Genomic DNA, 56,491 nt, shown 5'->3' with positions numbered 1-56,491 from the left:
GCAGGAAGGGCGCGATACCACACTGGCGGATATACCCGCTATTGCCCGTGGCCAATTGGCCCTGGAAGACAGCGCTCGAGCGCAGGCGCCCGAATGGCTGTGGCTAGACACGCACCTGCTCAGCAACATCCTGTGGAGCCAGGTGCTGTTCGACCAATGCCCTGCCGGGCTTGAGCCGGCCTTGCTGTCGCGCCGCTACGACCTGCACCTGTTGCTGTCACCTTACGGTGTGCCCTGGGTATTCGACCCGCAACGGTGCCAACCCGAGATGGCCCAGCGCCAGGCATTCTTCGACAGGTGCCAGCGCTGGCTGCAGCACCACCAGCACCCGTACGCCGTACTCACCGGTGACTGGGCTGAACGTGAGGCACAGGCTCACAAGGCGCTAGCGCACTATTTTCACCGGGTTGAACACCTATAGTTTCACTGGTCGCGCGCATGGAATTTACCCCACGGTAACCGGTCTATACATTGCACTTGCCGCGATATGCGCGTTTTTTCGCATCACGCTGTGACTCGCAGACGCTTTGGCATCATCAGTAAGAGAGTCGCCGCTGTTGACGTGCGGTGTTGTGGTTATCACTTACCCTCAAGAGAGCCCCAATCATGGATGCAACGCTGCGTGTCAACGAAGCCCTGCTGATCGCCGGCCACGCTTTCGAACCCTTCCAGTGTGTTGCCTGGACCCAGCAAGACGGTGACGGCGCCCTCAGCCTCACCGTGATCGACGACCACACCAGCCATAACCTGTTCCGCGCGCAGCTGCCGGCCAGCGCCTACTCAGACCCTCGGCAGTTTGCCAATGCGTTGGAAACGGTACGTGCCGGGCTGTCCAGCCACGGTTATATCCTCGCGCCCTGGAGCATGCCGCTCTGCGCCAAATGAGCCCGCTCGCCAGGCACCCCGGCGCACCCCGAGCATGAGCGGGTTCGATTGGCAGCGCGTGCTGCTCGATAAACAGTCACTGAGCTTCCTGTGGGAAGTAGCAGGCCGCACCCTGCTGGCCTACATGGTGGTGTTCCTGTTCCTGAAGATCGCGGGCCGTCGAGGCGTGCGGCAACTGTCGCTGTTCGAGCTGGTGGTCATTCTGACCCTAGGCTCGGCGGCGGGTGACGTGACCTTCTACGATGACGTACCGGTACTGCCGGTACTGACCGTATTTCTGGTGATGACCCTGCTTTACCGTCTCACCACATGGCTGATCGAGCGCAGCAGCCGCTTCGGCGAATGGTTGGAGGGCCGGGCCTTTCCGGTGATTCGAGACGGGCTGTTCGACCTGGAAACCCTCGACAAGGGCAACGTGACCCATGATGAGTTCCTGATGGAGCTGCGCCTGCACGGCGCTGAGCACTTGGGGCAGATACGCCTGGCACTGCTTGAAGTCAACGGCGACGTCAGTGTGTACTTCTACGAGCACGATGAGGTGAAGCCGGGGCTGTCCATTCTGCCCAAAGACTTCCGCACACCGACCCTGTCGCCAGAGGCTAGTGGCCTGTACGCATGCGAGCACTGTGGCGGAGTGCAGCAACTGGCAGGTCACCAACGGCTTGCATGCCCCCGGTGTAAGGGTGAGCAATGGAGCCTGGCGATCAGCCGGCCACGGGCCTGAGGGCGGCGGTGCCCTACGATGCCGGGCAGGCCCAACCTGCGCGGCTCAAGGCGATGTTTACGGAGCCTTGGTCAATGCATCAAGGTGAACGTACTCTGCTGCCAGCGCCCGCGCGAGTAATTTGCCCTTACCCAGCCTCACACTCCCCGCCTCAATGTCTACCAGCAGCGTATCGCAGCTGAGGCCCTCGACCCCGGCCAGTGATTTTATCCGGCCATCGGTGACGATCACGCAGCGCTGCGCTTGCCCGGGCATGGCCCGCCGCTGCTGAGCCAACCAGGTGCCGGCTTCGCTCATGGCAGGCAGCAAGGGTGTGCCACCCCCCGCGCCTAATGCGTCAAGCCAGGGCTTCAACGCCGCCGAGGCCTTGAGCCCGTGATGCTGCCATTGAGGCCCGGCGCCACTGGCCGTGAGCAGTGCCAGCCGTGCACGCTGGCGGTAGGCGAGGTCGAACAACGCCTGTAAAAACCCTTTAGCGCGACCCAATGCACCGTTACGCCGGGTTGATCCCGAGGCATCTACCAGCACCAGCCACACCGGTGGAACGTGTTGCCGGCCCTGCTGCCAACGCAGGTCGGCACGGCAGCGAGGCCGCCCATTGGCGAGGGTGCTCGCCCACGCGATACGCCCTTGAGGGGCTGCGCTGCCCTCCCCTTTGGGCCGGCGCGCAAGTACCTGCGTACGTTTAGCCCCCGTACCTTGCAGCCGGGGGCTTACTGCTTTTTTGGCCACTCCGGTAGCCCGGTCCGAGGCCCTGCCGGCACTGCCTGTGCGGGCAGTTGGCCCCAGGTACCGCTTTGGGCGCTGCCCTCCCTAGCGGGCGGCTGCCATGATTCGGGCGGCGGTGGTGAGGGGGGCACGTCTGCGCGGCCAGGCTGGCGCCGATGACGCAGGGCAAAATCAGCCACCGCGTCGATGTCTTGCCGTTCTATAGTGCTCGCCCCTCGCCAGGCCGCGTGGGCCCTGGCGGCGCGCAGCCAGACCAGGTCTGCGCGCAAGCCATCCACACCGGCGTCGTGGCACGCCTTGCTGATATGGGCTAAGGCGTCGTCGCTCAGGGGTACTGCGTCGAGGCGCGCCCTGGCGTCACGGCAGCGTGCACTCAGGGCGGCCTGCTCCGACTGCCACTGATCGCAGAACGCGGCCGGATCATTGTCGAAAGCAAGCCGACGGCGAATGATGGCCTGCCGCGCTAACGGGTCGGGCCGCTCATCCAAAGCAACGTTCAGCCCGAAACGGTCCAGCAACTGAGGCCTCAGTGCCCCTTCCTCGGGGTTCATGGTGCCGATCAACACGAAACGCGCCGGGTGCTGATGGGAGACCCCATCGCGCTCCACGCGGTTGATGCCACTGGCAGCTACATCCAGCAGCACGTCTACCAGCGGGTCAGGCAGCAGGTTGACTTCATCCACATACAGTACCCCGCCGTCGGCTTTAGCCAACACACCGGGCGAGAACCGCACTTCGCCCTGCCCCAGTGCGGCGTCGAGGTCTAGCGTACCCACCACACGGTCCTCGCTAGCCCCTAGCGGAAGGGTGACGAAGGGGGCGCCCTCCAGCAGGTCGGCCAGCCCACGCGCCAGAGTGCTTTTGGCCATGCCACGCGGGCCTTCGATCAGCACGCCGCCGACCTTGGGGTCGATGGCCGCCAGGCACAAGGCAAGCTTGAGGGGCTCGGCACGCACCACGGCAGCCAGGGGGTAATGAAACGGCATGTCAGCCCTCTTCTTCGGTATCGATAAGCAGGTCTTCAAGCGCACCCTGGTAGGCCCCCGGGGCCTGCCATAACCCACGCTGCTGTGCTTCGAGCAGGCGCTCGGCCATGTCCCGCAACGCATGGGGGTTATGCGCTTGAAGAAACGCTTTGTTCTGCTCATCCAACAGGTACGCGTCGGTAAGCAGCTCGTATTGGTGGTCGTCGATCAAGCCGGTGGCGGCGTCGAAGCCAAACAGGTTATCCAGGGTGGCCGCCATCTCGAAGGCGCCCTTGTACCCGTGCCGGCGTGCGCCTTCTATCCACTTGGGGTTAACCGCACGGGCGCGTACCACGCGGTTGATCGCTTCCTTGAGGGTGCGAATACGCGGCACGTCGGCCTGGCTGTGGTCACCGTGATAGCTGGCCGCCTCGCGCCCGCTCTGCTGATGTACGGCGGCCAGCATGCCGCCTTGGAACTGGTAGTAATCGTTGGAATCGAGCAGGTCGTGCTCATGGTTGTCCTGGTTGTGCAACACCGCCTCAAGCTTGCCCAACCGATTTGCCAGTTCCGAGCGCGCCGGCGCGCCGTCGTCCGCCATGCCATAAGCGTAGCCGGAATGGTTCAGGTAAGCGTCCGCCAGGTCAGCCCGTGCAGACCATTGCCGAGAGTCGATCACCCCCTGCACACCGGCGCCATATGCCCCCGGCTTGGCCCCGAACACCCGCCAGCCCGCTTGACGCCGAGCCTCATCGAGCGCAACCCCTTGGGCCTCCAGGGCGGCTGTTTCGGTACGTACGCGTTCAGCCACCGGGTTGAGGTCTGCCGGCTCGTCCAGATCCGCCACCGCTTGCACAGCAGCATCGAACAGGCGGATCAGGTTACCGAATGCATCTCGGAAGAACCCCGACACGCGCAAGGTGACGTCTACCCGGGGCCGGTCCAGCAGGCTCAAGGGAAGGATCTCGAAGTCGTCCACGCGCTGGCTGCCTGTTGCCCAAACGGGCCGCACGCCCAGTAGCGCCATGGCCTGAGCAATGTCGTCGCCCCCGGTGCGCATGGTCGCGGTCCCCCATACGGAGAGGCCAATGGCGCGCAAGTGATCGCCATGGTCCTGGAGGTGGCGCTCCAGCACCAGGTTGGCCGAGGCGAACCCCAGGCGCCAGGCCGTAGGCGTGGGCAGGTTGCGCACGTCCACGCTGTAGAAGTTGCGTCCGGTAGGCAGTACATCCAACCGGCCCCGGCTGGGCGCGCCACTAGGGCCCGGCTCCACGAATCGGCCAGCCAACGCGGCCAGCAGGTGTTCAATTTCCGAAGGGCCACAGGCATCCAGCGCTGGCGCTACGGTGTGCACCAGCCCGTCGAGCACCGCCGCCACGCCTGCCCACCCCTCACCAGCCGGGCAGCGCCACGTGCCGTCGAGAGCCTGCTCAATCAGGCGATTGCCTAACAGCTCCAGCCGTTCGCGGGTATCACCCTGGGTCCGCCAGGCACCTGCCTCTAAGCCCGCCAACAATGCGGGGCGCGGCCCCTGCCACGGCTCGCCAAAGACGCAATCCAACGGATCAAAACCCAGCCCCAGTGCCTGGGCGAGGGCGCGTTGCAGGCTGGCGTCGGCGCCCTTGCCAGCAGCGCGAGGCACCCGCAGCAGCGCTGCCAGGGTATCGAGGCGAAGCCGCCCCTCGGGGGACTCGCCAAACACGTGCAGGCCGTCACGGATCTGAGACTCCTTGAGGTCGCACAGATAAGTATCGAGCCGCGGTAACCAGGCATCGGCATCCGCCAAGGCCCCTGCTTCAAGGCCCAGTTCACGGTCCAGCTGGGTAGCTTTTACCAGTGTGAGTATTTCCCGTTGCAGCTCCAGCGCACGGCGCGGGTCCAGCAGCTGGGCCTCGTAGTATTCGTCTGCCAGCCGCTCCAGGTCGCGTAGCGGGCCATAGCTTTCAGCCCGCGTAAGTGGCGGCATCAAGTGATCGATGATCACCGCCTGGGTACGGCGTTTGGCCTGCGCGCCCTCGCCCGGGTCGTTGACGATAAAGGGGTAGATATTGGGTAGCGGCCCGAGTAGCGCGTCAGGCCAGCAACTGGCAGACAGCCCTACCCCCTTGCCAGGCAGCCATTCAAGGTTGCCGTGCTTGCCCACATGGATGACCGCATGGGCGCCGTAGTGCAGCCGAATCCAGAAATAGAACGCAAGGTAACCGTGCGGCGGCACCAGATCGGGGTCATGGTAGGTTGCGCTGGCATCGAGCTGGTAACCCCGGGCAGGCTGAATACCGACAAAGGTCTCGCCAAAGCGCAGGCCGGCGACCATCAGCCGCCCCTGCCGGTACATCGGGTCCCCCTCAGGCGCGCCCCAGCGGCTGAGCACGGCTTCCTGGCAGCTTTGAGGCAGCGTAAGGAAGGCCTGTTGATAGTCGTGCAGTGACAGGCTCTGGGCACATGGACGTACGTCCAAGTGGTCCAAGTCATTGGTAACGCCGCCGAGCAGCGTATGGATCAATGCCGTGCCGCTGTCGGGCAGGCCCGCCACTGGATACCCTTCGCTCGCCATCGCCCGGAGGATGGTCAACGCGGCGGCGGGGGTATCCAGGCCTACCCCGTTACCGATACGCCCATCACGCGTGGGGTAGTTGGCCAGAATCAAGGCCACGTGCTTTTGCGGCGCCGCTGTGCGCGCCAGGGCGATCCAGCGTGACGCCAGGGCCGCCACCCAGGCCATGCGTTCAGGGTGCGCCTGATAACACACCACATCGCTCTGGCTGCGCTCACTGCGCCAGGCCAGGCTTTTGAAACTGATCGCACGGCCTATGATTCGACCGTCCAGTTCGGGCAAGGCCACGTGCATCGCCAGGTCCCGTGCGCCCAAGCCCTGTGCGCTCTGCTCCCACATGGGCTGGTTGTCCTGCGCGCAGATCGCCTGGATTACAGGGATGTCTCGGCGCATGGGTCGCTGGCGGGGCGCATCCGGGCTGGATAAGGCAAACCCCGTGGTGTTGATTACCAGCGCCGCCTCTACTGCATCCATCCAGGTTTCGAGTTGGGCAAGGCAGGCGGCCTCTTTCAGGCTGGCCACGGCCACAGGCATGGGGTTGAGCCCCGCCGTCAGGAGCACTTCGCAGAATGTATCGATGAAGCCTGTATTGGCCGCTTGCAGGTGAGAACGGTAGAACACCAGCGGTACGACAGGCGCGCCGTGCTGCCAACTCGATTGCCACTGCTCAAAGCCTACGGCGCCCTGTGACGGGTGATACAGGCTCACCCTGGGCAACGCCGCTGGCGGCTGCCAGGGGAGCGGTGCGGTGAGTACGCCAGGGAAGGCGTGATCGGCGAGGTACCCGAACAACGAACGCGCGTTATCCATGCCGCCTTGGCGCACGTACTGCCACACGTTGGCTGCCACTTCGGCCGGAACCGTACACAAGGCTTCCAGCTCTGGGTCCGGGCGGTCACAGCCAGGCACCATGACGACCTGCACCCCCTGCTCGGCCAAGCGCATGAGCTGCTCCACGCCATAGCGCCAGTACCCTACGCCGCCGTGAAGGGACAACACGATCAACGTGGCACGACGCAGCACCTGGTCAACGTAGAGGTCGACCGAAGCATGGTTTTGTACCTGCATGGGGTTGGCCAGGCGCAGTGCGGGGTAATCCGCCGGCAGGGCCTTGGCAGCCTCGGCCAGTAGCGCCAGGTGCGAATCGCCGCTGCACAGAATCACCAGCGGCGCGGGGCTTTGGCCGAGGTCGGCGATGCTGTCGTCCGGCACGAAGCCGCCAGGCTGGGTCCTGAGCAGGTGCATGGGTCAGCCGTTCAGCGCGGCAGTGAGTTCGGCCCGCAATACGGCGCCATCCAGATCCTGGCCGATCAGCACCAGCCGCGTAACGCGAGGCTCATTGGCGGCCCAGGCGCGGTCGAAATGGCGATCAAACCGGCTGCCCACGCCCTGTACCAACAAGCGCATGGGCTTGTCGGGAACGGCTGCAAACCCCTTCACACGCAGCACTGCGTGACGCTCTACCACGCCCTGCAAAGCTGCAAGCAAGGCCGCCTCCGGCGCTTGCGCAAGCTCGACCCAGATAGAGTCAAAGGCATCGTGATCGTGGTCGGCTTCTTCGCCATCGTGGTGCTGGTCATGGTGTGTCTGGCGGCTGTCGATGTGGGTTTCCGACGCCGCACCCAGCCCCAGCAACACGCTAAGTGGCAATTGCCCGGAGGACGCTTCGACCACCTTGACCGAGGCTGGAAGCTCCTCGCTCACCTGGGCGCGCACGCGCTCCAGGCCAGGAGCGTCGATAAGGTCCACCTTATTGAGGATCACCAGGTCGGCACTGGCCAGTTGGTCTTCGAACAACTCATGCAGCGGGGATTCGTGGTCCAGGTTAGGGTCCTGACGACGTTGCACGTCTACCGCCTCGGGGAAGGCTGCGAAGGTGCCGGCGAGCACAGCCGGCGCATCGACCACGGTGATAACCGCGTCGACGGTGCAGGCATTGCGGATCTCTGGCCACTGGAAGGCCTGTACCAACGGCTTTGGTAGTGCCAGGCCGCTGGTTTCGATCAGGATGTGGTCCAGGTCGCCACGCCGCTGTACCAGTTCACGCATCACAGGGAAAAATTCTTCCTGCACCGTGCAGCACAGGCAGCCATTGGCCAGCTCGAATACGCGCCCCATGGCTTCTTCTTCAGTGCAGCCAATGCTGCATTGCTTGAGCAGGTCGCCATCGATGCCTAGCTCGCCAAATTCATTGACGATGACCGCAATACGGCGGCCCCCGGCGTTGTCAAGCATGTGCCGCAACAAGGTGGTTTTGCCCGAGCCAAGAAAGCCGGTGACGATGGTGACGGGGAGCTTGCTGAGGGTTTTCATGAGGTGCCTGCGCGAGGGCAAGGCAGGCACTGAGTGACCACGACCGAGGCCCTGGGCACTGAGCACCAGGCACCCCGCCCGGTTGAATGGGTAAACCGGGAAGCCTACGCAGTGGCAGGCAACAGGTCAATCCGCACTAGGGCAGGCGGCGGCAGGTGTTCCGTGCTGCTTAGGCAGGCCAAAGGCTTTATCGAAGGCCCATTGAAAGCCGTAGGCATAAATGAAGAAGAACACGAACAGCCCCAGGTTGGCGCCGAAGGCCACGGCCGGGGTAACGCCTAGCCCATAGGCCATTACCGGCGTAAGCAGGACCACCAACCCACCCTCAAAACCAACCGCATGCAGCAATCGCCGTGCCGGGGTGCGGGTGCGCCAGCCCTTGCGGCGTTCCAGCGCCTCGAACGCCTGGTTGAAGAGCATGTTCCAGAGCAATGCGATGGCGCTGATGGCAATGGACAAGAGCGTGGAATGGCCCATGTCTTGATCGAAGACGATTGAAAGGGCTGGCGCTACAAACACCAGCGCCCCTGCCTCGTACAGTACGGCCTGCACTACCTTACGTAACGCGCCTTGCATGCTGGACACCTCCTTGGATGGCGTCACAGCTTCCCGGAGCTTCGAACCAAGCGCAACCCCTGCTGCCCCTCAGACACGCGCACTACCCTTGCGAACGGCTTAATCACTCCCGCTGATAGTTATCTTCGAACCATTCGATTCGTCGATGATGGTTCATATCGCCATTATCCGCTGCATTCCTGATAACACCCGGGCGGGCATACTATGGATCAGTCATTCAAACCCTTGCGTTACCCTATCGCCGTGTTGGCCCTTGCGGTGCTTACCGCGTGCGGCCGTGCACCAGAACAGGCCCAGGCACCCGCGGCCCCAAAGGTCAGCGTGGCGCAGGTGCTGGACCAGCCGGTTAACGAGTGGGACGAGTACACCGGCCGGCTGGAGGCGCCTGAAACCGTGCAGCTGCGCCCACGGGTGTCGGGGCAGATCGACCAAGTGGCCTTTACCGAGGGCGCGCTGGTAAAAAAAGGGGATGTGCTGTTCCAGATCGACCCGCGCCCGTTCCAGGCCGAGGTTCACCGGCTCGAAGCCCAGTTGCAGCAGGCGCGGGCTAACGCTGCCAACAGTGATAGCGAAGCCAGCCGAGGCGAACGCTTGCGCAGCGCCAACGCCATTTCCGCAGAGCTGGCCGACGGCCGCAACAGCGCAGCCCAGGCTGCAAAGGCGGGTGTAGCGGCCATTCAGGCGCAACTGGACCTTGCCCGGTTGAATCTGAGCTTCACCCGCGTGGCGTCGCCGATCAGTGGCCGGGTAGGCCGGGCGGAAATCACGGCGGGCAACTTGGTGACCGCTGATACGAGCCTGCTTACGCGGGTGGTCTCTACCGACAAAGTCTATGCGTACTTTGATGCCGATGAGCGCGCCTTCCTCAAATACAGCCAGATGACCCGAGACGGCCGTATCAGCGACGCCGCGCCGGTGTACATGGGGCTTTCGAACGAAGAGGGTGACACCCACCTGGGCCACCTCAACTTTCTCGACAACCAGGTAGACCCTCAGACCGGCACCATTCGCGGCCGGGCCGTATTTGACAACCGCAATGGCGAGTACACCCCTGGCCTGTATGCCCGCCTCAAACTGGTCGGTAGCGGTGTGTACCAGGCGGTGCTTATCAAGGACGAAGCCGTAGGCACCGACCTTGGCAAGAAATTCGTGCTGGTGATGGACGCAGATAACAAGGCCGTGTACCGAGCGATCGAGCTGGGCCCCAAACTCGAAGGCTTGCGCATCGTGCGCAGCGGCCTGGCCAAAGGCGACCGCATCGTGGTGAACGGCCTGCAACGTGTGCGCCCTGGCAGCACCGTAGACCCTCAAACCGTGCCCATGGCTGGCCCGGACACGATGGCGGCCTTGGCTAGCCAGCGCCAGGCCCTCGAAGCCAACACTCCTCCAGCGACCCCTGCCCCACAGAAGCTCGCCAGCACCCTGGCCCCACGCGGCTAAAGGATCAGCGCCATGACGTTCTCAGGATTCTTTATCAAGCGGCCCATTTTTGCGGCCGTGTTGTCGTTGCTGATTTTGATCGGCGGCGCTATTTCGCTGTTCCAGCTGCCCATCAGCGAGTACCCGGAAGTGGTGCCGCCCACCGTGGTGGTACGGGCCACCTTCCCTGGGGCCAACCCCAAGGTGATCGGCGAGACCGTGGCGGCGCCGCTGGAGCAGGCCATCACCGGCGTTGAAAACATGCTCTACATGAGCTCCCAGGCAACGGCAGACGGCAAGCTGACGCTCACCATCACCTTCGCCCTGGGCACGAACCTGGACACCGCCCAAGTGCAGGTGCAGAACCGCGTCACCCGTACCGAGCCCAAGCTGCCGGAAGAGGTGACGCGAATCGGTATTACCGTGGACAAGGCCTCCCCCGACCTGACCATGGTGGTCCACCTGACGTCTCCGGACCAACGCTACGACATGCTCTACTTGTCCAACTACGCCGTGCTCAACATCAAGGATGAGCTGGCACGGCTGAACGGTGTGGGCGATGTGCAGCTGTTCGGCATGGGTGACTACTCGCTGCGCGTATGGCTGGACCCGAACAAGACCGCATCGCGTAACCTGACAGCCACCGACGTGGTGAATGCCATCCGCGAGCAGAACCGCCAGGTCGCCGCAGGCCAACTGGGTGCCCCGCCCGCGCCTAACGCCAGCAGTTTCCAGCTGTCGATCAATACCCAAGGCCGGTTGGTCACTGAAGAAGAATTCCAGAACATCATCGTGCGTGCAGGCCCCGAGGGTCAGATCACCCGCTTGCGCGACATCGCTCGGGTTGAGCTGGGTTCCAGCCAGTACGCGCTGCGCTCGTTGCTCAACAACCAGCCCGCCGTTGCCATCCCGATCTTCCAACGCCCCGGTTCCAATGCCATCGACATCTCCAACGAGGTGCGCGGGCGCATGGACGAGCTTAAGAAGGGCTTCCCGGACGGCATGGACTACAGCATTGTCTATGACCCCACCATTTTCGTACGCGGCTCCATTGAGGCCGTGGTGCACACCCTGTTCGAAGCACTGATACTGGTGGTGCTGGTGGTGGTGCTGTTCCTGCAAACCTGGCGCGCGTCCATCATTCCGCTGGTGGCGGTACCGGTCTCGCTGATCGGCACCTTTGCCGTGATGCACATGTTTGGGTTTTCGCTCAACGCGCTGTCGTTGTTCGGCTTGGTATTGGCCATCGGTATCGTGGTGGACGATGCCATCGTGGTGGTCGAGAACGTGGAGCGCAACATCGAGCTTGGCTTGGAGCCCGTGGCCGCCACGCACCGCGCCATGGGCGAGGTGACCGGCCCGATCATTGCCACTGCGCTGGTGTTGTGTGCGGTGTTCATTCCAGCGGCGTTCATTTCCGGGCTCACCGGGCAGTTCTACAAGCAGTTCGCCCTGACCATTGCGATTTCCACCGTCATCTCGGCGTTCAACTCGCTGACACTGTCCCCTGCCCTGGCCGCCGTGTTGCTCAAAGGCCATGACGCACCCAAGGATCGCTTCTCGCGCGTGCTGGATCGGGTGTTTGGCGCCTGGCTGTTCCGGCCCTTCAACCGCTTCTTCGAAAAGGCCAGTCACGGGTATGTAGGCACCGTGCGCCGCGTGATTCGTGGCAGCACGGTCGCTCTGCTGGTGTACGGCGGCCTGATCGTACTCACGTGGTTTGGCTTTGCGCACACCCCTACAGGCTTCGTGCCGCCGCAGGATAAGCAGTACTTGGTGGCCTTTGCCCAATTGCCGGACGCCGCCAGCCTGGACCGTACCGAAGACGTGATCAAGCGCATGTCGGCCATGGCCATGGAGCAGCCCGGCGTGGCGAACGCCATTGCCTTCCCAGGGTTGTCCATCAACGGTTTTACCAACAGCCCCAACAACGGCGTGGTGTTCGTGGCCCTCAAGGACTTCGATGAGCGCACCGATGCCAGCCAGTCGGCAGGCGCTATCGCCGCCGCGCTGAACGGCAAATACGCAGGGATTCAAGACGCCTACATGGCGATCTTCCCGCCGCCGCCGGTTCAGGGCTTGGGCACCATCGGCGGGTTCCGTGTGCAAGTCGAGGACCGGGGCAACCTGGGCTACGAGGCGCTGTACACAGAAACCCAAAACGTGATCGCCAAAAGTCACAGCGTGCCCGAGCTGGCTGCTCTGTTCACCAGCTACACGGTGAACGTGCCTCAGGTAGACGCCAACATCGACCGTGACAAAGCCAAGACCCTAGGCGTAGCGATCAGCGACATCTTCGACACTTTGCAGGTGTACTTGGGTTCACTGTATGCCAACGACTTCAACCGCTTTGGCCGCACCTACCAGGTGAATGTGCAGGCAGACCAGCGCTTCCGGCTGGATGCCGAACAGATCGGTCAGTTGAAAGTGCGCAACGACCGTGGCGACATGATTCCGTTGGCCACATTGATAAAGGTGGACAACGCGTCGGGCCCGGACCGGGTGATGCACTATAACGGCTTCGTTACCGCTGAAATCAACGGTGCCGCCGCGCCCGGCTACAGCTCGGGCCAGGCCCAGGCCGCCATGGAAAAACTGCTGCAAAACGAACTGCCTAACGGCATGAGCTATGAATGGACGGAGTTGACCTACCAGCAGATCCTCTCAGGCAACACTGCACTGCTGGTCTTCCCACTGTGCGTACTGCTGGCCTTCCTGGTACTGGCGGCTCAGTACGAAAGCTGGAGCCTACCGTTGGCGGTTATCCTCATTGTGCCCATGACGCTGCTGTCTGCGATCGCAGGGGTCATCATTGCCGGTAGCGACAACAACATCTTTACCCAGATTGGCCTGATCGTACTGGTGGGGCTGGCGTGTAAGAACGCGATCCTCATCGTGGAGTTTGCCAAAGACAAGCAACTCGAGGGCATGGACCCGTTGGCGGCGGTCTTGGAAGCCTGCCGGTTGCGCTTGCGGCCAATCCTGATGACGTCCTTCGCGTTCATCATGGGCGTGGTACCGCTGGTGCTCTCCTCAGGCGCAGGGGCCGAAATGCGCCACGCCATGGGTGTGGCCGTGTTCTCGGGCATGTTGGGGGTAACCTTCTTCGGCCTGCTGCTCACGCCGGTGTTCTTCTTCCTGATCCGCCGCTTCGTGGAACGCCGTGAGCAGGCCCGCGCCGCGACGAACAACCCAGCCCCCCTGGAGGCGCAACCATGAGCCCACTGTTGCGTTTTGCCCCTGCCCTGTTGACCCTAGCGCTGGCCGGTTGCGTGGTGGGCCCTGATTACCAGGCCCCGGCCCAGACGCCGGCTCACCTGACCGAGCTGCAGCCGGACGCCAGCGCGCTGTACGACCGCTCACGCCTTGAAGCGGTGTGGTGGAAGCAGTTCGAGGACCCGACCCTTGACCAATTGGTCGGCCAGGCCCTGGCGGGTAACCGTGACCTGCGGGTGGCATTCGCTCGCGTAAAAGCGGCCCGCGCCCTCCGCGATGACGTGGCCAATGATGCCCTGCCCGTGGTCACGGCCGGGGCCAGCAGCCAGGTAGGCAAAGGCCAGGTGCCTGGGCAAACCGACCGCCGCATTAACGTGGAGCGCTATGATCTGGGCCTGGACATGGCTTGGGAGGTTGACCTGTTCGGGCGTATCCAGCGCCAGCTGGAAGCCAGCGATGCCCAACAGGCCGCTGCCCAGGCGCAACTGCAGTCGTTGCGCGTTACCTTGGTGGCTGACGTAGTAGACGCCTATGGCCAATTGCGTGGCAGCCAACTGCGCGAACGTATCGCCCGTGACAACCTGTCTAACCAACAGGCGTCCCGAGGCATCACGGTACAGCTGCGCGACCTGGGCGTGGGCGATGCCTTCGATGTGGTACGCGCTGATAGCCGGCTGGCAGGCGTAGAAGCCAGCATCCCGCTGTTGCAGGCCGAACAGGCACGTGCCCGCCACCGCATTGCAACCTTGTTGGGCCAGCGCCCTGACGCACTGAGCGTTGACCTGTCGCCCCGCCCATTGCCTGCGATCGCCAAGGCCTTGCCCATCGGCGACCCTGGCGTGCTGCTCCAGCGCCGGCCTGACGTGCAAGCGGCCGAACGTCAATTGGCTGCATCCACTGCCAATATCGGTGTAGCCACTGCGGATTTGTTCCCCCGCGTCAGCCTCACCGGCTTTCTGGGCTTTACCGCCGGCCGAGGCTCGCAGATAGGTGCGTCAGCCGCGCAAGCCTGGAGCCTGGGGCCAAGCATCAACTGGGCAGCCTTCGATCTGGGCAGCGTTCGCGCGCGCATCCGTGGTGCCAACGCCGATGCCGAAGGGGCCCTGGCTACTTATGAGCAGCAGGTGCTGTTGGCCTTGGAGGAAGCGGAGAATGCGTTCAGTGACTACGGCCGCCGTCAGCAACGGCTGGTGTCGCTGATCCGCCAGAGTGAATCCAGCCGTTCCGCCGCCGACCTGGCGGGGCTACGCTACCGCGAGGGCAGTGTGGATTATCTGGTGCTGTTGGATGCCGAGCGTGAACGCCTGGCGGCTGAAGATGCACAGGCGCTGGGCGAAGTGGAGGTGTACCGCGGCATCGTGGAGATCTATAAAGCTTTGGGGGGTGGGCCAGAGGAAGGTGCAACGCGCATTGCATCACGCTGATCCACGCTACGAAGGGGAAAAAGGCGCCTACTGGAGGCGCCTTTGCAGCCTAGATAGGCGTTTTTTGACCGTGGTCATCAAGTGGGGCACCACGGTGTGCTCCCGCCTGGCGCTTGGCCTCGTCTACCGCAAACTTGAGTATCTCTGCGGCCGGCCCCTTATCCTTTTCGCGTAACTTCACCTTATCGCTCAGGCTCTTGCCGTCAGCATCAAACACCTTTACGTGAGACTCATATTGATCGTCGGACAACTGACGCACTTGCACTTCAATGCGAGTGTTGTTGGCCAGTGTTTCAGAATGTTCCAGGCTGTCACTACGGCTGACGTCTTTATGCTCATTCATCGTGTCCATTACGGCGTTCCTCTCACCTGGCGCTTGGTCTGTAGACGAAAGACCTGTCGCCACGGCGTTTGGTTCACTTACCAACGGTTGACGCCGGTGCGTTTAGCGGCGGCCCATTCAGCGCAGAACCACTCATCGCCATCCTTAGTTTTTGGACGAGTTCTTCTTCGCGGAAGGGCTTCTGAACGATCAAGTATTTTCCGTCTTCCAACCCTTCCACCCGTGCATAGCCGGTGATGAATACGACGGGCAAGCTGGGGTAACGGTTGTGTACTTCGGCGGCCAGTTCAGCGCCGGTCATGCCGGGCATGGCGTAGTCGGTAAGCAGGACATCCACCTCGTCATCGAGCCGCTCCAGCGCCTGGGCCCCGCCATCTGCTTCGATGACGATAAAGCCAAGGGCATCCAACAGCAGGGCGGTGACCTGACGCACATTAGGGTCATCGTCTACCAACAGTATGCGGTGCTTGAGCCCGTCAGAGGGCAGCAGCGCTTCAGCAGGCGCAGGTTCGCTGAAGGTCAGGCTGGGCGTGGGCACGCCAGGCAGGTAGACCTTCACGGCCGTGCCCTGCTCCTCGGCGGTCTGAATCGCCACGCCACCCCCCGACTGCTTGGCGAAACCGAACACCTGGGCCAGCCCAAGGCCAGAGCCTTTGCCCACATCTTTGGTGGTGAAGAACGGTTCGAAAGCCTTGGCCAGCACCGCCGGTGGCATGCCGCAGCCTGAGTCCTCGATGGTCAGCACCACGTAGTCACCTGGCTCCGGGTCCTCCGGGCGGCTGGCGGGTTGGGTAACCGTCTCATTAGCGGTAATGACCTTGAGCGTTCCACCGTTGGGCATAGCGTCCCGGGCATTGATCGCAAGGTTGAGAATGATCATCTCGGTTTGAGTGGCATCGACCAAGGCGTTCCACAGCGACGGGTCTTTATCGGTCTCGATCCAGATACTGCCCCCCAGCGTGCGCTGGAGCAGGTCCAGCATGCCGGAGACGGTGTCGTTGAGGCTGACGGCCGCTGGTTCCAGTCGCTGGCGCCGCGAAAACGCCAGCAGTTGGCTGGTCAACCGGGCGCCGCGTTCGGCGGCTTCTTGAATACTGTGCAGGCGGCTGTCGAACTTGGCGAAATTGCCTCTGCCAAGGTCACGAATAAGGAAGTTGGCGCTGGCCAGGATAACCGTCAGCAGGTTGTTGAAGTCGTGAGCCACGCCCGCTGTCAACTGGCCCACCGCCTCCAGCCGCTGCATCTGTTGAAGGGCCGCTTCGACCCGCTCGCGCTCGCGGATCTGCTCACGCAAGCGCTCGTTGGTGGCGGCCAGTTCGTCCAGCACCGTGCGCTCGCTGGTAATATCCCGGGCCACGGCGTACATCATGCTTTCGTCGGGCACGATGGTCCATGAAAGCCAGCGATAGTCACCGTCGGCGTGCCGCATACGGTTGACGAAGCGGCTGGAGACGATCCCTTCGGCGACGTTCTCAACTTCCCGCGTGGTGGCCGCAACGTCATCAGGGTGAACCAGCCCCCACAGGCCCATTTGCGACAACGCGCCCCGAGGCCATCCCAGGGTTGCTTCCCACGCGGGGTTCAACGCGGCAGGCTCCATGTCGAAATGCAACACCGCCAGCAGCTCCCGTGACAGCTCCCAGGTGCGGTCGCGCTCGCGGGTACGCTTTTCAACGCGGTCGCCCAAAAGGTCGTTAAGCCGCTCTAGCGACTCAGTGGCCTCTTTCTGCGCGGTGATGTCTTGAAGTACTCCACTGAAACGCACGCAGCGACCGTCTTCTACACTGGAGCGACCGCTGCTGGAAAACCAGCGCTCTACCCCGCTGGGCAAGCGAACCCGGTATTCCACCTGGTACGTGTGGTCGCTGCTGGCGTTGAGTGCAGCGTCCACGCGCTCGCGAACGCGCGGCAGGCTTTCGGTATCAATGTTGGAATAGAACAATTCCAGGCTAACCGGTGCGTTCGAGGGCAGCTCGTACATCTCGCGCATGCGCTCGTCCCACGTGAGCACATTGGTGATGGGGTTGAATTCCCACGTACCCATGCGTGCCGCCTGGATCGCAATGCGCACACGCGATTCGGCTTCATGCAAGTTGAGCTCGGCCAGCTTGCGCTGCTTGCGCTCATGCACTTCAGCCATGGCCCGCCTGACTGCGGCCGGCAGCAACGGGAGGCTTTGCTTGAGGACGTAGTCCGTGGCGCCTTGGCGCATCATCTTGACCGCGTGCTCTTCCCCAAAAACGCCCGAGATGAAAATGAACGGGGTTTCGGGTGCCTTTTCTCGGGCAACCGCCAGCACTTGCTCGCCAGAAGAGGCAGGCAGCACCACATCACTGAGAATCAGGTCGAAACGCTGTGCATCCAGCAGCGTCTGGACCTGCTCGTGGTTGTGGGCAAGCTCGGCGTCCAGCCGCAGGCCGCTGCGCTCCAGGGCAAACAGGGTGAGTTCGGCATCACGGGTGCTGTCTTCGACAAGTAACAGCCTAATGGGCACAGAGGTGGGCACAGGCAAAACTCTCAGCGGGAAGGCAACGGGTCACATCAAGGGCGGCGCTGCAAACGCAGAGACCCGGGAGGCGGCTCATTGAGCACCGCCCAAAAAATACCCAGGTCTGAGATAGCACTGACGAAGGCCTTGAATTCGACCGGTTTAACGACATAGGCGTTCACGCCCTGCTCATACGCCCGCTGCAGATCGGGTTCTTCTTTGGACGATGTGAGCATGACCACTGGGATGCTGCGCAGTTCCGGCGTATCACGCACAGCCTTGAGCACTTCCAGGCCGTCGACCTTGGGTAATTTGAGGTCGAGCAGCATCACCGCAGGGTTACCCTCGTCACGGTTTTCGAATTCACCGCGACGGAACAAATAGTCCAGTGCCTCGGCGCCGTCTCGATGAACGATCACTTCGTTGGCCAACTGGCTTCGTTCCAGGGCAATCAGTGCAAGCTCAAGGTCGCGCGGATTGTCTTCCACCAGAAGGATGGGTTTAAGCATGAATACCTCTCGAATAAGACTGCAAGCCCGTTATTGCTGGTTGTTTGGCAGCGCGAAATAGAAGGTTGCCCCTTCGCCAGGCATACCGTTCGCCCATACCCTGCCGTGGTGCCGCTCGATGATACGCCGCACACTGGCGAGACCGATGCCCGTGCCTTCGAATTCTTCCATACGGTGTAAGCGCTGGAACACACCAAACAATTTACCGGCGTAAGCCATGTCGAAACCGACGCCATTGTCCTTGACGAACACGATAGTTTCGTTGGCCGCAGGCGCTTGCTGCGAGCCAATTTCAATCACAGTCGGTTCGCTGTCACGGCTGTACTTCAGGGCATTAGAGATCAAATTGCGCAACGCCAGGTGCAAAAAGGCGGCGTCGCCCAAGACTGCAGGCATTGGCCCGATGTTCCAGACCACCGTACGGCCTGCGTAATCAGGCGCCATTTCAGCCTGGATCGCCTGCACCAAAGCGCCCAGATTGACATCCGAGTGACGCAGCGCTGCCCGGCCCATCTGGGAAAAACTCAACAGGTTATCGACCAGGGTGCCGGCAAACCTGGCCGAATCGCCAATGTGTTCCAAAAAACGCACGCCTCGGTCAGAGAGCTTATCGCCGTCAAAATCGGTTAGTAGCTCTGCGTAACCGGCAATGTGGCGCAGCGGCGCGCGCAGGTCATGGGAGACGCTGTAGGAGAACGCTTCCAACTCTTTGTTGGACTTTTTCAGCTCTACCGCCATCGCAGCCATTTCTTCGGCTTTGCGCAATACGATGCCAAGCACCGCTGTACGCAACTCCACCACGGCGTCCACTTCAAGCGCGTCCCAAGGTACGGAGAACCCGCGAACCGACTCTTGCCACTGCTCGAAACTGTTGCGGGGGTTGAGCTTGCCCTCAGGGCCGATGGTCTTGGTCGGTTGGCCTGCCCAGTTGACGGTGTGTGCATGCTCAGGCCGGAACCACAGCAAATAGTGATTGTGCACCTTGGAAATGGCCACTGCCAACACGCCTGCGGCGTGCTCGGCGATCTGGCAACGCCCAGGCACATCGCGGCCGGTGTTATTAGTGTGAAACACCTCACCGGCCCCCTCGCGGCCCAACCAGTGCACCAAGGCCTCCACGGCCTCTTGCGGCGGTGAGTTCCCAATCAGCTCACACCGGCCTTCGCTGACGACCGCAGCCCCTGAAGCTGACGCGAACGCCAGGAACACTTCGGGCATGGCCAGCAACCCGTCGGTCACGCTGTCGCGGTCAGCCATGGTAGCGAGCAATTGCACGACACGCTGACGCAGTTCAAGGCGCCGATGGGTATCGGCGTGAGCCTCCTTGGCTTCGATCTGCAAGGAAACGACGCTGCCCAGTAGCTCGCATGCGGTACGGATCTGGTAACCCACTTGACGCGGCTCGGCATGGTGACACGACACCAGCCCCCAGAGCTTGCCCCGCACCACGATCGAAATAGACATGGAGGCCGGTGTACCCATGTTGCGCATGTACTGCAAATGCACGGGGGACACGCTGCGCAACGCGCTGTAGCTCAGGTCCAGGGGCTGCTGGGTCGCGGGGTTGTATTCAGGCCACAGCGCTACCGCTTGATAGGTGGCGTTTTGAATGACGCGGATACGATTGGTGCAATACAACGCGCGCGCCTGAGGGGGAATGTCACTGGCTGGAAAATACATACCCAAGTAATGGGGGTAGCCTTCGTCGGCGTCCTCGGCCAGCACGACGCCGTTACCTTCTGCATCGAAGCGGTAGGCCTTCACGCGCCCGAAACCGGTGATGCGCTTGACCTCCCCTACCACGCGTTCACATAACCGCTCGACCGTCTGGATATCCTGCAGCTCAGCCACAAAGGAGCGCACCAACGGGTATAGCTGGCCATAGGCAGCGGCCACGTCAGAGGCTGGCTCGAACTCCGCAATGAGGACCGAATCCCAGTGATGGGCCAGCATTGCATAGGGCTGCTGATCAACATGACCACGGAAGGTGAGGTCCATGACATGGAACGGATGAGGGTCAGCAGGCGGCAACGTTGCTAGGCGCAGCGCCAATACCTCGGGCGTTTCGGCCAAATTTGATAACGGTTGACCTACCACTGCTTCCGGGTCAAGCCCCAGCCACTCTTTGGTATTGGCGCTTGCCTGGAGCACGGTGTGTGTAGCGGGATCCAGAACAAGCATGAAGCCATGGGGCTGGATGCTCCCTGGCGCCTGTATAGGTTCGCGGGCGCATTGTTCGATGGCGGCGGCAAAGGCCTGCGCCGACTCAGTCGTGGTCACTGCTTACTCCACAGGGGCGCTCAAATATTTGGGCAACACTGTAACAGAGTTGTACAAAACTCAGAACCTTTACCAGGGGCGATTTCGGCAGGCGGCGGGCGGATAGAAAGCACCCTTATAAGGGCTCTTGCAGGGGAAGACCAAGGTTGATTACGAGGGTGCATCGACGAACAGACGTCGCGCCTGCTCGCCATGCCTTGGGCTTAGAGGATGGGCTTGCCGCCCGTCACGCCAAAGCGTGTCCCCGAAATATAACTGGATTCATCAGAGCCCAACATTACGTAGATCGGGGCTACCTCTACAGGCTGGCCGGGGCGCCCCAATGGGGTTTGCGAACCGAATTCGCTGGCCTGCTCCGGTGGCATCGTGGCCACGATCAGCGGTGTCCAGATAGGCCCTGGTGCCACGCTGTTCACCCGGATGTTCCGCTCACCCAGCATCTGCGCCAAACCTGCACTGAAGTTGGCGATCGCGCCTTTGGTTGAGGCGTAGGCCAGCAACTGAGGCGTAGGATTATCAGAGTTGACCGACGAGGTATTGATGATCGACGACCCCGGCTTCATATGAGGCACGGCCGCCTGGCAAATGCGGAACATGGCCGTGATATTGACGTTGAAGGTATGCACCCACTCGTCATCGGGAATGTCTTCAAGGGTTTGATGGGTCATCTGGAACGCAGCGTTGTTGACCAACACATCTATGCGCCCAAACGTTTCAACCGTCTTGTTGACCAGTTCCAGGCAGGCAGCCTTGTGCGCAAGGTCACCGGGTACCAGCAAGCACTGCCGCCCTGCCGCTTCTACATAGCGCGCGGTATCTTTGGCGTCTTTATGCTCATTTAGGTAGGCAATGACCACATCCGCCCCCTCGCGTGCATAGGCAATGGCCACCGCGCGGCCGATACCGCTGTCGGCGCCGGTGATAAGCGCCACCTTGCCACTCAGCCGACCAGACCCTTTATAACTTTCCTCCCCGCAGTCGGGCACCGGGTCCATCTCCGACTGAAAACCAGGTACGGACTGAGGTTGCTTTGGGAACGGCGGCTTTGGGTAGTTTTTCATGGCGGGTCTCCCGATGTAGACGTAACTAGGTCTTTTTTGCGACCCCCATGCCAAGCGTGGGGTTCACTCCACGTTCGCAAGCGGCGCCCTGTCAGCCAAAACCTGTGTACCTAAGGACTTGGCGCAACCTGTAGGTTTTCCCTTGCCTCCAGGTCGCGGGCTGTATATATTCTTGGCCTTGCGCTGTTTATGCTTTTGGGTCAAAGGCTTATCAGCGCACACAGCGACACGGCGCTACCGCCCGAATGGCGAAATTGGTAGACGCAAGGGACTTAAAATCCCTCGCCCCTTGGGCGTCCCGGTTCGACCCCGGGTTCGGGCACCACAATGTTTTCGGGGGGTTCCTAGCCCTTCCAAACGCTTTAGGCCATACGCTTCCGGTCCGCAAAAAACCACTTGGTCCGCAATTACTCTTTTCGGCATTTCTCGCCGACACCCTGCCGTCCTGGCTGGGACGCGTACCTTCTTTCCCCCCTTAACGCCATGTTCATACATTTGGACAACCTGAAAATTTACACCACCTTCCTTGTACTGCATCCGCTTTGGGTCAGTTGCTGCCGGTCGCGACAGACGGCTACCGACCGATTCTGTTGAAAAAGTTGGTTCTTCCAAACTGCGAGCATACTGACCGCCAATGCTGCGTTTACGCGCTGCTATGCGAAATCTGAGCCCGGATTTCTCTGCTCAAAGTTAGGATTTCAATCTCTAGCGCGTACTTTTCTGCCGTGGGAGCTGCAACCGACTTTTTCAACAGCGTCGACCCATAGCGAACGGTGAATATTCAGCGGTTGCTTCGACGCTTTTCGATGAGCTTTATCGGGGTTCGACAAGGAGACGTCCCATGCCTAAGTCAGTGCTTCAGCCTGGGCCAACGTTTCCACTGTTGCCATAACTTACGGGATAAATGCCAACGTCATTAGTAATCGGCTGCCGCTTTACCGGCATACCTCAGTTGCCGTGTTGCCTGCGTTTGTCCCGTGAAGGCCTTGCCCAAGCAGCAATCGGAGGCGTTGGCGATCATCGAAATAGCCCTTGGCGAACAATCCATTACCGTGAAGTGGCAAGGGTCCGATCCTGACGGGTGCGTTCGATTTATCCGGGAACTTGCCAAGTGATCCGCATCGACGCCATTTAGCTCGTCACAGAACCCACGGATACCCGTACGCTTACCGATTAGGCATCATGGTGAATACACATTACGAGCCACGGTTACGCTACCGTAAACTTGATAGCTTCAATGCCTCACGTCATGGCGTCCTTACCGAAAGTTCACGGAGACTCATATGGACTCAATACACCACTGGCTCGGCTTTATCGCCATAGCTTTGTTTGTCACGCTCACACCCGGCCCGGCAGTGATCTTGGCGCTTTCCAACTCACTTACCTATGGCCCTATTCGAGCCATGATTGGTTCGCTTGGCAATGCGACCGGCCTGATAGCCGTTGCGGCAGCCACGACTGCTGGCTTAGGGGCGATCCTGATTGCTTCGGCTACTGCGTTTGTAGTTCTCAAGCTTGCAGGCGCTGGGTATCTGATCTACCTAGGACTTAAACAGTGGCATAGCAAGGAGACCGCATTTAATGATCTGGCACATACCCCCAAGTGCGCCTCAGCGGGAAAACTTTTCCTCAAAGGTGTGTCAGTCGCTATAACCAATCCCAAAGCGATACTTTTTTTTATAGCTTTCCTCCCGCAGTTCATCCAGCCAGGCATCTCTTATATCGGTCAAGCAGGGGTATTAATCGCAACCTTTGCTGGCTGTTCCGTTGTCGCTCATGTTTTTTACGTGGTGCTAGCGCAAACGCTTAAGCCCCTTCTCACAGGAGCGAGTAGAAGAAAAAGCGTTAACCGCATATTTGGTGCATCGTTCATTGCGCTAGGACTGAGCCTTTTCACGCTAAAAGACCGGTCTGTAGCCTGATGTGTGGGATTTAGGTGTGTTGGCCAGACGCTTACACCCTAAGTACTGAGCTGGTCTAATGGCTCCGGTGTAGTGGTCTACTAACCCCGGACACCTTTTTAGGCGAAAATGATCGCCACACAGAGGTGTTTGATGAGCAGACAACGACGTACCCTTATCCCGCAGTTCAAGCGCGAGGCTGCCAGCCTGGTGCTTGACCACAACTACAGCTACACCGAGACAGCTAGGTCGCTTGACGTTGGCGAGTCAGCCTTGCGTCGTAGGGTGAACCAGCTCCAGCAGGAGCGTGGCCGTGTCACTCCGATCAGCCAAGCCCTGACGCCCGAGCGTAAAGCGTATAGCCAACACACCTTCACATGACTGACGGTGCACTACATGAGCGCTACTTTGCGCACAGCAGGATATCGGGCGGTTCCTGATGCAGCGGTACAACTGGCAAAGGCCGCATCAGTTCAACAAAGGCCTAGCACTCGTGGTCGCCGAGGAAAACTTAGCTCAGTGTCCGGGGTTAGAAGACCACTACAAATCAGGCAAAAGGGGAACGCCGCCCGCTAAACAATTCGGCCGTGCGGCAGATACAACGGCATCGCGCCCTTTCGAGCCTTGCCATTATGCCCACGTACAGATGCTTACCTTTCCTGCTGTCGGTATTCGCCGTCATGGCGCCACTGACCAGCTTTAGCGCTGAAGCCGCTGCCCAGTCCTCAGGCCTCACGCAACAGCTGGCGCTGGAAACGGGCTGTTATGTCTCGGCCCAAGCCTTGGGGCTAAAAAACGAAGCCGACCGCTATCAAAAGCTGGGTGAAACCACTGCACGACAGTTGCGCCAAATCAATGGCCAAGACTTGACCTTCGATGAAGGCGTAGTGCATTCGCAAACCGCCATGGCCAACGACACTCCAAAGGCTCATGAGACATACCTCTCTCAGCAGTGCGGTACCCACTGACGGGCCTAATCCAGAACCGCAGCGCATCAAGGCTTAGGCCCTCCAAACTTGCTTCGTATCAGCGACCAAAGGTCTGCTGCCCTGATGGCTCGTGTTAATGCGGCTATCAACGTCCCGCCAAAGGCGCCTAGCAGAAAACCTACCCCTGCCATGCTACGGGGTTCGACAACCGCCACATACGCGCAGACTAGCCCAGTCAGGTAATGTGCACAGGCCATGCCCGTAAGCAAAAACAATAGCCAGGCCTTGAAGCCACCCAGGTCGTCCTGGTGCCAGCGCGCGGCAACCAAGGCCCCGCACAGCCCTGCGATCATCCAGTTACACGCGCCGAGCAGATAATCGAAAGTAGCCATGCGCGTGCCTCCAAAGATGGGTGATGACGCAAACCGGCAGCGACGACTCCATCGCTGGTACTACGTAGATCGGACTGGCAAAGGATTATGATCGCCGGTAATATTACAAGTCAATACCGCCGATACTTGTTGGTCAATACCGCAGGTCATATGATCGCCAGATGAATAAAGCCACTCGCAGAACCCCCCTGGCCGCTTGGCAGCTCGACGACAGTGATCGTCTCAAAGCCTTGTTCAATGCTAAGAAAGGAGCGTTGGGCTTGACGCAAGAGAAGATTGCCGCCGCGCTGGGCCAAGGCGTCACTCAGGGCGCCGTCAGCCATTTCCTCAATCGGCGCACCGCGCTTAGCTTGCGGGCTGCAGCCGTATTTTCGCGCCTGCTGAACGTACCAGTGGCCGATTTCAGCCCTACCCTCGCACAGGAACTGGCCACGCTCACCGGAGTAGAGCCATTGGCGGAGTCTCCCTCTCTTATCCCTCAGGCGGACACAAGCGCAGCGTTCAGCAACCCAGCGGCAGTGGAATCGTCATTTGCGATGGTCCCGCATTACACCGCGCGCGCTTCTGCCGGGCCTGGGCACGACAATGCCTTCGTGGAAGAGCGTTCCAGCCTGGCCTTCAAACAGGAATGGCTACGCTCCAAGCAGGCGCGCCCCGAACACCTGATGGTGATTTACGTAACAGGTAACAGCATGTGCCCGACTGTCTGCGATGGCGACGTTATCCTCGTTGACCGCTCACGCGTAGACCCGACGCACAACAAACTCTTCCTGCTCATGAACGAGGAGGACGGCTTGGTCGTCAAGCGGCTAATGCTCGTTGATAACCTTTGGGTAATCCGAAGCGATAACGAGGACAAAGCACAGTACCCCGACCGCTACCTGCCGGAAGGGGACCGTTTCGAACTGGACATCCAAGGGCAAGTGCTATGGCGCGGAGGTGACCTCTAGCACCGCTCCTCGCCCTGAGCTTGCAACAAAATGCCCGCTACACTACTGTATATAAAAACAGTATCTACAACGCCCGTTGTCATGCAGTGGAGATTTTCGTGGCCCTCACTTCAGCCTCACCTACCGCCCTTTCCAGTTACCAGGTGATGGGCAACCGCATCCAGCGCATTATCAACTCGCCAGCAGCGCAACGCGCCAAAAGCGCAATGATCTATCGCTCACCCGACGAGCCTGAAGCGGACTGGGAACGCATTCTGGGAGAGATCAGCGAGAACGACCATGTCACCCTTGTGCACCGAGATAAGGGTGCGGTGCAGGTGTTTTGGGCTATAGCTCAGGAGGATTAACGCGCTGAATACCTTTTTGGAAAGATGAGGCTGCGCGTATACCCAGGGCAGGACTGGCCGGCGGCTGCAAAATAAACGTAACCGTCCGGCCAGCACCCTCTCCTGACAGCCCTCCAAATTAGCCAAGATAGTGGACACCATTTTTTAGTGGACACTATCTTGGATACAGTTGCCCCCGCTCGTCGAACCGGTCGCCGCCCCAACTTCTCGCTGACGTTCAAACGCCAAGTCGTCGAGGCCACCCTCCAGCCCGGTGCCTCCGTGTCGTTGATCGCTCGTGAGCATGACGTCAATGCCAACTTGGTCTTTCGCTGGCGGCATCAATATCATGAAGGGATGTTCGGCCCGATTAACCAGAGTGCAACGCTTTTGCCTGTTCAGGTGATTGAGGCGTCGACGGATTCATCGCAAACCCTCCAGCCACAGCCCGTATCTTATTCCGAGATCGTGATTGAACTTGGAAAAGCCAAGCTGCGCATCACTGGCACGCCTGACCCGCATTCCCTGGAAGTCATCTTGCAGCGTTTACTGCGATGATTGCCCCGCCTGCTGGAACCCGTATCTGGATCGCCGCCGGCGTCACGGATATGCGCCGTGGCTTCGATGGATTGGCAGCCTTGTTACAAACTCAACTTGAAGCCGACCCGTTCTCCGGTCAGATTTTTGCCTTTCGTGGACGGCGCGGTGACCGGATCAAGCTGTTGTGGTGGGATGGCGACGGCTTGTGCCTGTTTTGCAAACGGCTGGAACAAGGGCGCTTTGTCTGGCCGCAAGCAACCAGCGGCAGCGTTTCGCTGACGCCTGCGCAGTTGTCGATGCTATTGGAAGGCATTGATTGGCGCAGACCCATTCGTACAGCACCCGTTCTCGCGGTCTGACTTGCCACGCTGAAAAAATCCCAAGTAACATCCGGTCATGACGCTCGCGACCGACTCCCTGCCTAACGATCTTCAAGCCTTGAAAGCTCTGGCCTCTGCCCAGCGGGCAGAGATTGAGCGCTTGAAAATGATGATCGCCAAGCTGCGTCGCATGCAGTTCGGTCGCAGTTCCGAGCAATTGGACACGATGATCGACCAACTCCAGTTGAACCTTGAAGAGTTGCAAGTCAGCCAGACTGAACTGACGCCGCCAACCGAACTGCCCCCTCGCGTCGTGTCTCGGCGCAAGCCGTTGCCTGAACACCTGCCTCGCGAAATCCACGTTCATCCGCCTGAATCACAATGCTCTGGCTGCGGTGGGAAGCTGCGCCAGTTGGGTGAGGATGTGTCTGAGGTGCTGGAGTACGTCCCGGCGCGTTTTAAAGTGATCCGGCATGTGCGCCCGAAGATGGTTTGCAGTTGCTGCGAGCACATTGCCCAAGTGCCTGCCCCGAGCCGCCCGATACTCCGAGGCCTTGCAGGCCCTGGGCTGCTGGCTCACGTGCTTGTCTCTAAATTTGTTGATCATCTGCCTCTGTATCGCCAGTCTGAGATCTACGCCCGTGAGGGCGTGGATCTGGAGCGCTCAACTCTGGCCGACTGGGTCGGCCAGAGCAGCCAATTGCTCAGGCCACTGGTCAGCGCGCTTGAGCGCCATGTCATGAGCGGTCATAAAGTCCATGCCGATGACACGCCAATTGGCGTGCTTGCGCCGGGCAACGGCAAAACCAAAACGGCTCGCCTCGGGACATACGTACGGGACGACCGATCTGCTGGTTACACGACGCCTGCGGCTGTATGGTTTGCCTACTCGCCGGATCGCAAGGGAGAACATCCCCGCGCCCATCTCAAGAGTTTCAGCGGGATCTTGCAGGCTGACGGCTATGCCGGTTTTGCTCAGTTGTATGCGACGGGCACTATTCAGGAAGCCGCCTGCTGGGCTCATGCCCGCCGCAAGTTTTACGATGTCTACAAAGACCAGGCGTCACCACTTGCTGGCGAGGCGCTGCAAAGCATTGCTGCCCTGTATGCCATCGAAAGCGAAATTCGAGGGCAACCGCCTGACCAACGCAAAGCGATTCGGCAAAGCCGGGCCAGTCCGCTGCTGGAACAGCTACACGCATGGCTTAACCAGACGCTCACTCAACTGTCGAAAAAATCGACATTGGGCGCTGCAATCCTCTATGCCCTAAACCGGTGGCAGGCGTTAACGCGTTACTGCGATGACGGCCGAATCGAAATCGACAACAACGCCGCCGAACGGGCGCTGCGCGCCGTCGCGCTGGGACGCAAAAACTATCTGTTTGCCGGTTCCGATGCAGGCGGAGAACGAGCAGCGGCGATTTACAGCCTGGTGGGTTCGGCCAAGCTAAACGGATTGAACCCACAGGCGTGTCTGACCTATGTGTTGGAGCACATTGCCGAGTACCCAATCAATCGGGTAAGCGAGTTGCTGCCCTGGAATATTTCTTTGAACCGCTCTGAACACTGCGAGGCCGCCTGATCCATGGTCAAAATTGTCCGTTTACCCAAACCCGCCTCCGAGCTGTTGCTGCTGCACATTGAGCTGAAGTGGATCACTCCGAAGATTTGGCGCCGGTTCGCGGTGCCTGAAAACATCACCTTGGGCAAACTGCACCATGTCATCCAGACCGTGATGGGCTGGAGTGATAGCCATCTGCATGAGTTTGAAATTGCCGGTGAGCGTTATGGCATGCCCGATCCCGATGGCTGGGGGCCGACGGTTAACCCGGAAGCTCGTAAAACGCTGATCAAGGCGCTGAACGGAAAGCGGACATTTAATTATCTCTACGACTTTGGTGACAGCTGGCATCACAGTATCAAGGTCGAAAAAACGTTACCCGCTATTGCCTGTCCTCAGGTGCCGTATTGCATCGATGGCGCCAATGCTTGCCCACCGGAAGACGTGGGTGGCGGGCCTGGCTATGAGGACTTTTTGGCGGCGATGGCCAACCCCGATCATCCAGGGCATGACGACATGGTTGAATGGCATGGAGATGTTTTTGATCCAGCGGCATTTGAGTGCGAGCGCGTGAATCAGTGGTTTAAACGGATTTAGGATTGAGTTGCAAGGCGGTGTAGCTCGGACGCTTACGAAGAAACCAATGAACAACTTGGCTATTGTCCAAAAAGCACTTTGGTGGCGTGCTGTTCGGAAACCTGTGTAGCAGGGTGGCAGCGCGAATAGCTTCAATTTGGGCACATCTGCCGTCGAGGCAATCCAATGTTGTCCAACGCCAGCAAGAAATTCCCGCCACCTCCGAATGGTTTTCTCCAGCACCACGCTAAACTGCAAACCCAACGCACGGGCATCTGCGTTGGCCAATTCCCAAGCAGTTCGAATGCCCAACGGTTCCAAGTAAGCCGCAAAATGATCCAGACGCTGGCCTACGTATTCGTCGCTATTTAGGAACCAATAACGCGTTAGCTATGATGCGCCAATCTGTCGCAAAAATGCCTCGCGCTGATCGGGCCACCTGGCCAGTCCGTTGATCATGAAAGCTTGTCTACGTCCTTCCGCATGCAGTTGCTGACCATAGTTAAGGACGAAGTCACGTGCGGCGTCCGGCATGGCGGCCAACTCGTTCATGTTATTACCCTTACAGCCAATGGCTTGAAGCCTTTGGGCATTGTTAAGGACAAAGTTGCGTTCGCCAGCAGGCTGCCCAGCTAATGTGGTCATATCACTACCCTCATAACCGGCCGCGTGCAAATCCTTACCATTGGTAAGAACAAAGTCGCGTTCAGCGGCGGGTCTCGCGGCCAGGTCTTTGATCTGAAAACCGATTTTATATCCGTTCGCGCGTAGTTGCTGAGCATGGGTAACGACAAAGTCACGTCCGGCGGGCTCCATGACGGCCAAGCTGTTCATATCCGTACCCTTAAAGCCAACGGCTTGAAGCATAGGGGCATTATCAAGAACAAAGTTGCGTACGCCATCAGGCTGCCCAGCTAATGTGGTCATATCACAAGCCTCATAACCGGCCGCGTGCAACTGCTGAACATGGGTGGGAACAAAATCGCGTGCAGCGGCAGGTTGCGCGGCCAGGTCGTTGATCTGGTAAACGTAATTGTAGCCATTCGCGCGTAGTTGCTGGGCATGGGCAATGACAAAGTCACGTTCATCCTCAGGCCGCGTGAACAGAGCATCCATGGCGCTACTGTTGTAACCAGCAGCATGAAGGCTTTGTCCGTTTGGAGCTAAGAACCGCTGCTTGGGCGACATCTGATCGTCGGCAATGCGCTTCATCTGCTTATTGACCAGTCGCAATTTAGGGTCAACCCCCATACCAGTCTCGCTAGTGTCGCGAGCGATTTTCAGCAGTAGCTCGTTTGAAAGGCGCAGCAAGGCAGACGGGTGCCGGGCCGCCCCTCTTGCAGACATGCTTGGATTGGGCAGCGTCATTAAGCCAGGTGCTTCAGAAGCCCTTTGAAAACCTACGCTTAAAACGTCGTATTTAGACTGATCATTCAACTTCGCCTTGATTACCGAGACGTCCTGATCGCGTCGCATCTCAAAGTGAGCAACACCGTTCAATGGCTGATTGGGCGAAAGCTTCAACTGGCCGCTTTCAATAGCTCCTTTTGCAAACCCGGCCAGCATCTTTTCCTGTTCATTACTCTTTGTTTGTTTAGCATTCAACGCAGCCACTGTGTGATCGCTTAACATGGCCAATGTCAGCGAGTCAGCGTGTCCAGACGGGTGCGCTCCTATTACTGCCTGGACGGCTTGCACAGAGTTTGCTGAAACGTTATAGGCACTACTATCTCTAATGGGGCTCATGGTATTCCTGAGAATAGGGTCTTCACATTGAAGAAACTGAGTGGTGTAAAAGGCGGAGCAGTTCCAGTAGGGCCGGATTGCAGCTCATTGATGCCATACGGCCTGGATCACCTCCTGATTAATCGACGGATAAACGCCCACAAAAAAGCCCCAGCTACGTCGGTGGCTGGGGCTTTGATGACGTCAAACGGGCTAGTAAAAACGCCATCGCACGGTTGACGCTCGCATGTAACTTGCGTGTAAGGACCCTATCTTTGGATAGCGGTGAGTTTACGTGCACACCAGGGGCGGCGCTGAACCACTGGGCATCAAAGTAGAGTTTGACGGCGCGCCGCAGATCGAACTTGGTCGCGGTCTGCAGCCCTGAAGCCTCGAAGCCGCCTTCCCCTGGCTTGATGGTGAACTCACCAGGGTAGAGCCGATCCGTACGCTGGCTGGTGCCATAAGCGACCTTTATCGCGTGTTCCTCTTCGTAGACGTTGAGTACCAATGCTGGCCGCGGCTTTGGGCCGGGGTGGCCCAGATCTTTTACTTGTGGAAAGCGCGGCCAAATAATGTCACCTGGCTCGGGCAGTGGGCGAAACAACACGGCTATGGTTCAAAAAAGCCTTTTGCTCGCGCGTTCTTCGGGAACGTGTGTGGCAGGGCTGGCAGCGCGAATAGCCTCAATGTGCTGGTCCGTCAGAGGGCCGTCATCCAACTCGTACTTAGGCAGGCAGCGATCGGCCATCTGTCGCAACGCCAAGTGAATGACCTCCGTCTTGCTGAGGCCGGTTTGCTCAGTAAGCAGCTGGACGGTGGCATGGCTTACGCCAGTTGGCGTGTCTTGCCTGCGCAGACGTAGCAACACGCTATCTGTTTCTTCCATTGTCGGCTTCACGAAGGCGGCCTCTATCGAACGATGTAGCGGACTGGGACGGCTGTAGTGATATAAGTTCTATAGCAGGCAAATACGTTGTAAACCCCGCCCGTTACACATGCGGCGCGTCATACAACCGACCACTTACTACGCCGCGCGCAGCAAGCCGCCCAGTACGCCCCCTACCACAGTGCCTATAACGGGGATCACCGAACCCACTGCTGTGCCTGCGGCAGTTACAAAAGGGACCTTTATATACTTGTAAAAATACTTATAACCTCTGCCATCTGGAAACGAGCCGAAGATTGTCAATGTCGAAGAGGTCAGCAAGCGCGATGAACGCACCTACTAACGTTCAAATCATCAACGGGCCAGACGGTTCGCCCGCTTTCGTAGTCATTCCCTATGGCCAGTACCTCAAGGACCATCCTGTTGAGGACTTGGTACCTAATGAGGTTGTGGGCTACAGGGTGAAGGAAGACCTAACGCCTGTAGCCGCCTGGCGCAAGCACTTGGGCTTATCTCAAGCTGAAGTAGCTGAACGTATCGGAATAAGCCAATCTGCCTACGCTCAGCAAGAGCAGGCTGCGAAGCGGAGCAAAGCTACTCGGGAGAAGATTGCAGCGGCGCTGGGTATTACGGAAGCGTTGCTGGATCTCTAAGGCAAAAGGATCCTCGCGATTGCCAGCGCTACGGTGCAACGTCCCTTACGCAGGGTTGACGATGACCCGTCGAACCCGCCCCATAGCTTTTGCAGCCTTATATGCAGCAAGCGCCGCATTCAGGCGCTCGACCTTTGCTGCCTGAACGGCTTCCTTGGTGTCTTTAGAAGTTGGCACAGTCGAGCCCTCTTGGAATATCAAGCTGAACGCGCCCGACATGCTGAGCGAGGTCAGTAGATATTTGTCACAGTCAGTGCCTTTGACACCAGCACACCACGATTAAAATCAGTCGACATAACCAGGCTCGAAGGTCGGGGCTAATGTCCCATTCCTTCACAGGCAAGGTGAGAACAGGGTGCAAATGATTACGCTCACTCGCCCGTGGATGTCAACCTTGGCGACAACGAATCACTTGGAACGCCCTCCATTTGCAACAGCTCCCATGCGACAGCGAGTGCTTCGTTAACCGGGTGCTATGGGGGTTTGCGCGTGTCATGGCCGATGCTTCGCAATAAGAAAAGCCCCGCAGACCATTGATCTGCGGGGCTTTAATAATGGAGGCCGAGGTCGGAATCGAACCGGCGTAGGCGGATTTGCAATCCGCAGCATAACCACTTTGCTACTCGGCCTCAAAACACAAGGTAGTGAACTACCCAGCGTTAAAACTGGAGCGGGAAACGAGACTCGAACTCGCGACCCCGACCTTGGCAAGGTCGTGCTCTACCAACTGAGCTATTCCCGCACTGTGTGACGGGCGCCATTCTATCGAATCAGCAGGGCCCGTCAAGCCCTTGATTCAAAAATACTTTTATTTTTTTACATCCGTACTGAGGTGAGGCAGTGCCGCTCGTAGATAATTGACCATAGACCACAGCGTAAGCACTGCTGCTACCAGGAGCAAGCCATAGCCTACCAACACAAGGAAGGTTAACGCAGGAGGGTTGCCTAGCAGAATGATCAACGCGACCATCTGCGCTGCGGTTTTCCATTTACCCAGGCTGGACACCGCTACCTGGGCCCTGGCGCCGAGTTCAGCCATCCATTCGCGCAGGGCCGACACGACGATTTCGCGGCCGATGATCACCATGGCAGGCAGCGTAAGCCATACGTTGGCATGTGCCTGCACCAGCAGCACCAGCGCAACCGCGACCATCAGCTTGTCAGCCACCGGGTCAAGAAACGCACCGAACGGCGTACTTTGTTCCAGCCGCCTGGCCAGGTAGCCGTCGAGCCAATCCGTTGCGGCGGCCACCGCGAATACGCTACTGGCGGCCAGATAGCTCCAATGATAAGGAAGGTAGAAGAGCAGAATAAAAATGGGAATCAGCGCGACGCGCAACAGAGTAAGAAGATTGGGAATATTCATCAGCACGACTGGCAACGGGTTGAACCTGCATTCTACTCGCTGTGCAGGTTCGCATAAATCAACTCAGCCAGCTTTTTACTGATCCCAGGCGCCTTCGCGATCTCATCGGTACTGGCTCGGGTCAATTCCTGTAACCCCCCAAAATGCTTGAGCAGGTCACGACGACGCTTGGGGCCTACCCCATCGATGCCTTCAAGAGTGGATGTCTTGCGTGCTTTCCCCCGCCGAGCCCGGTGCCCGGTGATAGCAAAGCGGTGTGCCTCGTCGCGAATTTGCTGAATCAGGTGCAAGGCTGGCGAGTCTGCCTTGAGGGTAAATTCGTTGGTGATGTCGTTCAGGTACAGGGTCTCAAAACCCGCTTTACGAGTGACCCCCTTGGCCACGCCAATCAGGATCAACTCAGGCACCGCCAAGGTCTCAAGCACCTCGCGCGCCATATTCAACTGGCCTTTACCCCCGTCAACCAGCAGAACGTCCGGCAGCTTGCCCTCGCCGTTCTTGATCTTGCCAAACCGACGCGTCAGGGCCTGGTGCATGGCTGCGTAGTCATCGCCGCCGGTTACGCCCTCGATGTTGTAACGCCGGTAGTCTGCCTTGATCGGGCCCTCAGGGCCAAATACCACACAACTGGCCACGGTGGCTTCACCGCTAGAGTGGCTGATGTCATAACACTCCAGCCGCTGCGGCGGTTCATCCAAGCCCAGCACCTGCGCCAAGGCGTCAAAGCGAGCGGCCATGTGTTGGCGATTCGCCAAGCGCGCAGCCAATGCCTGTTCGGCATTGGTCACCGCCAGTTGCTGCCAGCGTGCCCGGGTACCACGCACCCGATGGCTGACTGTCAATTCACAGCTACGCAGGGTGTCCACTGCCTCAACCAGCGCGTCGATGTCTTCAGGCACAATGTTAAGGATTATTTCCGCCGGCAGTTCGCGCTCCGAGCTGCCGAGGTAGTACTGAGACAGAAACGCCGACATCACGTCTTCCAGCGGCTCCTCAATGCCTACCTGAGGGAAGAAATTCTTGCTACCTAACACGCGCCCACCACGCACGCTGATCAGGTGCACGCAGGCACCACCTGGGTTCACGAACGCAGCGATCACGTCCACGTCCCCGGTGCCGCCTTCCATGCTTTGCTGATCCTGCACACGGCGTAACACGGCAATCTGATCACGCAGCTCTGCGGCTTTCTCGAAATCAAGTTCCATGGCTACCCGTTCCATGTTCTGGGACAGCTCATTGGTCAACTGATGACTGCGCCCTTCCAGGAACATGATGGAGTGCCGTACATCCTCGGCATACTCGGCGGCGTCCACTGCGCGAACGCAGGGCGCCTTGCAGCGCTTGATCTGATGTTGCAGGCACGGGCGGTTGCGGTTCTTGAAAAAACTGTCCTCGCACTGGCGCACCTGGAAGGTCTTCTGCAACAAGCTAAGGCTTTCGCGAATAGCGCCTGCGCTGGGATAGGGGCCGAAATACCGCCCCTTACCTTTCTTGGCGCCCCGGTGAATGCTCAGCCGTGGGAACTCAGCGTCCGACAGGTATACATACGGGTATGACTTATCATCGCGCAGCAAGATGTTGTAAGGGGGCCGCCACTCCTTGATCAGCGTCTGCTCCAGCAGCAACGCTTCCGTTTCGTTGGCAGTGATGGTGGTTTCGACCTGGGTAATATGACCCACGAGAGCGGCAGTCTTGGGCGCCAGGCCCGTTTTGCGGAAATAACTGGCCAGGCGTTTCTTAAGGTTGCGTGCCTTCCCTACATACAGCAGGCGCCCACCCTCATCGAACATCCGATACACACCAGGGCGGCCACTGCACGTGGAAAGAAAGGCGGCCGGATCAAAAATTTGAGTCATGTTTTACGCGTTAGCATCCACCATGCCGTGGCGAACGGCCAGCAACGTCAATTCAACATCGCTGGTGATAGAGAGCTTCTCGAAGATACGGTAGCGGTAAGTGTTCACCGTCTTGGGAGATAGACACAAACGATCGGAAATGTTCTGCACTTTTTGACAACTCACGATCATCAACGCGATCTGGATCTCCCGTTCCGAGAGTAAATCGAACGGTGAAGAGGTGGTCTGTGGCTGGAACGATTTAAGCGCCAACTGCTGAGCGATCTGCGGGCTGATGTAACGCTGGCCTGCAAAGACCAGGCGGATCGCCTGGACCATTTCTGTCAGGCCGGCGCCTTTGGTGAGATACCCTGCTGCCCCTGCCTGAAGCAGGCGTGTGGGGAATGGATCTTCCTCGCAGACGGTGACTACGACCACTTTGACGTCTGGATGGCTACGCAGCATTTTACGGGTGGCCTCAAGACCACCGATGCCGGGCATTTTCACATCCATCAATACCACGTCTGGCTTCAGGTCCCGCGCTGCTTTCAGCGCTTCTTCCCCAGATTCCGCCTGGCCAACCACTTGAAGCCCGTCAATATCAGACAGCATTCGAGTAATGCCTGTGCGTACCAGATCGTGATCGTCGACCACTAGCACTCTAATCAAGCAGACACCTCTCGTTACGCTTTACATTCATAACAGTACAGTAACAAAGTCCATGCCAGGTACCTAGGGCTAAAGGTCGAGGCCCAGGCTTGACTTTCAGCGGCCCCGCTTACTGTCAGGCTTACGAGGAACCACCGCCGACAGGGTGTCTGCCATGGACGCCAAGGCTGCCTTGGCAGGGCCGGGGAGCCCACGGTAACAATTCAGTAGCGCTGCTTCGTCAGGGCACGAGTGATCGCTGGAGACCGCGCGGTTGCCAGTGAGGATATACAGCACGTCGGCCCCCGCGTTCGCCACGGCTGCCAGGTAATCCGCCTTGGGCCAGCGCTCTCCACTTTCATACTTACCCTGAGCATTGGGCTCAACGCCGCCAACTTCCCCAAAGGCGCGCTGGGTGAGCTTCAAACGCTCACGCTCTTCACGTATACGGACACCAATTGCAGTCATTTGAATGTATAATCCTTTTCGAAACACCCAAATAGGTGTGGAATCCAACACTTCTAAATCAAACGAAACGGACTTGAACTATGCACGGTATACGGACTGCCGCACAAGCAAGAGCTTGGCTGGATCGTCAGGGGAAATCAGTACAACAGTTTGCGCGGGAGCATGGGGTAGATGCTGCCACGACGTACCAAGTGCTGTCGGGGCGCAAAAAAGGCAGGCGCGGCGAAGCCCACAAGGTAGCGGTGTTGCTGGGGATGAAGGATGGAATCATTCCGGGCGAGGTCGACCTGCGCTGGCGCGACCTTAGGTAACGCCCAGCGCATCGGCCAGTACTGGCAGGGCCTGCTCGCAGGGCATCGGCACCTTGAGAGCCAGCAATGGGTCTGCGCGGGTCCGACCTACGTTGATAGCCATCAGGGGCTTGCCCTGCCGGGACATTTCCAGACATAAGCGGTAGCTGGAGTAGGCCATCAACGACGAGCCAATCACCAGCATGGCGCTGGCGCGCTGGGTGGCCTCCCAGGCCGCCTGAGCCGTTGCTACCGCCACGCTGTCACCGAAAAAGACCACATCGGGCTTGAGCCGGTCGCCTCCACACTGCGGGCAACCAGGCAAGTGGAAACTGTCGAGAAACGCTGCCGCCAGGTGTGCATCCCCATCGGGTGCCAGCACTGCGCGCACGTCCTGCAGGGCGGGGTTATCGGCTTCGAGCGCGTCTTGCATCACCGCGCGCGACAGCTTGAGGCCGCAGTCGAGGCACGCCACGCGGTGGAGGTTACCATGCAGCTCGATCACCTCCCGACTGCCGGCTTGCTCGTGCAGGCCGTCTACGTTCTGGGTTACCAAAAACCCCACATGACCCGAACCCTGCAACTTCGCCAGCACTTGGTGCGCCGGGTTAGGCCGCGCGGCCGCTACGCTACGCCAACCCACCATGGCCCTGGCCCAATACCGCTTGCGCGCTGCCAGCGACGTGACGAACTCTTGATGCATCATCGGCGCGTTCCCACGCCGCACGCCTTCGCTGTCGCGGTAGTCCGGGATGCCAGACGCCGTGCTAATGCCCGCACCTGTCAGGGCCAGTACGGGTTCATTGGTGAGCTGTAGGCACAGTGCTGACAGCCAGTGGTCTGAGTGCGCCTGCTGCATCGGTACCCCCCTTCAAGCGTGCACGCCGCTGTGATGAGCAGCCTGCTGCGAAGGGTAAACCAGCCATGGCTGCATTGCGGATATTTACGACGAATACCTGCCTAGCGCACTAAACAGCGGGCGCGCCTTGTCAGGCTCGAAGTGCGCTACGTTGATACGCAGCCACGGGGTCGGCTCGCCGTTGGCACTGAAGAGCCGGCCAGGCGCCAGCAGAATGCGCTGGCGCGCTGCTGCGTCCACGAACCTTTGGATATCCGTGATACCTGCGTGCCGCACCCAGACGAACATGCCCTCCGCTGGGCAATGAAACACCTCCCATCCCCACGCCAGCAACGCGCGCTGTGCCTGCGACTGAGCGGTTTGCAGACGACGTCGGGCCTGCCTCAGGTGCCGCTCATAGCTGCCATCGGCCAGGATGGCGCCGAGAAATCGCTCGCAGAAGCTGGGCAGTGCAACGCTCGTCAACAACTTGAGGTCCGCAATCTGCGCCACCCATTCCGGCCGGGCAACCACGTACCCGATTCGCAGGTTGGCCGACAACGTCTTGGAGAAGCTCCCTACATAGATCACATTGGCCAGACCCTCGAGGGTGGCCAGGCGATGCCCGCCGTCTGATGAAAAGTCACCGTACACGTCGTCTTCCACGATCAACATACGGTACCGGGCGCTTAACTTAAGCAAGGCACACGCCTGGGCCGGGCCGAGCGAGGTGCCGGTAGGGTTGTGCAACCGCGCATTGATGAAAAAGGCGCGCACCGGGCCGGCTTGCAGGTGGGTGGTCACCACATTGATGTCGGGGCCGTTGTTCAGACGCGGAACGCCCAGCACCTGCGCCCCGCTCAAGCGCAACAGGCGTACCAGGGTGCTGTTACAGGGGTCGTCCACTAACACCCGGTCACCGGGCGCTATCAACAGGCGGATGAGTAAATCCAAGGCCTGGGTAGCGCCCAGGGTGGTGACGATATTGGCCGGCGCTACGGGCAGGCCCAAGCGTGTGCTCAAGTGCCTCGCCAGTGCCTGGCGCAAGGGGAAATACCCTGCGGGGTCGCCGTATTCCACCAGCGAACTGCGGGCAAAATTGGCCGTGCGCCGAATCACGCGGGCCAGCGAACGGGTGTCGGTCCAGGCTGCAGGCAGCCAGCCACACCCTAACTTCATGGCGTCGCCCGGGGCGTTGAACAGCGCCCAGAACGGCTCAAGCTCGGTGGTAGGCCGGGCGTCGGCGCGGGGCGCTGCGGCAAGTGACGCCTGCGCGGCCGACACTGGGCACGCGGCAAAGTAACCCCTGCCGGGGCTCGCCACCACCAGGCCCAGCGCTTCTAGGCGCTCATAGGCGCGCACCACCCCATGGAAGCTCAGCCCTGGCCGCGCGGCCCACTGACGTATTGACGGCATTTGTTCCCCAGGGCGTACAGCGCCGCTGGAGAGGCTGGTGCTGATGATTTCAAAAGCCCGCTGCGCGGGGCCTGGGCGACTGCTTGTAGGGTCCATTCCGCTACCGTTTCGCTTAAAAGCCAGGCCAGACTGTACCCCTCGGCGCCAACCACCATAACCCTTGTGCCGGGGAAAAATGGCCATGGCTCAGTGTTAGTTCGCTTCGCGCTAACAGTTAGCGATTTCGCCACTGCCGCTGTGAGGCCCTGAGCCGCTGCGCCGCCCTATGATCGCCGCAGCTCGTTCGATGGCGGTTGGCACAAGGAGGCAACATGAGCCCAGTAACAGGTTTGCCCTGCTGGACAGACTGGAAGTGGCAACAGCGCAACAGCGTGACCACCCTCGAAGAATTACTCAAAGCCTTTCCAGGCCTCGCAGACAGCCCTCGTCTGGAGGGGCTGCGCGCCATGTTCGATAAACGGCGCGTGTCGCTTACCCCCTATACCCTGCAGCTCATTGAAACCGATGCCCACCAACGGCCCCTTGAGAACGACCCCATGTGGCTGCAGACCATTCCCGAATTCGAGGCGTCCGGGCCGTTCGAATACGACGGTGCCACCGAGAACTGGGAGCTGGCGGATGAAATGGTGACTGGCATCTGCCAGCATAAGTACGACAACAGGGTTATCGTGCGGGTATCCAATGTGTGCCACGGATACTGCCAGTTCTGCTACGAGGCCCTGCGCACCCTTGAGCGAAAATCCTCCAAGCCCACCCTGAAAGCCGAACAGTGGCAAGCGACGTTGGACTACCTCGCCACCCACCCGGAGGTTGACGAGGTCATCCTGAGCGGCGGCGAGCCGTTGATGTTGTCTGATACCCGGCTGGAAGCATTGCTCCAGGACATCCGGGTCATACGCCCCGAGATCATCATTCGCGTACACACCCGTTCCTTGAGCTTCAACCCGTTCAGGGTCACCGAGGCGCTGGTGCACATCCTGGCCCGCTACCGCGTGACTGCCGTCGGCCTGCATGTCGCCCACCCCTGTGAGATGACCCCAGCCTTTCTCAACGCTACCTGCGCCCTGCAAAGAGCCGTCCCGTTACTGTTTGCCAACATTCCTTTTTTAGGTGGCGTGAACAACGGCCTGGTTACCCTCAGATCCCTCTGCATGGGGCTATATCGTGCAGGCATCACCCCGCACTACCTCTACCAGTTCATGCCGTTCTCCCCAGGGCATGGGCAGTATGCCGCGCCGGCTTCAGAGGCTATTTCGCTACTGAGGCAGCTCAAACGCCACATTTCCAACCTGGCGGTGCCTGAGTTTGTCATCCCCCACGTCACCGGCAAACACACCCTGCCGCTGGAACTGGGCGGTACGCCGACCCGCATCGAGGTCTCGCCCCACGGGGCGGAGACCATTCACTTCACCAACTGGAAAGGTGAGCCATGCGTATTCCCCCAATGACAACCGGCCTGGAAGGCGCACGCGTGCTGGTATTGGATTCGGCACGGCATCGTTACGTAAGTGATCTGACAGTGGAGTCACAAGTGTTCGGCCCCGAGGTGCAGCTCACACTGGCGCAGGTAGAAACGGTCGATCAATTACCTGAAGCCGTCCTGAGCTGCGCGGGGGTGATTAGCTGGCACTTGGTTGCGTTGCCCGCAGCGGCGCTCGCACACTTGACCCACTGCCGAGCGTTAGTGCGTGCAGCGGTAGGGGTAGACAATATCGACCTGGCGGCGGCCCACGCGCAAGGCATTCAGGTTGCCAACGTGCCTGACTATGGGGTTGATGAAGTGGCCGACCACACCTTGGCCATGGCCCTTTCGCTGCTACGCAAGCTCGCGCTGGGCGATGCCACGGTCAGGGCGGGTAGCTGGGACTGGCGAGCATTGGGCAGGCTACCCCGCATCAGTCGCCTGACCATCGGGCTGGTCGGCCTTGGTCGAATCGGCACTGCTGTCGCAAGACGCTTCCAGGCACTGGGGTGTACCGTCACCTTCTATGACCCCTATCGAGACAGCGGATGGGAAAAAAGCCTTGGTCTGGAACGCTGTGAAACCCTTGAGGCGCTTCTGGACCGCGCCACGGTGATCAGCCTTCACACGCCCCTGACAGACGAGACCACTGGGCTCATCGGCGACGAGCAACTCGCACGCCTGACCGGTAAATACCTGATCAACACCGCACGAGGCGGGCTGATCGACGCTCAAGCGTTGGGTCGGGCAGTAGAGCGGCATCAACTGGCAGGGCTGGCACTCGATGTGTATGCGGACGAGGCGAATCCACCGCCAGGCGTGCTACTGGCACCCGAAGTGCTGTGGTCCCCCCACGCCGCCTTTTACTCGGACCAAGCGCTGCTTGAATTGCGCTACAAGGCAGCGGTGTGCCTCAAGGCCCTGCTAATGGGCCAGCCGCAACGGAACACGCTATGAACAGCGCGCCCTCTGTGTCCAAGGCAACCTGCCCTACGCCAACCCCTGCCCGCCCCTTTCGCCAGCCTGGGCCCGGCAACCCGTTCCCTGGCATCACGGCCCTGGAACGGCGTGAAGGCATCAGCATCACAGCGCGATTGAGCGCCAACGAAGCACTGCCCCTGTACAGCGAAGCAATGACAGCGCGTTACGGCCACGCGCTACTGGAGGCTGCCCGCCGCTACCCTGACCCTAGTGCTTATGCACTGCGAGAGGTGTTAGCCAGCCGCCTAAGTGTAGGCCTAGACGAATTGCTGGTAGATGCTGGCGCCGATGCACTTATCTGCCTGTTTCTACGTGTGTTTGCCGACCCGGGCAGCGTCGTGCTGCACTCATCCGGCACCTACCCGACGGTGGAGTATTTCGCCCATGCCCTGGGCCTGATACCACAGCCAGTGCCTTACCGCCTGCACGCCGGAGCGCCGCTGGCAGATCTCGCCGCCCTCGCCCGTGAAGCCAGGCGGCAACAGGCTCGGGTCGTCTACCTCGCCAACCCGGACAACCCCACCGGCAGCGAACACTCTGCCCAAGCGATCGAAGCACTGGCTCACGCCCTGCCTAAGGGCACCTTGTTAATGCTCGACGAAGCGTATGAAGCCTTCGGTAGCGCCAGCAGCGCTCGACTGCTGCCCAACACGGTACGGCTACGTAGCTTTTCCAAGGCCTACGGCCTGGCAGGCGCGCGCGTAGGCTACGCCATGGCGCCCGCCCCGCTTCTAGCCTTGGCGAACCGGGCGCGGGTTCATTACAGCGTCAGCACGCTCTCGCAACAACTTGCGCTGCAGGCCTTGGAAGATGAGGCTCATCACGGCCTTGTCATTACCGCCACGCAGGCCTTGAAAGCCCGGTTCGTGGAGCTTGCCCTGAGTGCAGGCCTGGCCACTTACCCGTCGGCGGCCAACTTCGTGACCTTCCCCACCGCTGACGTCACGTGGGCACACGCCTTGCGCGATCGCCTGCTGGCCAACGGTGCCAGTATTTACCTGGGGTGCGTGAACGATCAGGTGCCTATCGTCCGCGTGTCATTACAGCCTGAGCTGTTCACGCCGCCCGTACGTGATGTGCTGTTTCGTGCTGTGGAGGGCGTTTTATGACCGCTAGCGCGCTATTGATCCTGGGCATTGGTACGGTTGCGCTCAAATATGTAGAGCAGGCCATATTGCCCTACGGCCTGGAGCCCATCGTACTGGGGAACCCACATACCCTGCCCGATGAGGCCTGGGGCCACTTTTCCAAAGGCCGTTTCCATGCCGTCGAGCTGGAGGCGCGCGCACTCCGGCGCTACCTTGCCGCGAACCCTGGCCTGTGCCGGCGCGTGTATGCGGTGACTACGCTGTTCGACGAGCTACTTCCGCTGGTGGAGGTCATCGCCTTCGAGCGCGGCTGGGCCTACCCTGGTGCGGCCGTGGTCTGGCTGAGCGACAAGGCCACCGTAGCCACATACGCCCACGCCCTCTCACCCCCTAGCCATCCTTTCAAGGCAGCCGAGCCGGACATACTCGCCCCCCTGCTCCACGCCCCGGCAGGCGACTGGATCATCAAGCCCGCGTGCTGCTCGGGTGGTCAGGCGGTGGGCACTCTGCAGGGAGGGCCTGGGGCGTTAGACGCCCTACGTCACCACCTCGCGCTGCATGCCGAGCTGCAGGCAGAGCGATGGCTGTTGCAACCGCGCCTGGATGGCACATTGATCAGTTTCGAAGGCTACATGGACGCCGGCGAGCTTCACCCTATGGGCATTTCTCGGCGCACGCGGATAGGCCTGACCGAAGTAGCGAATCGTTTTCCGGCCGACGAGAGCGTCTCGCCCGAACAGTACACGGCCGGGTGGGCAGGCCTGGACGCCCTGTTCGCGCGGGCAGGGTACCGCGATGGCTGGTTCCACTGCGAATGCATCGTCGGGCCTGCAGGGCTGCACCTGATCGATGCCAACGTAGGAAGGATCGGTGGCGCTACCCTCCTTGAGCAAGTGGCCCTTGCCTATGGCGTGTGCCCCGCTCACCTGCTTGCGCATGTGCTGTTGTTGCCGCTGCCGGGCTATCAGCCGCAGTTGCTCCAGGATCACCGCCCGCCAGCCCCCACCTTAGGCGTCTGGTATGGGCTGGCTCAGGCCGCTGTGCTGGTTGGCGTTGACGTGGCCGTTCATCACGCGCGGCATACCCGATTTGCTCCGGACGGGGCGAGCGTGCCCGCAATCGGCACGTCCGATTACGCCTGGGTAGGCATGTTCAGCGGGCCCGAGCCTGCGGTACTGGATGCGCTGCGCGCCCTTCGCCTGATCACCGACCGCGGGCCCGTTGCGCCTGCCTACCGCCTGGACTAACGCCTGATGGCCATCTATCTGATCCGCTTTACCACCTGGGGTAGCTGGAGCCTGCTGTTCTCGTTCTTTGCCGTCTGGCTTACCGATCAGGCGCCCTTCTCCGCAGGCGCAATCAGCCTGCTGGGGGCCGCCATCGCGCTGGCCAATCGTGCGGGTTCGCTTTTATTCGTGCGCTGGGTAGGGCGTACTGACTTTCGACTGCTCCTGGGCCTGACGCAATTACTGATCACCACCGCAGTGATCGGCTTGTACCTGCTGCACCAGCAAGGCCATTACACCGTCATGGCCTGGCTCCCCCTGGTCTGCCTGTTCGGCCTCGGGCACTCCCTGGCCTCGTTGGCGCAACTGACCTATATCGCCTCCGGCCATACGGGGGTCGATGAGGTAAAGGCATTTTCCCTCGAAAACGTAGCCCTGAACCTCAGTGCCGGCATTACGCCTTATGCCTCGGCCATGGCGTTGAAGCACGCCCCCGAGTACTACCTGCTCTGCCCTTTGGTGTATTGCATGGTCACCGCAGCCCTGTGCCTGAGCCTGGGCAGCACCGTCAGCAAGCCTGCACCCGCCTCACGAGCGCAAGCGCGGGCCGAGGCGCGGCCTACCGCCATCGTGCTGTTCCTCTCTATCAACGCGCTGTCTTTTTTCGCGTTCAGCCAGTTCTACAATGTGTTCCCACTGCATGCCCAGGAAGTACTGGCTCCAGAGACCATCGGCCTATGGTTCGCGCTGAGCAGCGCACTGATCGTGTTACTGCAACTGCCCTTGACCAGGCTGTTGGCAGGCAAGCCTCGGAGCTGGCTGGTGATCGCCGCCAATGCCGTAATGGCCGCCGGTGTGCTGGCTCTTTTCTACGCAGGCACCGCCCCCGGCGCAGCCCTGACAGCTGTGCTACTGCTTACGTTGGGTGAAATGGTCTTCGGCCCCCTCTACCAAGTCATGGCGCTGAGTATTTTCCCCGGCCGGCCGGCGTTCGCCATGGCGCTTCTTACCCTGACCTGGGCCCTGGCAGAAGCACTGGCCACGGGTGTAGGGCTCTATCTGGTCACACAAGGCCAGGGCGGGCTGGCCTTCGGGCTAGGGGCGGCCGCTTGCGTGCTGGTGATAGGCATCGCCGTGATCCAGGCGCGGGGCCAGCAGCGTGCGGCTTTAGGCCAAGTACTGGCCGCGCGGCATTGAATGCAGTAGGCGCGCCTCTACCCGGTTTGACTCGCCCCCCGCACTTAACGGAAGCTGTAAGCCCTGCGACAGCGGATCAACGCATGCCCCCTGCCTTACGCTCCAGTGTGTTCATTGGCGTTGCTTTTATCCTGGGCCTGGGCGCTTGGCACGCCGGCCTTTTTTCGCCAGCACCCATACCCCTTTCCCCGCCTGCTGCGCCGCAGGCCAGTTACGAGGTTGCGCTGCACGCGGCCCGCGACGGCCTGCCAGGCGCAGCTCGGCTGCTGTACGAGCAACTGGGCCGGGTGGACCTTCCGCCCGCAGACAGGATCAAGCTCTATAAACGGCTACCCAACTACCCAAGTATGCGCGCACTGACATTCGCCGAGCAGGGCCTGCACGGTGACGATCAGGCTGTCAGGCTGGCCGCACTGGAGGCCGTGACTCACCTAATCAAGGGCGAGCCCCTTGCACGCGCACTTGGGCCCTTGCTAGACGACGCCGACGCTACGCTGAGGTTCAAGGTGGCACGCGCCTTGGTAGGCCTGCGCCCTACTGAGCTAGGCGCCTATTACGCCGTCGTCCAAGCCGCTATCAGCGCTGGCATCAACACGCTGGAAGGGGCTGGCGACGACCCTACGGCCCAGTTGGAGCTTGCCCAGCTACGGCTCGCCCGGAGCGAATTCGCTCAAGCCAGTAAGGCCGCCCGCAGAGTGCTGGCCTTACAGCCTCAGAGCCTGCCGGCGCGCGTGGTGCTGGCCAAGGCCCTCGATGGCTTAGGCCAGCCCGATGCGGCGCGTGAAACCCTGGCCGAGCCCCTGCGAGCACACCCGGACGATGCGTTCCTACAGCACGAGTTGGGGCTGTGGTTGCTCAACCATGGGCAGCCTGAGTATGCGTTGTTGGCAATGACCCGAGCCGTGGAGCTGGCACCTGGGCAGGCTGATTATCGCCAAGACCTTGCCATCAGCTTGTACCGGCTGGATCAGCCGGAGGCAGCGCAGGCGCAGCTAGACCAGCTCGTAAGGCGGCAGCCGGCCAATCGCGAAGCCAGGCTGCTATTGATCCATTACTGGCAGGCCGCCGGGCAACTGCAGAATGTGCAGATACTGCTGGCAGAGCTGGAGCAACAGAACCCAGACGATCCTGCGCTTCAGCAAGAGCTTAAGTCAGGGCCGCCTCCTACTTGAGCTCGTTCTCGATGGCACGCTGCAGGTCTTCGAACTGGAACGGTTTGGATAACAGGGGTGCGCTTTGGGCAATGGGTTGCTTGCTTTCTCGCACCTCTTGAGGATAGCCACTCATGAAAATAACCTTCAAATCCGGCCGCACCTTTAAAGCAGGCTCAGCGATGTCTACCCCGGAAATACCCCCTGGCAATTTGAAATCAGTGATCATCAGGTCCAAGTGTGGTTTGGTCGCGAGGATGTTGAAGGCCTCAAGGCCGTTTTCGGCGACCATCACGTGGTAGCCCATTAACTTCAAGTACTCCGTGAGGTTGTTCCGTATCACCGGTTCATCCTCAACGATCAATACCACGTCGTGCGCATCTCCGCTCATTGCATTGCCTATGTCATGTTGTCTGGCTGCCCATGGGACCGCAGGCGTCAGCGGAGGTTGCGTCATTAAGCGGGGCACGCCACCAGTGGTAGGTGAATGCTAAACAAGGCGCCCTCGCCTGGGGTGCTTTGCACCGTGAGGCGGCCATGATGGGCGGAGACGATCTGCTCGGAAATAAACAGCCCCAACCCAAGGCCACCAATGCCATGGCGGTTCGAAACACGTTCGAACTGCATGAAGATGCGCTGTTGGTCAGCCTCACTGATACCAGCCCCATGGTCTTGCACATCGATGCGGGCTTCGTCGGTGGTGGCGCTGACGCGGATGTCTACAGTGCCTTTGCCCCCGTAGCGCAAGGCATTGGTAAGCAGGTTGACCACCACTTGCTCGATGCGGAACTCATCCCACTCACCTATTACCGACTCGCCTGCGGTGTAATCGAGTGTCACACCGGCTTGCGCGGCCTGGGCGGCAAAGCGGTCTACCACACTGCCCACCAATTGAACCAAGTCAAAGCGCGCGGTACGAATGGACAATTTGCCTGTACGGATACGCGACACGTCGAGCATATCTTCGATCAGCCGGATCAGGCTTTGTATCTGCCGCTCGTCACGGTCGACCATCCCGCGCAACTTGTCGAGGCTGAAGGCATCGACGTTGCCCTTGGCGACATGCATCTTGCGCAACTGGGTTTCTAGGATCAGCCCGTTAAGAGGGGTGCGCACCTCGTGAGACACCACTGACATGAAGTCGTCACGCATGCGCACTGCATGCTCAAGTTCATGCTGGGTGGCCTGAAGTTGCAGCAGCAGTGTTTCCTGCTGCTGGCGGCTTCGCTCCAATGCCGTCAGTTGCTCCTTGAGGGTTTTACGCTGGCGGTACAAGTCTACGAACACGCTGACCTTGCTCTTGACCGCCAAGGTGTCCAGTGGCTTTTGCAGGAAGTCCACCGCACCGGTTTCGTAGCCTTTGAACGCGTAGTTCATCTCCCTGCCTGCCGCTGACACGAAGACGATCGGGATATGCTTGGTTTTCTCGGTACTGCGCATCAGCTCGGCCAGCTCGAAGCCATTCATGCCGGGCATTTGTACGTCCAAAATCGCCAGGGCAAACTCGTGCTGCAACAGCAGCGACAGCGCTTCATCGGCAGACAAGGCCTTGAAAACCTCACGATCGGGGGTTCTGATCAACGCCTCAAGCGCCAGCAAGTTGTCGGGCAGGTCGTCGACGATCAGCAATTTGGTGGGGCTTTGACTCAGCATGTGCCTGTTTCCAGATCGGCGAGCAGCTCCCCGATGCCTTTCAAGGTAAGAATATGGTTGGGCGTGAAGCGTTGCAGCGCGGCCAGGGGCATAGTGGAAACCCTGGCCTCGGCAGGGTCTTGCACCACGGTTAGGCCACCCGCACGGTGGATCGCCTCAAGCCCCAGCGCACCATCATGGCTGGCGCCGGTCATGAGCACTGCCACCAACCCACTGCCATAGGCGTCGGCTGCCGACTCGAACAGCACGTCGATGGAGGGCCGGGAGTAGTGTACGCGAGGCTCCTGGCTCAGCGAAAAGCTCAGGTCACGCTCGACGGATAAGTGGTAGTTGGGCCCTGCCACGTAGAGGGTACCTTTCTCTACACGCATTTTGTCCTCGGCCTCACATACTGGCCGGCGCAGCCGGCGCTCGAACACTGTCGCAAGTTCGCTTGATCGCCGCTCCGGTAGGTGGAGCACGATGATCACAGGCACGTCGAATGCCTCGGGAAGCTCGCCCAGCACGGTCAGCATCGCCTCGACCCCACCGGCTGAGGCCCCCATCACTACCGCCTCACAGGAACGCCTCATCACCAGCGCCTCGTCATAATTTTCGGTAGATCCGGGCGACGCGGTTGAGCGTCTCGAAACGGTCCGAATAGGCAGAGAAGTCCAGGGTTTCCTTGGCGCCTACCATTAAAAAGCCACGGCGGCACAGGGACTCATGGAACAAGCCGAAGGCTCGCTCCTGAAGCTTCTTGTTAAAGTAGATCATGACGTTACGGCAGGTAATGACGTGGGTCTCGGAAAACACACTGTCGGTGGCCAGGCTATGGTCAGCGAAGGTCACGTTGTCGCGCAAACTGCTGTCAAAAATAGCGTGGTCATAGGCGGCGGTGTAGTAGTCCGAAAAGCTCGCCTTACCTCCAGCGCGGTGATAATTCTCGGTGTAGGCGTGAATCGCCTCCAGTGAATAAATACCCTGCTTGGCGCGCTCCAGGGACGTTGCATTGATGTCGGTGGCGTAAATCAAGGTACGCTCCAACAGCCCTTCTTCGCGCAACAGGATCGCCAGCGTATACACCTCCTCGCCCGTGCTACACCCTGCCACCCATAGCTTGAGGGAAGGATAGGTCTTGAGCAGCGGCACCACGTCACGGCGCAGCGCCAAGAAGTGTTCCGGGTCCCGGAACATCTCGCTCACGGGAATGGTCAGGATCTGCAACAGCTCCGTGAACGCGGCGGAGTCGTGCAGCACCCGCTCTTGCAAGGCCGACACCGTCTCGCACTCGAACTGACGAAGCGCGTGGAGCACTCGGCGCTTTACCGACGCGCCAGAGTAATCCCGAAAGTCATAGCTGTATTTGAGGTAAATCGCCTCGATCAGCAACCGTATTTCAATGTCCAGCGTGCGTTCAGTCATCGAGGGCGCGCCAGGCAAGCAGGGGTATAGGGGTCACGCACTCAAATCCGCTCCAGTTGTGGCAGCCATACCCGTATCAGCGAGAACAACCTGTCCAGCTCGATAGGTTTGGCCAGGTAGTCGTTGGCACCTGCATTGAGGCAGCGCTCCTGATCGTCCTTCATCGCCTTGGCCGTGACCGCGATGATCGGCAGCTTGCGCCAGCGAGGGTCCTTGCGGATCTCCCGCGTCGCCTCGAAGCCGTCCATCTCCGGCATCATTACGTCCATCAGCACCAAGTCGATTTCCCCGACCGCATTCAACCGCTCGATTGCTTCACGGCCATTACGCCCAATCTCCACCACCGCGCCTTTTTGCTCCAGTGCACTGGTCAGGGCAAAGATGTTGCGCACGTCATCGTCGACCACCAGAATTTTGCGCCCTTCAAACACTTTGTCCCGGCTGCGCGCAGTTCTTAGCATCTTCTGCCGCTCGCTGGAGAGCTGAGACTCCACTTTGTGCAGGAACAGCGTGACCTCATCGAGCAGGCGTTCAGGCGAACGTGCGCCCTTGATAATGATCGAGCGCGAATATTTCAGTAGCTCGGTCTCTTCCTCCCGGGTCAGGTTTCGCCCGGTGTACACGATTACCGGTGGGAAGGACCTGATCTCATCCGTAGACATGCGCTTGAGTAAATCGTTGCCGAGCATGTCCGGTAGCTTCAGGTCGATGATCATGCAGTCATAGATGTTTTCCCTGAGCAGGTCCAGCGCTTCCTGGGCATAGCCTACAGCGGTGATTTCGATGTCTTCGTCGCCGATCAAGCGGGCGATGCTGTCGCGTTGAAGGTCGTCATCCTCGACCAGCAGGATGTGCTTGAGCTTTTGCGTCAGCTTGGCTTCAAGCCGCGCGAACACCGACTTGAGCTCCTCCCGCGATGTAGGCTTGACCGCATACCCCACCGCCCCCATGTGCATGGCGGCCTCTACCCGGTCTTCTACCGAGATCACATGGACCGGGATGTGCCGGGTAGTGGCCTGCTCCTTGAGCCGCTGCAAGACGGTGAGGCCAGAATGGTCCGGCAGCCGCATGTCCAACAGCACGGCGTCCGGCACGAAGCGCGCGGCCAGGTCGAACCCTTCATCGGCACCGTGGGCGACCAGGCAGCGATAATTGAGCTCATGGGCCAAGTCATACAGAATGCGGGCAAAACTAGGCTCGTCCTCGATCACCAAAATACAGCGCTGGCTGCTTGGAGGCAGCTCTCGGTCGTCCGGGAAGCTGGCAATGCGCACAGGGGGCTGGCTCGCGACGGGCAACGGCGCTGGCGCAACGGGTGCCTGTGGTGCAGGTGCAGGATTGGCCACGATCCGAGGGGCACCCATGTTAGGGATAATGCCCGGTTCGTAATGTGCCGGCAGGACCAGGGTGAAGGTGCTGCCCTGGCCGAGGGTACTGCTTACGCTGATAGCGCCACCTAACAGCGCGGCCAGGTCGCGGGAAATCGACAAGCCCAGGCCAGTGCCGCCGTAACGCCGGCTGGTGGTGCCATCCGCCTGACGGAACGCTTCGAAAATCACCTGCTGCTGGTCAGGCGCAATGCCGATACCGGAATCGCTGACGATAAAGGCAATATTGCGCTCACCCTCGCCTGTGATGGTCAGGCCAACCTTGCCCTGCTCAGTGAATTTGAGCGCGTTGGACAGGAGGTTCTTGAGGATTTGCTCCACGCGCTGACGGTCGGTGAACATCGTGGTAGGCGCGCGCTCGTCCACCTGTACATCGAGCTGCAACCCTTTGCTTGCAGCCAATGGCTGGAACATCACCTTGAGGCTGTCGGCCAACCGATGCACCGTGGTGTTTTCGGGGCGCACGTCCAGCTTGCCGGCTTCAACCTTGGAAATGTCCAAAATATCGTTGATGAGGTTTAGCAGGTCGTTACCCGCCGAATAAATCGACTCGGCAAATTTGACCTGGTCGGCACTTAGGTTGTTGTCGGGGTTTTCGGCCAGCAGCTTGGCCAGGATCAACGAGCTGTTGAGCGGGGTGCGCAGCTCATGGGACATATTGGCCAGGAATTCAGACTTGTAGCGGCTTGAACGCTGCAGCTCGTCTGCCCGCTCTTCGAGCTGGATCTGTGCTTGCTCCAAGGCATCGCGCTGGCTGGCCAAGGCCTCTGTGCGCTCGGCCAGTTGCTCGTTGGTTTGCTCCAGTTCGGCCTGCTGGGTTTCCAGGTAGGCCTGAGACTCTTTCAATACCCGAGACTGTTCTTCCAGCTCCTCGTTGGCGGTCTTGAGTTCCTCTTGCTGCACTTGCAGCTCTTCGTTGAGTTGCTGGGTTTCAGCGAGCACTTCCTGCAGGCGTTGACGGTAGCGGGCTGCCTCTATAGACGTGCCGACATTACCGGCGACCAACTCTAGGAACGCGATGTCCCGATCACTCAGGGGCCGCAGGAAGCCCAGCTCGACTACCGCGTTAACCTGACCGTCATTGAGCGCAGGGAGCACGGCGACGCTACGAGGCAGCCCCTCGCCCAGCCCTGACGCTACCTTGAAGTAATCCTCGGGCACATCGTCCAGCCGGTGCAAGCGGCCTTGATGCGCCACCTGCCCTACAATCCCTTCTACCCCTCGCACCACGTGATCACGGCCTTCCTGCTGACGGGAAAAGCCATACGTAGCCACCCGGCGCAGGTTGCTCTGTTCATCGCGAACATAGATCGCACCTACGACGCAGCCCAGGTACTGGGAGAAGAAGCGCAGCACGTTAGTGCCCAGCGCTTGCACGGTCAGTTGCCCCAGTACCTGCTCGGCCAGCTGGGTTTGCCCGGTACGTAGCCACGCCTGCGCCTCCAGACGCTCAGCGCTGCGGTTCTGTGCATCCAGAATTGAACCGTATTGGGTCGACAGGCTCAGCAAGTCTTTGCGCCCGCGGTAGGCCAGCAAACCGCTCAGTACCAGCACGAATAGGAGGTAAAGGGTGACGGCAATCCACGTGGTACGGGTAACCTCTTCGCTGCGCTGAACCCGAAGTTGCTGCTCCATCGCCACGAACGCCGTGTACTGCACGCGAATTTCGTCGGTTAGCCGCTTGCCTCGCCCCGCGAGGATGGCCCCCCGGTAGTCGCCGTTCTGGCGGCGCAGCTCGATCATCTCGCTGCCAAAGGTATTCCAGGCGTCTTGGAGACTCTCAAGACGGCTGAGCCGGTCAACCTGTTGCGCGTTGTCGCCGACCAGCGCCTTGAGGTTTTCGAGTTCTGCATGGATACGCGGTTTTGCCACCTCGTAAGGGTCGAGGAAGTGCTCATCGCCAGTGAGCAAAAAGCCTCGCATGCCGGTCTCCATGTCGACCGACAGCTTTACCGCTTCATTGGCATTGTTGATCACCCGATCGGTGTGATCCACCCACCCGATCACTGACAGCAGGTAGGTGAGCAACCCGACAAATACCATGACGCTTACCACGCCCACGCCTAAGGGCAAGGCCACGTTACGCATCAGAATCTTACGGAATGCAAACTCGTCGAGGGAAAAGGTTCTGGGCATGTCCATGGTCCGGGTGAGATCAGCGGCAAAGTGTGCCAAAAATTTCGTTCAAGGTCCTGTTTCCTGACGACCGCTAGGAAAATTCTTATTCACTTGGAGGTTTTCCACGTAGGATATCCGCCTTGTGGCAAGGCGCCGGCAACGTCTCGGTGCGCTCTCTGGGCTAGCCATGACAGGCCCGGCCCCCGTTTCTATTTATCTAGAGAAGTATCCATGCCTTCATCTGACATAAAAAAGATCCTCGTGGTCGAGGATGACGACATCGTTCGCATGTTGATGGTAGATGTTCTGGAAGAGCTTGAATTTACCGTGGTGGAGGCAGACAGCTGGGATGTGGCCGAACAAAAGCTCAACCATGAGGGCGGTATAGACCTAATGGTTACAGACGTTGGCCTGCAAGACGCCAAGAACCGTGACGGGATAGACCTGGCGAAGCTGGCGCGCCAACTCCACGCCAGCATGCCGGTGGTGGTTGCCAGCGGTTATGGCAATACGCTTGATCTACCTCCCGGCGTCACGCGTCTGGACAAACCTTTCTCGATCGACCAGCTTCGCGACGCCATCAGCGACCTCAGCAAGGCATCCTGACCCCCGCAGCTTTCAGCCAGATCTTGTACAGAGCATAAACGTCCCTGTTTGTGCTCCCTCAACTCCCAGCTCAACCCTCTCGGTCACGTCGCGACATTTTTCTGTTGTGACCGACCAGTCATTGTTTGTCGTTTCACCTTTTATAAAATATTGACGCCATTTTTATAAGTAGCTAATTAACAATAAGTATCCTCGATAACCCTTTGAAAAATAAAAATTAAATAAAATAAAAATTTTATTTTGCGAGCTGTAATTTTGCTTACAAACCTATTTTAAGGCTGTTGTTTTATACAGCAATGCACATTTTTTGCCTTTGAGCATGTTTTTCCGACATTACCCTTGGATCCGTTACGCTTCCCCTCTACACTCAGGCTGAGATTTCTTATACACAACCTGCCTGAGGGTAGAACCATGCTTAATGTCAGCGGCAGCCTGGTTTACGATACGCCTGTCATGAAAAATCTCATGGTAGCGTCGCCAAGCCTTAAGCCAGCCCTGCGTAAGGTTGCGGATTTCATCCTCCGCAATCCCATGCGCTCGGCTACCATGAACATCGATGAAATCGCCATTGCCACCGGGGCCTCTACGGCAGCAGTGAACCGGCTGGCACATGCCATCAACCTGGCTGGCTTCACGGGGTTGCGCGCTGCGCTGGTGGAAAACCTTCTGGCGCTCATATCACCTACTGACAAAGTACGGCATGAGTTGCAACAGCGGCCGGGCCGAGCCTTTGCACTAGAGCTGCAGGTGCGAGTGATCAAAGGCAACATGGATGCCACCCTGGCGGCCAACGCAGAGGCCACCTTCGAGGCCTTGGCCGATACCTTGATAAAGGCCGGGCAGGTGTACACCTTGGGCTTTGGTAGTGCTCACTACCTTGCGGGCTTGGCAGCGTGTGCGTTCCAGCCTGTTTGCCAGCATGTACAGGCTGTCAGCACCGAAGGAGGTAGCGAGGCGGCAGCGCACAGGATTGCCAACATTGGCCCGCAGGATGCGCTACTGGTCATCAGCCTGCCGCCTTACAGCGATCATGCCCTGGCCTTGGCGCGCTACGCCCAGTCGCGCAAGGCCACCGTGCTGGCGATCACCGATTCCCCGGCGTCCCCCTTGGCGCGGGTGGCGGGCCACACCTTATATGCCCCGTCCAACCATCCTGTATTGGGTGAATGCATTGTCAGTGCAGTGGGCATTGTAGAGGCACTGGCCTCGACCATCCGACACCGCTGCGAGGGCAAAGCTACTCAGGCATTACGTCAGGCTCAGGAAGCCTTGAACAGCCTTCGTATACCCTCTGGCAAATCGTTGGCCAATGGTCGCTAGGCTACGCACCTAGCCACTCGTGCAAAGGCTTGGTTTGTCGCAACCAGGCCGTTATGCTGCGTAGCCTGCTGTACTGCCACGCATCAGGACGCGCATGAACCGGCCTTCCCGCAACAGTGACCCCTCTTACGAATTAATGGATGACCATGTAGGGTTGTCCATCATCTATCGCCAGCATGGCTTTCCTTGCCCGCTGGTGCGCTGGCACTTTCACAAAGAGTATGAACTCCACCTGATCACCGCCAGTTCGGGCACCGTGTTCATTGGCGATTACATTGGCAATTTCAGTCCGGGCAGCCTCTTTTTGACGGGCCCTAACCTCCCCCATAACTGGATCAGCCAAGTTGCCGACTGCGAACACTTCCCGCAGCGGGACATGCTGGTCAACTTCACCGATGCGCTGTTCGAACCCGGGCACTTGGTGTTTTCGGAGCTCAAAACCCTGGGCCCTTTGCTGGAACGGGCCTGTTACGGCATTGAATTCCGGGACCGCAGCGTGATCAGCGAAGCGACCCGCTTGATGGGGTTGATCGCCAGTAGCGGGGGCATCAGCCGGCTGGGCTACTTTCTGATCCTGATGGAGGCCCTGGCCACTAGCGAAGACTATGCGCTGCTGTCGGCGGCGAGTTCGGTAGACCTGGCAGACGAAACCAACGTCGACCGCACCAACCGTGCTGTGAACTACATCTTCGCCCACTACGCACGCGAGCTGTCGCTCGAGGGAGTGGCCGCGCACTTGAACATGAAACCTACGTATTTTTCCCGCGTGTTCAAACAGGCCACAGGGCGCAGCTTTGTAGAGTTCGTCAACCGTCTGCGTATCAGTAAATCCTGCGAACTGCTGGCTGATGGGCTCAAACCCGTGACCCAGGTGTGTTTTGAGTCAGGATTCAACAACATCTCCAATTTCAATCGGCGCTTTCAGCAGCTCAAGGGCATGACGCCCTCTCACTATCGCCGGCTTGCCGTTCAGCGCCTGACCGAACAGAACCACCTCGGCTCAACTCGCTGAAATCAGTACACGTCACCGTGCAGCCCGGCGCAGCTACGCTACGCTTAGGCAAGGCGCCTCCTTCAGGAGCACCGAGCCTGTATCTGCTGCCGAGGAGACGCCATGAAGCCTTTCGCCGAGCTGTTTCACCTGCCCCGCATCCAGCGCTTTGGCCTGGTCTCAGACACCTATGACCAAGGGCGGCCGGGCTATCCGCCAGCGATCAAGGAGTGGCTCATGGCTGAAATGGAGATCAAGCGCAACGCGCCTGTTGGTCGACCTGCAAGCGCGTGTCACCGCGGTAGACGCGGAACCTAAAATGATAGAGCGCTTCAAGCAAAACCTGCCTGATGTGCTGGTGGAAGAAGGCTCGGCGCAACGCATCCCAGTGCCCAGTGGCAGCATGAACGCGGTGGTCTGCGCTCAAGCCTTTCACCTCTTTGCAGACACTCAGGCCATGCATGAGATCCATAGGGTGCTTAAACCTGGCGGCCATTTGGGGTTGTTCTGGAACGTACGCGACACGTCAGTGGACTGGGTGGGCAGACTGGCGGCTATCGTCAACCGGTATGCGGGGGATCACCCGCGCTATTACACCAACGAATGGCGCGAGGTGCTCAGTGAAGGCATCAAGCGCGGCTACTCTCTGCCCAAGGAACACACCTGGAGCCACCTTCATACCGGCACACCTGAAGACGTGATCGTTCGGCGGATCAAATCCATTACCTTCATCGCCGCATCACCCGAGAAAGACCAGATCATGGAGGAAGTGCGCCATTTGATTGCGCATCACCCGG

At 59.9% G+C, this 56,491-nt stretch carries 52 protein-coding genes, 3 tRNA genes and 1 pseudogene (2 of these 56 only partly in view); 29 read left to right on the top strand and 27 right to left on the bottom strand.

The features are described 5' to 3' along the window. From AC4LE2_RS09325 to AC4LE2_RS09315, 3 genes are all read left to right on the top strand, one after another. On the top strand, positions 1 to 421 hold the 3' portion of the coding sequence (locus tag AC4LE2_RS09325; protein WP_491825481.1) for an AAA family ATPase. Its footprint begins 116 nt before the window's first position; only the last 421 of its 537 coding nucleotides appear in the window; its start codon lies off the left edge, out of view; it ends in the stop codon at positions 419 to 421. Between the two features lie 185 nt (positions 422 to 606). Further along, positions 607 to 885 carry a hypothetical protein gene (locus tag AC4LE2_RS09320; protein ID WP_491825480.1) on the top strand — a complete coding sequence of 93 codons (279 nt, stop codon included), beginning with the start codon at positions 607 to 609 and terminating at the stop codon, positions 883 to 885. A gap of 34 nt (positions 886 to 919) precedes the next feature. Continuing rightward, complete coding sequence (locus AC4LE2_RS09315; protein ID WP_491825479.1) at positions 920 to 1,609, top strand: DUF421 domain-containing protein; 690 nt, start codon at positions 920 to 922, stop codon at positions 1,607 to 1,609. 57 nt (positions 1,610 to 1,666) lie between these two features. Here the strand turns inward: AC4LE2_RS09315 and AC4LE2_RS09310 are convergent, their stop codons facing one another. From AC4LE2_RS09310 to AC4LE2_RS09290, 5 genes are all read right to left on the bottom strand, one after another. After that, positions 1,667 to 2,233 (bottom strand): vWA domain-containing protein, encoded by a 567-nt coding sequence (locus tag AC4LE2_RS09310; RefSeq protein WP_491828100.1) that lies wholly within the window; start codon positions 2,231 to 2,233, stop codon positions 1,667 to 1,669. Between the two features lie 89 nt (positions 2,234 to 2,322). Beyond that, positions 2,323 to 3,324, bottom strand: a complete 1,002-nt coding sequence (locus AC4LE2_RS09305; RefSeq protein ID WP_491825478.1) for a magnesium chelatase ATPase subunit I — start codon at positions 3,322 to 3,324, stop codon at positions 2,323 to 2,325. Position 3,325: 1 nt separating this feature from the next. Continuing rightward, the gene (gene cobN / locus AC4LE2_RS09300) at positions 3,326 to 7,102 is read right to left on the bottom strand and encodes a cobaltochelatase subunit CobN (protein ID WP_491825477.1); all 3,777 of its coding nucleotides are present in this window, start codon (positions 7,100 to 7,102) and stop codon (positions 3,326 to 3,328) included. 3 nt (positions 7,103 to 7,105) lie between these two features. Then, complete coding sequence (cobW, locus tag AC4LE2_RS09295) at positions 7,106 to 8,170, bottom strand: cobalamin biosynthesis protein CobW (protein ID WP_491825476.1); 1,065 nt, start codon at positions 8,168 to 8,170, stop codon at positions 7,106 to 7,108. A gap of 126 nt (positions 8,171 to 8,296) precedes the next feature. Further along, complete coding sequence (locus AC4LE2_RS09290) at positions 8,297 to 8,746, bottom strand: PACE efflux transporter (protein ID WP_491825475.1); 450 nt, start codon at positions 8,744 to 8,746, stop codon at positions 8,297 to 8,299. Between the two features lie 204 nt (positions 8,747 to 8,950). On the opposite strand from AC4LE2_RS09290, the gene mexE reads away from it, so the two are divergent. Genes mexE through AC4LE2_RS09275 form a run of 3 tightly spaced genes read left to right on the top strand, consistent with a single transcriptional unit; the run spans position 8,951 to position 14,805 of the window. After that, complete coding sequence (gene mexE, locus AC4LE2_RS09285) at positions 8,951 to 10,186, top strand: multidrug efflux RND transporter periplasmic adaptor subunit MexE (RefSeq protein ID WP_491825474.1); 1,236 nt, start codon at positions 8,951 to 8,953, stop codon at positions 10,184 to 10,186. A 12-nt stretch (positions 10,187 to 10,198) separates the two neighbouring features. Next, entirely contained in the window at positions 10,199 to 13,384 is a 3,186-nt protein-coding gene (locus AC4LE2_RS09280) for an efflux RND transporter permease subunit (RefSeq protein WP_491825473.1), read from the top strand. Then, complete coding sequence (locus tag AC4LE2_RS09275) at positions 13,381 to 14,805, top strand: efflux transporter outer membrane subunit (protein ID WP_491825472.1); 1,425 nt, start codon at positions 13,381 to 13,383, stop codon at positions 14,803 to 14,805. The genes AC4LE2_RS09280 and AC4LE2_RS09275 overlap by 4 nt, the downstream gene beginning before the upstream one ends. A gap of 49 nt (positions 14,806 to 14,854) precedes the next feature. On the opposite strand, the gene AC4LE2_RS09270 is transcribed toward AC4LE2_RS09275, so the two are convergent. From AC4LE2_RS09270 to AC4LE2_RS09250, 5 genes are all read right to left on the bottom strand, one after another. Continuing rightward, positions 14,855 to 15,157, bottom strand: coding sequence for a hypothetical protein (locus AC4LE2_RS09270; protein WP_491825471.1), 303 nt, complete (start codon positions 15,155 to 15,157; stop codon positions 14,855 to 14,857). Between the two features lie 64 nt (positions 15,158 to 15,221). After that, positions 15,222 to 17,654 (bottom strand): response regulator, encoded by a 2,433-nt coding sequence (locus AC4LE2_RS09265; RefSeq protein ID WP_491825470.1) that lies wholly within the window; start codon positions 17,652 to 17,654, stop codon positions 15,222 to 15,224. A 35-nt stretch (positions 17,655 to 17,689) separates the two neighbouring features. Then, a complete protein-coding gene (locus AC4LE2_RS09260; RefSeq protein ID WP_491825469.1) occupies positions 17,690 to 18,145 on the bottom strand; it encodes a response regulator in 456 nt (151 codons plus the stop codon). 30 nt (positions 18,146 to 18,175) lie between these two features. Then, a complete protein-coding gene (locus tag AC4LE2_RS09255) occupies positions 18,176 to 20,425 on the bottom strand; it encodes an ATP-binding protein (RefSeq protein WP_491825468.1) in 2,250 nt (749 codons plus the stop codon). Between the two features lie 203 nt (positions 20,426 to 20,628). Continuing rightward, entirely contained in the window at positions 20,629 to 21,486 is an 858-nt protein-coding gene (locus AC4LE2_RS09250; protein ID WP_491825467.1) for a glucose 1-dehydrogenase, read from the bottom strand. A 239-nt stretch (positions 21,487 to 21,725) separates the two neighbouring features. Here AC4LE2_RS09250 and AC4LE2_RS09245 point away from each other — a divergent pair. The 4 genes and pseudogenes from AC4LE2_RS09245 (at position 21,726) to AC4LE2_RS09230 (ending at position 24,355) form a co-directional block, all read left to right on the top strand. Further along, positions 21,726 to 21,811 (top strand) — tRNA-Leu (locus tag AC4LE2_RS09245). A gap of 958 nt (positions 21,812 to 22,769) precedes the next feature. Continuing rightward, entirely contained in the window at positions 22,770 to 23,408 is a 639-nt protein-coding gene (locus AC4LE2_RS09240; protein ID WP_491825466.1) for a LysE family translocator, read from the top strand. Positions 23,409 to 23,540: 132 nt separating this feature from the next. Then, positions 23,541 to 23,741: pseudogene (locus AC4LE2_RS09235) on the top strand (transposase); the annotation flags it as partial. 326 nt (positions 23,742 to 24,067) lie between these two features. After that, positions 24,068 to 24,355: a hypothetical protein gene (locus tag AC4LE2_RS09230; RefSeq protein ID WP_491825465.1), complete on the top strand. Its 288-nt coding sequence runs from the start codon at positions 24,068 to 24,070 to the stop codon at positions 24,353 to 24,355. A 26-nt stretch (positions 24,356 to 24,381) separates the two neighbouring features. On the opposite strand, the gene AC4LE2_RS09225 is transcribed toward AC4LE2_RS09230, so the two are convergent. Next, complete coding sequence (locus AC4LE2_RS09225) at positions 24,382 to 24,708, bottom strand: MFS transporter (protein WP_491825464.1); 327 nt, start codon at positions 24,706 to 24,708, stop codon at positions 24,382 to 24,384. A 161-nt stretch (positions 24,709 to 24,869) separates the two neighbouring features. Between AC4LE2_RS09225 and AC4LE2_RS09220 the strand changes: the two genes are divergently transcribed. The 6 genes from AC4LE2_RS09220 to AC4LE2_RS09195 all read left to right on the top strand — a co-directional run bounded on the left by AC4LE2_RS09220 (position 24,870) and on the right by AC4LE2_RS09195 (position 29,002). Further along, the gene (locus AC4LE2_RS09220; RefSeq protein ID WP_491825463.1) at positions 24,870 to 25,658 is read left to right on the top strand and encodes a LexA family transcriptional regulator; all 789 of its coding nucleotides are present in this window, start codon (positions 24,870 to 24,872) and stop codon (positions 25,656 to 25,658) included. Between the two features lie 98 nt (positions 25,659 to 25,756). Further along, entirely contained in the window at positions 25,757 to 26,005 is a 249-nt protein-coding gene (locus tag AC4LE2_RS09215; protein ID WP_491825462.1) for a DUF1654 domain-containing protein, read from the top strand. Between the two features lie 159 nt (positions 26,006 to 26,164). After that, positions 26,165 to 26,542 (top strand): IS66-like element accessory protein TnpA, encoded by a 378-nt coding sequence (gene tnpA, locus AC4LE2_RS09210; RefSeq protein ID WP_491825461.1) that lies wholly within the window; start codon positions 26,165 to 26,167, stop codon positions 26,540 to 26,542. Then, on the top strand, positions 26,539 to 26,883 hold the full coding sequence (gene tnpB / locus AC4LE2_RS09205) for an IS66 family insertion sequence element accessory protein TnpB (RefSeq protein WP_491825460.1): 345 nt from the start codon (positions 26,539 to 26,541) through the stop codon (positions 26,881 to 26,883). The genes tnpA and tnpB overlap by 4 nt, the downstream gene beginning before the upstream one ends. A 37-nt stretch (positions 26,884 to 26,920) precedes the next feature. After that, positions 26,921 to 28,426: an IS66 family transposase gene (gene tnpC / locus AC4LE2_RS09200; protein WP_491825459.1), complete on the top strand. Its 1,506-nt coding sequence runs from the start codon at positions 26,921 to 26,923 to the stop codon at positions 28,424 to 28,426. Between the two features lie 3 nt (positions 28,427 to 28,429). Further along, positions 28,430 to 29,002, top strand: a complete 573-nt coding sequence (locus tag AC4LE2_RS09195) for a plasmid pRiA4b ORF-3 family protein (protein WP_491825458.1) — start codon at positions 28,430 to 28,432, stop codon at positions 29,000 to 29,002. Between the two features lie 369 nt (positions 29,003 to 29,371). On the opposite strand, the gene AC4LE2_RS09190 is transcribed toward AC4LE2_RS09195, so the two are convergent. The 3 genes from AC4LE2_RS09190 to AC4LE2_RS09180 form a co-directional block, all read right to left on the bottom strand. Further along, positions 29,372 to 30,595, bottom strand: a complete 1,224-nt coding sequence (locus AC4LE2_RS09190; RefSeq protein ID WP_491825457.1) for a hypothetical protein — start codon at positions 30,593 to 30,595, stop codon at positions 29,372 to 29,374. A gap of 286 nt (positions 30,596 to 30,881) precedes the next feature. Then, positions 30,882 to 31,316 (bottom strand): type II toxin-antitoxin system PemK/MazF family toxin, encoded by a 435-nt coding sequence (locus AC4LE2_RS09185; RefSeq protein WP_491825456.1) that lies wholly within the window; start codon positions 31,314 to 31,316, stop codon positions 30,882 to 30,884. Between the two features lie 9 nt (positions 31,317 to 31,325). After that, positions 31,326 to 31,595 carry a hypothetical protein gene (locus AC4LE2_RS09180; RefSeq protein WP_491825455.1) on the bottom strand — a complete coding sequence of 90 codons (270 nt, stop codon included), beginning with the start codon at positions 31,593 to 31,595 and terminating at the stop codon, positions 31,326 to 31,328. Between the two features lie 326 nt (positions 31,596 to 31,921). Between AC4LE2_RS09180 and AC4LE2_RS09175 the strand changes: the two genes are divergently transcribed. Next, positions 31,922 to 32,248, top strand: coding sequence for a helix-turn-helix domain-containing protein (locus AC4LE2_RS09175; RefSeq protein ID WP_491825454.1), 327 nt, complete (start codon positions 31,922 to 31,924; stop codon positions 32,246 to 32,248). A 555-nt stretch (positions 32,249 to 32,803) separates the two neighbouring features. Here AC4LE2_RS09175 and AC4LE2_RS09170 read toward each other — a convergent pair. The 6 genes from AC4LE2_RS09170 to AC4LE2_RS09145 all read right to left on the bottom strand — a co-directional run bounded on the left by AC4LE2_RS09170 (position 32,804) and on the right by AC4LE2_RS09145 (position 36,565). Then, a tRNA-Cys gene (locus tag AC4LE2_RS09170) sits at positions 32,804 to 32,877 on the bottom strand. Between the two features lie 37 nt (positions 32,878 to 32,914). Beyond that, positions 32,915 to 32,990, bottom strand: a tRNA-Gly gene (locus AC4LE2_RS09165). Between the two features lie 66 nt (positions 32,991 to 33,056). Next, complete coding sequence (gene pgsA / locus AC4LE2_RS09160; RefSeq protein WP_491825453.1) at positions 33,057 to 33,614, bottom strand: CDP-diacylglycerol--glycerol-3-phosphate 3-phosphatidyltransferase; 558 nt, start codon at positions 33,612 to 33,614, stop codon at positions 33,057 to 33,059. 32 nt (positions 33,615 to 33,646) lie between these two features. Then, positions 33,647 to 35,470, bottom strand: coding sequence for an excinuclease ABC subunit UvrC (gene uvrC / locus AC4LE2_RS09155; RefSeq protein WP_491825452.1), 1,824 nt, complete (start codon positions 35,468 to 35,470; stop codon positions 33,647 to 33,649). A gap of 3 nt (positions 35,471 to 35,473) precedes the next feature. Beyond that, on the bottom strand, positions 35,474 to 36,118 hold the full coding sequence (gene gacA, locus AC4LE2_RS09150; RefSeq protein ID WP_491825451.1) for a response regulator transcription factor GacA: 645 nt from the start codon (positions 36,116 to 36,118) through the stop codon (positions 35,474 to 35,476). Positions 36,119 to 36,214: 96 nt separating this feature from the next. Then, entirely contained in the window at positions 36,215 to 36,565 is a 351-nt protein-coding gene (locus tag AC4LE2_RS09145; protein ID WP_491825450.1) for a helix-turn-helix domain-containing protein, read from the bottom strand. An 80-nt stretch (positions 36,566 to 36,645) separates the two neighbouring features. Between AC4LE2_RS09145 and AC4LE2_RS09140 the strand changes: the two genes are divergently transcribed. Continuing rightward, positions 36,646 to 36,876 (top strand): DNA-binding protein, encoded by a 231-nt coding sequence (locus AC4LE2_RS09140; protein WP_491825449.1) that lies wholly within the window; start codon positions 36,646 to 36,648, stop codon positions 36,874 to 36,876. Here the strand turns inward: AC4LE2_RS09140 and AC4LE2_RS09135 are convergent. Together AC4LE2_RS09135 and AC4LE2_RS09130 are read right to left on the bottom strand one after the other, a co-directional pair. Beyond that, the gene (locus AC4LE2_RS09135) at positions 36,869 to 37,714 is read right to left on the bottom strand and encodes an NAD-dependent protein deacetylase (RefSeq protein ID WP_491825448.1); all 846 of its coding nucleotides are present in this window, start codon (positions 37,712 to 37,714) and stop codon (positions 36,869 to 36,871) included. The two genes, AC4LE2_RS09140 and AC4LE2_RS09135, sit on opposite strands and share 8 nt — an antisense overlap. A gap of 84 nt (positions 37,715 to 37,798) precedes the next feature. Further along, positions 37,799 to 39,205, bottom strand: a complete 1,407-nt coding sequence (locus AC4LE2_RS09130) for an aminotransferase-like domain-containing protein (protein WP_491825447.1) — start codon at positions 39,203 to 39,205, stop codon at positions 37,799 to 37,801. Positions 39,206 to 39,420: 215 nt separating this feature from the next. On the opposite strand from AC4LE2_RS09130, the gene AC4LE2_RS09125 reads away from it, so the two are divergent. The 6 genes from AC4LE2_RS09125 to AC4LE2_RS09100 all read left to right on the top strand — a co-directional run bounded on the left by AC4LE2_RS09125 (position 39,421) and on the right by AC4LE2_RS09100 (position 46,235). Beyond that, on the top strand, positions 39,421 to 40,557 hold the full coding sequence (locus AC4LE2_RS09125; RefSeq protein WP_491825446.1) for a KamA family radical SAM protein: 1,137 nt from the start codon (positions 39,421 to 39,423) through the stop codon (positions 40,555 to 40,557). Next, positions 40,539 to 41,528, top strand: coding sequence for a C-terminal binding protein (locus tag AC4LE2_RS09120; protein ID WP_491825445.1), 990 nt, complete (start codon positions 40,539 to 40,541; stop codon positions 41,526 to 41,528). The genes AC4LE2_RS09125 and AC4LE2_RS09120 overlap by 19 nt, the downstream gene beginning before the upstream one ends. Beyond that, positions 41,525 to 42,661, top strand: coding sequence for an aminotransferase class I/II-fold pyridoxal phosphate-dependent enzyme (locus AC4LE2_RS09115; protein WP_491825444.1), 1,137 nt, complete (start codon positions 41,525 to 41,527; stop codon positions 42,659 to 42,661). The genes AC4LE2_RS09120 and AC4LE2_RS09115 overlap by 4 nt, the downstream gene beginning before the upstream one ends. Next, positions 42,658 to 43,887 carry an ATP-grasp domain-containing protein gene (locus AC4LE2_RS09110; RefSeq protein WP_491825443.1) on the top strand — a complete coding sequence of 410 codons (1,230 nt, stop codon included), beginning with the start codon at positions 42,658 to 42,660 and terminating at the stop codon, positions 43,885 to 43,887. Before AC4LE2_RS09115 ends, AC4LE2_RS09110 begins: the two co-directional genes overlap by 4 nt. Positions 43,888 to 43,893: 6 nt before the next feature. Beyond that, complete coding sequence (locus tag AC4LE2_RS09105) at positions 43,894 to 45,063, top strand: MFS transporter (RefSeq protein WP_491825442.1); 1,170 nt, start codon at positions 43,894 to 43,896, stop codon at positions 45,061 to 45,063. Positions 45,064 to 45,146: 83 nt separating this feature from the next. Next, positions 45,147 to 46,235 (top strand): tetratricopeptide repeat protein, encoded by a 1,089-nt coding sequence (locus AC4LE2_RS09100; protein ID WP_491825441.1) that lies wholly within the window; start codon positions 45,147 to 45,149, stop codon positions 46,233 to 46,235. Here AC4LE2_RS09100 and AC4LE2_RS09095 read toward each other — a convergent pair. From AC4LE2_RS09095 to AC4LE2_RS09075, 5 genes are all read right to left on the bottom strand, one after another. Further along, positions 46,228 to 46,605 carry a response regulator gene (locus AC4LE2_RS09095; RefSeq protein WP_491825440.1) on the bottom strand — a complete coding sequence of 126 codons (378 nt, stop codon included), beginning with the start codon at positions 46,603 to 46,605 and terminating at the stop codon, positions 46,228 to 46,230. The two genes, AC4LE2_RS09100 and AC4LE2_RS09095, sit on opposite strands and share 8 nt — an antisense overlap. A gap of 65 nt (positions 46,606 to 46,670) precedes the next feature. Further along, positions 46,671 to 47,867, bottom strand: a complete 1,197-nt coding sequence (locus AC4LE2_RS09090) for a hybrid sensor histidine kinase/response regulator (RefSeq protein ID WP_491825439.1) — start codon at positions 47,865 to 47,867, stop codon at positions 46,671 to 46,673. Further along, on the bottom strand, positions 47,861 to 48,439 hold the full coding sequence (locus tag AC4LE2_RS09085; protein ID WP_491825438.1) for a chemotaxis protein CheB: 579 nt from the start codon (positions 48,437 to 48,439) through the stop codon (positions 47,861 to 47,863). The genes AC4LE2_RS09090 and AC4LE2_RS09085 overlap by 7 nt, the downstream gene beginning before the upstream one ends. Before the next feature lie 13 nt (positions 48,440 to 48,452). After that, positions 48,453 to 49,271, bottom strand: a complete 819-nt coding sequence (locus AC4LE2_RS09080; protein ID WP_491825437.1) for a CheR family methyltransferase — start codon at positions 49,269 to 49,271, stop codon at positions 48,453 to 48,455. Positions 49,272 to 49,312: 41 nt separating this feature from the next. Continuing rightward, positions 49,313 to 52,795 carry a response regulator gene (locus AC4LE2_RS09075; protein ID WP_491825436.1) on the bottom strand — a complete coding sequence of 1,161 codons (3,483 nt, stop codon included), beginning with the start codon at positions 52,793 to 52,795 and terminating at the stop codon, positions 49,313 to 49,315. Between the two features lie 213 nt (positions 52,796 to 53,008). Here AC4LE2_RS09075 and AC4LE2_RS09070 point away from each other — a divergent pair, with 213 nt between their 5' ends. From AC4LE2_RS09070 to AC4LE2_RS09050, 5 genes are all read left to right on the top strand, one after another. After that, entirely contained in the window at positions 53,009 to 53,383 is a 375-nt protein-coding gene (locus AC4LE2_RS09070) for a response regulator (protein ID WP_491825435.1), read from the top strand. Between the two features lie 411 nt (positions 53,384 to 53,794). Further along, positions 53,795 to 54,703 (top strand): MurR/RpiR family transcriptional regulator, encoded by a 909-nt coding sequence (locus tag AC4LE2_RS09065; RefSeq protein ID WP_491825434.1) that lies wholly within the window; start codon positions 53,795 to 53,797, stop codon positions 54,701 to 54,703. Positions 54,704 to 54,797: 94 nt separating this feature from the next. Continuing rightward, positions 54,798 to 55,715, top strand: coding sequence for a helix-turn-helix domain-containing protein (locus tag AC4LE2_RS09060; protein WP_491825433.1), 918 nt, complete (start codon positions 54,798 to 54,800; stop codon positions 55,713 to 55,715). A gap of 102 nt (positions 55,716 to 55,817) precedes the next feature. Next, the gene (locus tag AC4LE2_RS09055; RefSeq protein WP_491825432.1) at positions 55,818 to 56,012 is read left to right on the top strand and encodes a hypothetical protein; all 195 of its coding nucleotides are present in this window, start codon (positions 55,818 to 55,820) and stop codon (positions 56,010 to 56,012) included. A 1-nt stretch (position 56,013) separates the two neighbouring features. After that, positions 56,014 to 56,491, top strand: the 5' portion of a protein-coding gene (locus AC4LE2_RS09050) for a class I SAM-dependent methyltransferase (protein ID WP_491825431.1). The gene runs 74 nt beyond the window's last position; the window shows 478 of its 552 coding nt (coding positions 1-478); its start codon is at positions 56,014 to 56,016; its stop codon lies beyond the right edge, outside the window.

This window comes from Pseudomonas sp. 9.3L, from assembly GCF_058536285.1.
Note: the sequence above shows the minus strand (reverse complement) of the source record. Positions and strands in the feature narration are given on the sequence as shown.

Excerpts from the sequence above, each read along its gene's own strand:
- AC4LE2_RS09320 (WP_491825480.1), top strand. The coding sequence starts at position 607 with ATGGATGCAACGCTGCGTGTCAACGAAGCCCTGCTGATCGCCGGCCAC.
- AC4LE2_RS09315 (WP_491825479.1), top strand. The coding sequence starts at position 920 with ATGAGCGGGTTCGATTGGCAGCGCGTGCTGCTCGATAAACAGTCACTG.
- AC4LE2_RS09305 (WP_491825478.1), bottom strand. The coding sequence starts at position 3,324 with ATGCCGTTTCATTACCCCCTGGCTGCCGTGGTGCGTGCCGAGCCCCTC.
- cobN (WP_491825477.1), bottom strand. The coding sequence starts at position 7,102 with ATGCACCTGCTCAGGACCCAGCCTGGCGGCTTCGTGCCGGACGACAGC.
- cobW (WP_491825476.1), bottom strand. The coding sequence starts at position 8,170 with ATGAAAACCCTCAGCAAGCTCCCCGTCACCATCGTCACCGGCTTTCTT.
- AC4LE2_RS09290 (WP_491825475.1), bottom strand. The coding sequence starts at position 8,746 with ATGCAAGGCGCGTTACGTAAGGTAGTGCAGGCCGTACTGTACGAGGCA.
- mexE (WP_491825474.1), top strand. The coding sequence starts at position 8,951 with ATGGATCAGTCATTCAAACCCTTGCGTTACCCTATCGCCGTGTTGGCC.
- AC4LE2_RS09280 (WP_491825473.1), top strand. The coding sequence starts at position 10,199 with ATGACGTTCTCAGGATTCTTTATCAAGCGGCCCATTTTTGCGGCCGTG.
- AC4LE2_RS09275 (WP_491825472.1), top strand. The coding sequence starts at position 13,381 with ATGAGCCCACTGTTGCGTTTTGCCCCTGCCCTGTTGACCCTAGCGCTG.
- AC4LE2_RS09270 (WP_491825471.1), bottom strand. The coding sequence starts at position 15,157 with ATGGACACGATGAATGAGCATAAAGACGTCAGCCGTAGTGACAGCCTG.
- AC4LE2_RS09260 (WP_491825469.1), bottom strand. The coding sequence starts at position 18,145 with ATGCTTAAACCCATCCTTCTGGTGGAAGACAATCCGCGCGACCTTGAG.
- AC4LE2_RS09250 (WP_491825467.1), bottom strand. The coding sequence starts at position 21,486 with ATGAAAAACTACCCAAAGCCGCCGTTCCCAAAGCAACCTCAGTCCGTA.
- AC4LE2_RS09240 (WP_491825466.1), top strand. The coding sequence starts at position 22,770 with ATGGACTCAATACACCACTGGCTCGGCTTTATCGCCATAGCTTTGTTT.
- AC4LE2_RS09230 (WP_491825465.1), top strand. The coding sequence starts at position 24,068 with ATGGCGCCACTGACCAGCTTTAGCGCTGAAGCCGCTGCCCAGTCCTCA.
- AC4LE2_RS09225 (WP_491825464.1), bottom strand. The coding sequence starts at position 24,708 with ATGGCTACTTTCGATTATCTGCTCGGCGCGTGTAACTGGATGATCGCA.
- AC4LE2_RS09220 (WP_491825463.1), top strand. The coding sequence starts at position 24,870 with ATGAATAAAGCCACTCGCAGAACCCCCCTGGCCGCTTGGCAGCTCGAC.
- tnpB (WP_491825460.1), top strand. The coding sequence starts at position 26,539 with ATGATTGCCCCGCCTGCTGGAACCCGTATCTGGATCGCCGCCGGCGTC.
- tnpC (WP_491825459.1), top strand. The coding sequence starts at position 26,921 with ATGACGCTCGCGACCGACTCCCTGCCTAACGATCTTCAAGCCTTGAAA.
- AC4LE2_RS09195 (WP_491825458.1), top strand. The coding sequence starts at position 28,430 with ATGGTCAAAATTGTCCGTTTACCCAAACCCGCCTCCGAGCTGTTGCTG.
- AC4LE2_RS09180 (WP_491825455.1), bottom strand. The coding sequence starts at position 31,595 with ATGGAAGAAACAGATAGCGTGTTGCTACGTCTGCGCAGGCAAGACACG.
- AC4LE2_RS09175 (WP_491825454.1), top strand. The coding sequence starts at position 31,922 with ATGAACGCACCTACTAACGTTCAAATCATCAACGGGCCAGACGGTTCG.
- pgsA (WP_491825453.1), bottom strand. The coding sequence starts at position 33,614 with ATGAATATTCCCAATCTTCTTACTCTGTTGCGCGTCGCGCTGATTCCC.
- uvrC (WP_491825452.1), bottom strand. The coding sequence starts at position 35,470 with ATGACTCAAATTTTTGATCCGGCCGCCTTTCTTTCCACGTGCAGTGGC.
- AC4LE2_RS09145 (WP_491825450.1), bottom strand. The coding sequence starts at position 36,565 with ATGACTGCAATTGGTGTCCGTATACGTGAAGAGCGTGAGCGTTTGAAG.
- AC4LE2_RS09140 (WP_491825449.1), top strand. The coding sequence starts at position 36,646 with ATGCACGGTATACGGACTGCCGCACAAGCAAGAGCTTGGCTGGATCGT.
- AC4LE2_RS09135 (WP_491825448.1), bottom strand. The coding sequence starts at position 37,714 with ATGCAGCAGGCGCACTCAGACCACTGGCTGTCAGCACTGTGCCTACAG.
- AC4LE2_RS09130 (WP_491825447.1), bottom strand. The coding sequence starts at position 39,205 with ATGGACCCTACAAGCAGTCGCCCAGGCCCCGCGCAGCGGGCTTTTGAA.
- AC4LE2_RS09125 (WP_491825446.1), top strand. The coding sequence starts at position 39,421 with ATGAGCCCAGTAACAGGTTTGCCCTGCTGGACAGACTGGAAGTGGCAA.
- AC4LE2_RS09120 (WP_491825445.1), top strand. The coding sequence starts at position 40,539 with ATGCGTATTCCCCCAATGACAACCGGCCTGGAAGGCGCACGCGTGCTG.
- AC4LE2_RS09115 (WP_491825444.1), top strand. The coding sequence starts at position 41,525 with ATGAACAGCGCGCCCTCTGTGTCCAAGGCAACCTGCCCTACGCCAACC.
- AC4LE2_RS09110 (WP_491825443.1), top strand. The coding sequence starts at position 42,658 with ATGACCGCTAGCGCGCTATTGATCCTGGGCATTGGTACGGTTGCGCTC.
- AC4LE2_RS09105 (WP_491825442.1), top strand. The coding sequence starts at position 43,894 with ATGGCCATCTATCTGATCCGCTTTACCACCTGGGGTAGCTGGAGCCTG.
- AC4LE2_RS09100 (WP_491825441.1), top strand. The coding sequence starts at position 45,147 with ATGCCCCCTGCCTTACGCTCCAGTGTGTTCATTGGCGTTGCTTTTATC.
- AC4LE2_RS09095 (WP_491825440.1), bottom strand. The coding sequence starts at position 46,605 with ATGAGCGGAGATGCGCACGACGTGGTATTGATCGTTGAGGATGAACCG.
- AC4LE2_RS09090 (WP_491825439.1), bottom strand. The coding sequence starts at position 47,867 with ATGCTGAGTCAAAGCCCCACCAAATTGCTGATCGTCGACGACCTGCCC.
- AC4LE2_RS09085 (WP_491825438.1), bottom strand. The coding sequence starts at position 48,439 with ATGAGGCGTTCCTGTGAGGCGGTAGTGATGGGGGCCTCAGCCGGTGGG.
- AC4LE2_RS09080 (WP_491825437.1), bottom strand. The coding sequence starts at position 49,271 with ATGACTGAACGCACGCTGGACATTGAAATACGGTTGCTGATCGAGGCG.
- AC4LE2_RS09075 (WP_491825436.1), bottom strand. The coding sequence starts at position 52,795 with ATGCCCAGAACCTTTTCCCTCGACGAGTTTGCATTCCGTAAGATTCTG.
- AC4LE2_RS09070 (WP_491825435.1), top strand. The coding sequence starts at position 53,009 with ATGCCTTCATCTGACATAAAAAAGATCCTCGTGGTCGAGGATGACGAC.
- AC4LE2_RS09065 (WP_491825434.1), top strand. The coding sequence starts at position 53,795 with ATGCTTAATGTCAGCGGCAGCCTGGTTTACGATACGCCTGTCATGAAA.
- AC4LE2_RS09060 (WP_491825433.1), top strand. The coding sequence starts at position 54,798 with ATGAACCGGCCTTCCCGCAACAGTGACCCCTCTTACGAATTAATGGAT.
- AC4LE2_RS09055 (WP_491825432.1), top strand. The coding sequence starts at position 55,818 with ATGAAGCCTTTCGCCGAGCTGTTTCACCTGCCCCGCATCCAGCGCTTT.